The organism is Bradyrhizobium sp. CCBAU 53421 (assembly GCF_015291625.1).
In the GTDB taxonomy this organism is placed as follows: domain Bacteria; phylum Pseudomonadota; class Alphaproteobacteria; order Rhizobiales; family Xanthobacteraceae; genus Bradyrhizobium.
The window spans coordinates 8,417,844-8,475,514 of record NZ_CP030047.1; the positions used below are offsets into that span (position 1 = coordinate 8,417,844).

The 57,671-nt window shown below is 65.3% G+C and carries 49 protein-coding genes and 1 riboswitch (1 of these 50 only partly in view); of the genes, 16 read left to right on the forward strand and 33 right to left on the reverse strand.

The genetic code is table 11. The annotated features are described in order from the left end of the window. The 11 genes from XH92_RS38950 to XH92_RS39000 all read right to left on the reverse strand — a co-directional run. On the reverse strand, window positions 1-4,858 hold the start of the coding sequence (locus XH92_RS38950) for a filamentous hemagglutinin family protein (RefSeq protein ID WP_194456761.1). It extends 7,205 nt beyond the left edge of the window; the window shows 4,858 of its 12,063 coding nt (coding positions 1-4,858); the start codon lies at window positions 4,856-4,858; the stop codon falls past the left edge of the window. A gap of 288 nt (window positions 4,859-5,146) precedes the next feature. Continuing rightward, entirely contained in the window at window positions 5,147-6,127 is a 981-nt protein-coding gene (locus XH92_RS38955) for a FecR family protein (protein WP_194456762.1), read from the reverse strand. Window positions 6,128-6,196: 69 nt separating this feature from the next. Beyond that, window positions 6,197-6,739, reverse strand: a complete 543-nt coding sequence (locus tag XH92_RS38960; protein ID WP_194456763.1) for an RNA polymerase sigma factor — start codon at window positions 6,737-6,739, stop codon at window positions 6,197-6,199. Beyond that, on the reverse strand, window positions 6,736-7,461 hold the full coding sequence (locus XH92_RS38965) for an STN domain-containing protein (RefSeq protein WP_194456764.1): 726 nt from the start codon (window positions 7,459-7,461) through the stop codon (window positions 6,736-6,738). The genes XH92_RS38960 and XH92_RS38965 overlap by 4 nt, the downstream gene beginning before the upstream one ends. A gap of 129 nt (window positions 7,462-7,590) precedes the next feature. Further along, the gene (locus tag XH92_RS38970; RefSeq protein WP_194456765.1) at window positions 7,591-9,075 is read right to left on the reverse strand and encodes a PepSY domain-containing protein; all 1,485 of its coding nucleotides are present in this window, start codon (window positions 9,073-9,075) and stop codon (window positions 7,591-7,593) included. 2 nt (window positions 9,076-9,077) lie between these two features. After that, window positions 9,078-11,357, reverse strand: a complete 2,280-nt coding sequence (locus XH92_RS38975) for a TonB-dependent siderophore receptor (RefSeq protein ID WP_194456766.1) — start codon at window positions 11,355-11,357, stop codon at window positions 9,078-9,080. A 105-nt stretch (window positions 11,358-11,462) separates the two neighbouring features. Beyond that, window positions 11,463-11,658, reverse strand: a riboswitch (cobalamin riboswitch). Between the two features lie 213 nt (window positions 11,659-11,871). Next, window positions 11,872-12,795 carry a GTP-binding protein gene (locus XH92_RS38980; protein WP_194456767.1) on the reverse strand — a complete coding sequence of 308 codons (924 nt, stop codon included), beginning with the start codon at window positions 12,793-12,795 and terminating at the stop codon, window positions 11,872-11,874. A gap of 1 nt (window position 12,796) precedes the next feature. Beyond that, window positions 12,797-14,287, reverse strand: coding sequence for an amidohydrolase family protein (locus tag XH92_RS38985; protein ID WP_194456768.1), 1,491 nt, complete (start codon window positions 14,285-14,287; stop codon window positions 12,797-12,799). Between the two features lie 265 nt (window positions 14,288-14,552). Next, window positions 14,553-15,485 (reverse strand): IS110 family transposase, encoded by a 933-nt coding sequence (locus tag XH92_RS38990; RefSeq protein WP_194461644.1) that lies wholly within the window; start codon window positions 15,483-15,485, stop codon window positions 14,553-14,555. 205 nt (window positions 15,486-15,690) lie between these two features. Continuing rightward, entirely contained in the window at window positions 15,691-16,095 is a 405-nt protein-coding gene (locus XH92_RS38995) for a hypothetical protein (RefSeq protein ID WP_246788031.1), read from the reverse strand. Between the two features lie 152 nt (window positions 16,096-16,247). Then, window positions 16,248-18,104, reverse strand: coding sequence for an ABC transporter ATP-binding protein/permease (locus tag XH92_RS39000; RefSeq protein WP_194456770.1), 1,857 nt, complete (start codon window positions 18,102-18,104; stop codon window positions 16,248-16,250). 197 nt (window positions 18,105-18,301) lie between these two features. On the opposite strand from XH92_RS39000, the gene rpmE reads away from it, so the two are divergent. After that, window positions 18,302-18,529: a 50S ribosomal protein L31 gene (gene rpmE / locus XH92_RS39005; protein WP_016845230.1), complete on the forward strand. Its 228-nt coding sequence runs from the start codon at window positions 18,302-18,304 to the stop codon at window positions 18,527-18,529. A 773-nt stretch (window positions 18,530-19,302) separates the two neighbouring features. Here rpmE and XH92_RS39010 read toward each other — a convergent pair. After that, on the reverse strand, window positions 19,303-19,533 hold the full coding sequence (locus XH92_RS39010) for a DUF1127 domain-containing protein (RefSeq protein WP_194456771.1): 231 nt from the start codon (window positions 19,531-19,533) through the stop codon (window positions 19,303-19,305). Between the two features lie 431 nt (window positions 19,534-19,964). Then, window positions 19,965-20,303, reverse strand: a complete 339-nt coding sequence (locus XH92_RS39015; protein WP_246788032.1) for a hypothetical protein — start codon at window positions 20,301-20,303, stop codon at window positions 19,965-19,967. 289 nt (window positions 20,304-20,592) lie between these two features. Between XH92_RS39015 and XH92_RS39020 the strand changes: the two genes are divergently transcribed. Further along, entirely contained in the window at window positions 20,593-21,783 is a 1,191-nt protein-coding gene (locus tag XH92_RS39020; protein WP_194456772.1) for a helix-turn-helix transcriptional regulator, read from the forward strand. Between the two features lie 148 nt (window positions 21,784-21,931). Here the strand turns inward: XH92_RS39020 and XH92_RS39025 are convergent, their stop codons facing one another. Continuing rightward, window positions 21,932-22,549: a LysE family translocator gene (locus XH92_RS39025; protein WP_194456773.1), complete on the reverse strand. Its 618-nt coding sequence runs from the start codon at window positions 22,547-22,549 to the stop codon at window positions 21,932-21,934. Between the two features lie 247 nt (window positions 22,550-22,796). After that, complete coding sequence (locus XH92_RS39030; protein WP_194456774.1) at window positions 22,797-23,423, reverse strand: FMN-binding negative transcriptional regulator; 627 nt, start codon at window positions 23,421-23,423, stop codon at window positions 22,797-22,799. A 98-nt stretch (window positions 23,424-23,521) separates the two neighbouring features. Between XH92_RS39030 and XH92_RS39035 the strand changes: the two genes are divergently transcribed. Then, window positions 23,522-25,027 carry a PLP-dependent aminotransferase family protein gene (locus XH92_RS39035; RefSeq protein WP_194456775.1) on the forward strand — a complete coding sequence of 502 codons (1,506 nt, stop codon included), beginning with the start codon at window positions 23,522-23,524 and terminating at the stop codon, window positions 25,025-25,027. Here XH92_RS39035 and XH92_RS39040 read toward each other — a convergent pair. The 3 genes from XH92_RS39040 to XH92_RS39050 form a co-directional block, all read right to left on the reverse strand. Then, the gene (locus XH92_RS39040) at window positions 25,018-25,314 is read right to left on the reverse strand and encodes a hypothetical protein (RefSeq protein WP_194456776.1); all 297 of its coding nucleotides are present in this window, start codon (window positions 25,312-25,314) and stop codon (window positions 25,018-25,020) included. The two genes, XH92_RS39035 and XH92_RS39040, sit on opposite strands and share 10 nt — an antisense overlap. A 47-nt stretch (window positions 25,315-25,361) precedes the next feature. After that, a complete protein-coding gene (locus XH92_RS39045; protein WP_076865388.1) occupies window positions 25,362-25,874 on the reverse strand; it encodes a DUF1465 family protein in 513 nt (170 codons plus the stop codon). 596 nt (window positions 25,875-26,470) lie between these two features. Next, window positions 26,471-26,662, reverse strand: a complete 192-nt coding sequence (locus tag XH92_RS39050) for a DUF1192 domain-containing protein (RefSeq protein ID WP_076865389.1) — start codon at window positions 26,660-26,662, stop codon at window positions 26,471-26,473. Between the two features lie 309 nt (window positions 26,663-26,971). Between XH92_RS39050 and XH92_RS39055 the strand changes: the two genes are divergently transcribed. After that, window positions 26,972-27,970, forward strand: a complete 999-nt coding sequence (locus XH92_RS39055; RefSeq protein ID WP_194456777.1) for an NAD(P)H-quinone oxidoreductase — start codon at window positions 26,972-26,974, stop codon at window positions 27,968-27,970. Between the two features lie 120 nt (window positions 27,971-28,090). Next, the gene (locus XH92_RS39060; protein WP_028333677.1) at window positions 28,091-30,967 is read left to right on the forward strand and encodes an EAL domain-containing protein; all 2,877 of its coding nucleotides are present in this window, start codon (window positions 28,091-28,093) and stop codon (window positions 30,965-30,967) included. A 193-nt stretch (window positions 30,968-31,160) separates the two neighbouring features. Here the strand turns inward: XH92_RS39060 and XH92_RS39065 are convergent, their stop codons facing one another. Continuing rightward, complete coding sequence (locus XH92_RS39065; protein ID WP_194461646.1) at window positions 31,161-31,418, reverse strand: hypothetical protein; 258 nt, start codon at window positions 31,416-31,418, stop codon at window positions 31,161-31,163. A gap of 116 nt (window positions 31,419-31,534) precedes the next feature. Between XH92_RS39065 and XH92_RS39070 the strand changes: the two genes are divergently transcribed. After that, window positions 31,535-33,028, forward strand: coding sequence for a diguanylate cyclase (locus XH92_RS39070; protein WP_194456778.1), 1,494 nt, complete (start codon window positions 31,535-31,537; stop codon window positions 33,026-33,028). Between the two features lie 224 nt (window positions 33,029-33,252). Here the strand turns inward: XH92_RS39070 and XH92_RS39075 are convergent, their stop codons facing one another. From XH92_RS39075 to XH92_RS39105, 7 genes are all read right to left on the reverse strand, one after another. Beyond that, window positions 33,253-35,205: a DEAD/DEAH box helicase gene (locus tag XH92_RS39075; protein WP_194456779.1), complete on the reverse strand. Its 1,953-nt coding sequence runs from the start codon at window positions 35,203-35,205 to the stop codon at window positions 33,253-33,255. Between the two features lie 166 nt (window positions 35,206-35,371). Then, window positions 35,372-35,965, reverse strand: a complete 594-nt coding sequence (locus XH92_RS39080; protein WP_194456780.1) for a GNAT family N-acetyltransferase — start codon at window positions 35,963-35,965, stop codon at window positions 35,372-35,374. Beyond that, a complete protein-coding gene (locus XH92_RS39085; protein WP_194456781.1) occupies window positions 35,965-36,792 on the reverse strand; it encodes an ABC transporter ATP-binding protein in 828 nt (275 codons plus the stop codon). Before XH92_RS39085 ends, XH92_RS39080 begins: the two co-directional genes overlap by 1 nt. Before the next feature lie 12 nt (window positions 36,793-36,804). Next, window positions 36,805-37,602 carry an ABC transporter permease gene (locus XH92_RS39090; RefSeq protein WP_194456782.1) on the reverse strand — a complete coding sequence of 266 codons (798 nt, stop codon included), beginning with the start codon at window positions 37,600-37,602 and terminating at the stop codon, window positions 36,805-36,807. A 23-nt stretch (window positions 37,603-37,625) separates the two neighbouring features. Beyond that, on the reverse strand, window positions 37,626-39,089 hold the full coding sequence (locus XH92_RS39095; protein WP_194456783.1) for a phenylacetate--CoA ligase family protein: 1,464 nt from the start codon (window positions 39,087-39,089) through the stop codon (window positions 37,626-37,628). A 155-nt stretch (window positions 39,090-39,244) separates the two neighbouring features. Then, window positions 39,245-39,409: a hypothetical protein gene (locus tag XH92_RS39100; protein ID WP_194456784.1), complete on the reverse strand. Its 165-nt coding sequence runs from the start codon at window positions 39,407-39,409 to the stop codon at window positions 39,245-39,247. 179 nt (window positions 39,410-39,588) lie between these two features. Next, entirely contained in the window at window positions 39,589-39,948 is a 360-nt protein-coding gene (locus XH92_RS39105; protein WP_194456785.1) for a hypothetical protein, read from the reverse strand. Window positions 39,949-40,031: 83 nt separating this feature from the next. Between XH92_RS39105 and XH92_RS39110 the strand changes: the two genes are divergently transcribed. Next, complete coding sequence (locus XH92_RS39110; protein WP_194456786.1) at window positions 40,032-40,223, forward strand: hypothetical protein; 192 nt, start codon at window positions 40,032-40,034, stop codon at window positions 40,221-40,223. A 5-nt stretch (window positions 40,224-40,228) separates the two neighbouring features. On the opposite strand, the gene XH92_RS39115 is transcribed toward XH92_RS39110, so the two are convergent. Further along, complete coding sequence (locus tag XH92_RS39115) at window positions 40,229-40,831, reverse strand: ABATE domain-containing protein (protein ID WP_194461647.1); 603 nt, start codon at window positions 40,829-40,831, stop codon at window positions 40,229-40,231. A 166-nt stretch (window positions 40,832-40,997) separates the two neighbouring features. Between XH92_RS39115 and XH92_RS39120 the strand changes: the two genes are divergently transcribed. From XH92_RS39120 to XH92_RS39130, 3 genes are all read left to right on the forward strand, one after another. Then, window positions 40,998-41,702, forward strand: coding sequence for an alpha/beta fold hydrolase (locus tag XH92_RS39120; RefSeq protein WP_194456787.1), 705 nt, complete (start codon window positions 40,998-41,000; stop codon window positions 41,700-41,702). 44 nt (window positions 41,703-41,746) lie between these two features. After that, a complete protein-coding gene (locus XH92_RS39125) occupies window positions 41,747-42,601 on the forward strand; it encodes an alpha/beta fold hydrolase (protein WP_194456788.1) in 855 nt (284 codons plus the stop codon). A gap of 92 nt (window positions 42,602-42,693) precedes the next feature. Continuing rightward, complete coding sequence (locus XH92_RS39130; protein ID WP_194456789.1) at window positions 42,694-42,957, forward strand: hypothetical protein; 264 nt, start codon at window positions 42,694-42,696, stop codon at window positions 42,955-42,957. Window positions 42,958-43,099: 142 nt separating this feature from the next. Here the strand turns inward: XH92_RS39130 and XH92_RS39135 are convergent, their stop codons facing one another. Beyond that, window positions 43,100-44,401 (reverse strand): sorbosone dehydrogenase family protein, encoded by a 1,302-nt coding sequence (locus XH92_RS39135; RefSeq protein ID WP_194456790.1) that lies wholly within the window; start codon window positions 44,399-44,401, stop codon window positions 43,100-43,102. Window positions 44,402-44,859: 458 nt separating this feature from the next. Between XH92_RS39135 and XH92_RS39140 the strand changes: the two genes are divergently transcribed. Continuing rightward, on the forward strand, window positions 44,860-45,144 hold the full coding sequence (locus tag XH92_RS39140; protein WP_194456791.1) for a hypothetical protein: 285 nt from the start codon (window positions 44,860-44,862) through the stop codon (window positions 45,142-45,144). A 91-nt stretch (window positions 45,145-45,235) separates the two neighbouring features. On the opposite strand, the gene XH92_RS39145 is transcribed toward XH92_RS39140, so the two are convergent. The 5 genes from XH92_RS39145 to XH92_RS39165 all read right to left on the reverse strand — a co-directional run bounded on the left by XH92_RS39145 (window position 45,236) and on the right by XH92_RS39165 (window position 48,205). Then, window positions 45,236-46,507, reverse strand: a complete 1,272-nt coding sequence (locus XH92_RS39145) for a serine hydrolase (RefSeq protein WP_194456792.1) — start codon at window positions 46,505-46,507, stop codon at window positions 45,236-45,238. 66 nt (window positions 46,508-46,573) lie between these two features. Then, window positions 46,574-46,774, reverse strand: a complete 201-nt coding sequence (locus tag XH92_RS39150) for a hypothetical protein (protein WP_194456793.1) — start codon at window positions 46,772-46,774, stop codon at window positions 46,574-46,576. A gap of 24 nt (window positions 46,775-46,798) precedes the next feature. Beyond that, the gene (locus tag XH92_RS39155; protein WP_194456794.1) at window positions 46,799-47,362 is read right to left on the reverse strand and encodes a DUF488 family protein; all 564 of its coding nucleotides are present in this window, start codon (window positions 47,360-47,362) and stop codon (window positions 46,799-46,801) included. Continuing rightward, window positions 47,355-47,564: a DUF2945 domain-containing protein gene (locus tag XH92_RS39160; protein WP_194456795.1), complete on the reverse strand. Its 210-nt coding sequence runs from the start codon at window positions 47,562-47,564 to the stop codon at window positions 47,355-47,357. Before XH92_RS39160 ends, XH92_RS39155 begins: the two co-directional genes overlap by 8 nt. Window positions 47,565-47,758: 194 nt before the next feature. Continuing rightward, entirely contained in the window at window positions 47,759-48,205 is a 447-nt protein-coding gene (locus XH92_RS39165; RefSeq protein WP_194456796.1) for a cupin domain-containing protein, read from the reverse strand. 114 nt (window positions 48,206-48,319) lie between these two features. Here XH92_RS39165 and XH92_RS39170 point away from each other — a divergent pair, with 114 nt between their 5' ends. The 5 genes from XH92_RS39170 to XH92_RS39190 all read left to right on the forward strand — a co-directional run bounded on the left by XH92_RS39170 (window position 48,320) and on the right by XH92_RS39190 (window position 57,454). Continuing rightward, complete coding sequence (locus tag XH92_RS39170) at window positions 48,320-49,771, forward strand: PLP-dependent aminotransferase family protein (RefSeq protein WP_194456797.1); 1,452 nt, start codon at window positions 48,320-48,322, stop codon at window positions 49,769-49,771. Window positions 49,772-50,347: 576 nt separating this feature from the next. Then, entirely contained in the window at window positions 50,348-51,991 is a 1,644-nt protein-coding gene (locus tag XH92_RS39175; protein ID WP_194456798.1) for a hypothetical protein, read from the forward strand. Between the two features lie 69 nt (window positions 51,992-52,060). Further along, window positions 52,061-54,262, forward strand: coding sequence for an AAA family ATPase (locus tag XH92_RS39180; protein WP_194456799.1), 2,202 nt, complete (start codon window positions 52,061-52,063; stop codon window positions 54,260-54,262). Further along, window positions 54,243-55,046, forward strand: coding sequence for a hypothetical protein (locus tag XH92_RS39185; protein WP_194456800.1), 804 nt, complete (start codon window positions 54,243-54,245; stop codon window positions 55,044-55,046). The genes XH92_RS39180 and XH92_RS39185 overlap by 20 nt, the downstream gene beginning before the upstream one ends. Before the next feature lie 98 nt (window positions 55,047-55,144). Next, complete coding sequence (locus XH92_RS39190) at window positions 55,145-57,454, forward strand: glycosyltransferase family 41 protein (protein WP_194456801.1); 2,310 nt, start codon at window positions 55,145-55,147, stop codon at window positions 57,452-57,454. Window positions 57,455-57,671: the final 217 nt, after the last annotated feature.

Here is a 57,671-nt window from a genome sequence, read left to right on the forward strand (position 1 = left end):
CCTGGCTGACGAACCTGGTCGTGAGGAATCCCGGCGCATACATGTTCTCCGGCGCCCGCGCCGAGAAGCCGATGAGACCCTGGATGTCGATCTGGTTTGCGTCGGCCTCGAACGTCGCCGTGGTCGGCAAGGCCGCACCACCCGGATTGCGGATGCTGCCGCTGACAGCCGTGTCCGGCACATTGGCTAGCGGCTCAGTGAACAGGATGTAGGGGGCCGACACTTTCACGCTGCCGGTCGTTGCCGGCATCGAAGCATCGATCGGTCCAGCCACCGGAACTCCCGACGTGAAGGCTGCCGCCGTCAGCGTTAGACTGCGCCCCAGCGTCAGTGACACATTGCCGGAGAACGCCATGTAGTCGCCGGAGGTAAGCGTCAGGCTGTCGAACCCGCCGGCCTTGACCATGTCGGCGCTCACCGTGGCCTGACCGAACGCCAGACGCGACGCACCTGTTCCCGGCGCGATATCCTCCGGCAGCGAGGAGTTGGGACGCGCCTGCACCACGGTCATCACACTTGGAAAGACCACGTTGTCGGGTGGCGCTTCGTGGGGGAAGAGGCTCTTGGCGAAATTCGGTGTGGTCAACGCGATGGACAAGCTGCCGCCGGCGGCGCTGCCGCCACCGGAGAAGGCGTGGATGTCCCCGTCGAGATAGAGTCCGCTCTGTGACGCCAGCGCAATGGAGCCGCCATTCGTCGTGATTGCCTGCGGCAGGCTCGACGCAGTTGCGCCACCTGCCGCAAGATCGATCGTAACCTGGGTGCCGTCTGCATTGAGTTTCGCGCCCGGGCGCACAATCACGAAGGCGCCGCCGCCGTTGATGGTGATGGAGCCGCCGTCTGTCGCTCGCCCGAACAGATGTCCGGCTGTATCGGTGGCCTGGTAGGCCAGGCCCGAGACATCGAGCTTTGCAGCGGCATCGATCCAGATCGAAACGCCGCGGCGATTGCCATTCAGGTCGAAATTAAGGCCTGCCGGAACCGGCGCACTGTAGGCATCATTGACCAGGTTGATGCTGCCGCCATGCGCGGTGAGATTGCCGAACACGCTGATCTGACCGAACGCATCGAGCGTGATGCTCTGGCCCGGATCGACGCTGAGCGAGGCGCCGTCGCCGACCACGATTGCGCCGCCGCCCGCGAGAGGACCGCTCCCGGACCTGATGAGCGATCGCAGCGTGAGGCTCGCACCGTCGCGCTGGGTCACCGCGGCCTTGAGCGAATTCCCGGTGAACAGCGGCGGCGTCCATAGCGCCAACGCCGCTGCCGGATCGCTGCCGGTCGGCGCGGCGTAGCTGTTCGACGTGAACCGGTAGACCGGCATCGCGGCCGCAAGCACAGTGTTGTTGGCCACCACGACACCGAGCCCGCCATTTATATCGTAGTTGGAGAAGCCGGCGGTGAAGAACGACGGATTGAGCGCAGGCGCTGGCGTAATCTGGACCGTCTGCGGCAGCACCACACCGGCTGGAATAACGGCGCCGACCGGATAAGTCATCGGCGTGGATTGAATCGATCCCGCGGCATAGGTGACTTGATAGGGCGCAATTGGAATGCCGTTCGGGAAGACATTGGATGGAATGACGACTCCCGCCGAAATGTGGCCGGTGCCGCTCCAGGCGGTGAACACCGTCCCGGCCGGAATCACATCGCCTGTGCCCCAATAGTGCGTCTGGCCATTACTGTCCTTGCTCTGGGGGCCGTCAATGCCCTGCGGCAGGGTCCAATCCGCACCGGTCGGCGCCGTCGGCACACCGGATGCCGTGACGTCTGCCGGTATCGGTACGTCGTACATCAGCGTGGTGAAGGTGAGAGTCAACGCCGTCGGCAGCGGTCGACCTGCCGGAATCGTGAACGATTGCTTGAGCTTTACGGCAGAGGGCGTCGGCGTGCCTGCGGGCAGCACACCGCCCGCCAGTTCGGCGTTGTCGCCGATCAGGATGTTGCCGGCTGTCGAGATCGTCAGCGTGCCGCCGTCCGTGACGCCCCAGGCGCGGATCGTACCGTCGAGAACAAGGTTTCCATCGCCCGGCGTTCCGCCATCCTGCTGGGTGTGCCCCGCGATGATCGTGACGTTGCCGCCTTTTCCGCCTCGCGTCTTGCCGTTGGCAAGAACGGCGCCGCCGGAGGACACGTCGATCACGCTGCCGGCAGCGAGCGTGACATTCTGAGTGGAATCGAAGGTGACGTTGCCGCCATCGAGGAAGCCGAGGCCCGACGCGCTGTCCGGATTGGTCAACGCATTGACCCACAGGCCGCGCGTATCGATGGTGACGCCGGATTCCAGCGTCAGCGACGCGCCCCCGGTCGCGTTGGTCAGCGTGACCGTGCCGGTCGCAGTATTGAGGATGTTGCTGACCGTGACGCTACCGGAGCGCGCGGCGATGTCGGCTGCGATATCGACCGCCGGCGCGATCAGCTTGACCTGCGCCCCCGCCGAGAACTCTAGCGGCGCATTGACGGCGATCTTGTTAGCCGTGTTGATGTTGAGGCCGCCGAGTCCGAAGCCGTTGAGCGTCGGCGCGTCGAACCAGGCCGTGTTCACGCGATCCGCCGGCAGCGCGGAAGTCAAACCAAGATTGCCGGTGACTGGCGCAACGTTGCCGAACGACACATCGGTGTTGTAGGCGCCGGCGAGGCCATAGCCGTTGTACTGCCCGAGCGTCAGCGTGCCGGCGAGCGGCACGGTGTTCTGCGTCAACTTGTAGCCGTCGGTGACGCCGGTCGGACGTTTGGTGACCTGCGCTTCGCCGTCGACCACGTTGGCGAGGATCGTGCCTTCGAACACCGAGGTCGGGGTCGCGAGAATGAGGCTACCCGCGTCGCGGCCCACGGTGTAGCCGTTTTCCCAGCGCGTGCGGCCTTTACCGAACGGGCTGAGATAGACCTCGACGACGTTCCAGTGCGCGTGATTGACGATGAAGCCGTTCGCCACCGCGACATAGGTCAGATTGGCCGGGGCATCATCGGCATTGTAGATGCGGCCGTCACTGCCGAGCAGCATCGTCTGCTGCACATAGCCGCCCTGGTACTGCACAGCGCCGCCGGAGATGTTGAAGATCGAGCCGTGCTGCGCCACCACTTCCGGCGCGGACAGCGTGATGGTGCCGCCGACCGCGGTCCATTCGCCGATCTTGTGGCCGGTGTTGTTGAGATAGCCGGACACCTCGAGCAGGCCGCCCGCGGTGTAGTAGCGGTCCGTCGCATAGCCGCCGGTGCCGGCCGGCACCAAAGTGAGATCGCGGGCATCGATCCACATGTTGCTGTTGAGCAGCGTGCCGTTGTCGCGGTTCTGCGGGCTGTCGCGCAGCTCGTTGCCCTGGACGTTGACCTTGATCGAATTGGCCGACGCGGGCAGCACGGTGCCGGTGGTGCCGGAGACGTCGATGACGGATCCGCTTTCGGCGAACACGCGCTTGCCGGCGGAGGCCGTGACCTGGCCGCCTTGCGCCATGCTCAGCGAGCCATTCCTGAAATCGATGGTGCCGCCAGTGACGATCTCGATCCGCGACTGGTCGGGGCGATCGGACAGCGTGGAGAGATTGTCGAACTGACCGGTCGCGAGCTGGTTCGGCTTGGCCGACGCGATCAGCGCATCGCGCTGCGAATTGAACGCGGTCACGCTCGGATCGATGCCGGACACCAGCGCGGCTGCGGCATCGGTCTCCGGCAGGATCAGGCTGATGCCGTTGTTGGTCAGCGTAATGCTGCCGGTGGCATCGGACGCCGAGTTGAGCAGATGGATGGTGCCGCGCTGATTGACCGAGGTGGTGGAGAGAACAATGCCGTCCTGGGTGACGGCATGACCGGCGAGCGTGATGTCGCCCTGCTGGGCGAGCACGAGACCCGTGTTGGTGACCGTGCCGCTGCTGCTTCCGCCGCGCAGCACCGGCGCGATCTCGTTGCCGCGCGTGGTCGAGTTCTGGTTGGTATTGGTGCCATAGCCGGCGCGCAGGATGAAATCGTCGCCGGCCGCGAACTGGGTCTGTCCCTTCGGCGTGGTGATGGCGCCGGCATTGTCGACTTCGGTGCCCATCAGCAGCACGAAGCCGCCGCCTCCCGTGATCGAGGACGGCGCATTGGTGGTGATCAGCGCGCCGCTCTCGACCACGATCTTGCCGCCGGCGCCGGTGAAGCTCGGCAGATAATTGGTGCCGCTCTGGGTCGAATAGAGACCGTTGGCGAGGAACCGGCTGTCGGCGATATTGGCGCTGGACGCAATCAGCGAGCCGACATTGATCTGGCTCGCGCCGCCGAAAATGATGCCGTTCTGGTTGATCACCAGCACCTGCCCCGGTGCGGTGATGCGGCCGAGGATCTGGCTCGGTCCGGTATTGCCGACGACGCGATTGAGCGCGGTCCAGTTGCTGGCCTGCTGGTTGAAGTTGAGCGTGGTCTGGCTGCCGACGTTGAAACTCTGCCAGTTGAGGATCGCCTGCGGCGCGGTCTGATTGACGCTGACATTGGTCTGGCCGCCGCTTGCGGTCTGGCTCGGCAGCGCGGCGCCTTGCCAAAGGCTCGAGCCGGGCACGGCGCCCGGGGCAACCTGAAGCCCGCCCGGCGCGAGGCCGTTCGGCACTGCCACTTGCGGCAACGTGGTCGATCGCTGCGAGGCGGCAGCCGCGTTGCGTGCGGCGGATTGCGCGGCCTGCAACGCCTGGATGGCCTGGGTCGCCCGCGTCAACGCGCCCTGGCTTTGCCTCGCGACGTCGGCCGCCCGCTGGGCCGCGGCCGCTGCCGCATCGCTGGCGATTGCCGGCGCCGCCGTCGTCGTCGCGAAACTGCCGAACGGACGCGCGAATGCGCCCTCGAACCCGCTCAGCAGCAGCGCCAGCGTGCTCGTTCCGGCGAGCAGCATGGAGCGGGACGCCCATCCGATCCGCTGCCGCGGAGGCGCGACCCTATGCGGGTCGAGGCGAGGACGGCGGGCAACGCGCTGACGAGACGGCATGGGATGTTCCCCGGGAACCACGGACGGAAGGATGCGCAGATCCGATCTGCGCCGGTGCTCGTCACACGGCTTGACCGTATGGCAGGCTTCTCGTCCCCAAGGACGCCATTTGATCGGCGGGACCGAACGACAAAATCGCGACCTGCATCACAATTCCTGTCACAGGCGATCCGCGCTTTCATGGCTCGCGCGACATCAGCTCAGCAGCACGATGCCGCCGGGCAGGTGTCGCGCCTTCGCGCCGAAAATCTGCTGGAACATGTTGAGGATGTCGTCGACATTGTCGATGCGGAACCGGCCGTTGACGAGACGGTGTTCCAATTCCGCGTTCGTCACCATGACCTTGCCCGGCCGGTAACGATTGATCTCCGTCACGACATTGCCCAGCGGAGTGTCATGAAAGATCAGCATTCCGTCGCGCCAGGCTGTCACCTCGGCGAGATCGACCGACATGGGCGCGGCGAGACCAAGCGCTGTATAGCTGACCTGCTGCCCCGCGCGCAGCGCCGCGACGGAGCCGTGGCGAGTGACCTGCACCTCGCCATCGAGACACGTCACGCAGGTGCTGCGCTGCTCATGACGGACGTTGAACTGGGCCTGACGCGCCCTCATCTCGCCATCGCCGGCAACCACGCGCACCTCGCGGCTCGCGGACGACGCAGCGATCACGGCTTCCCCGGTCAGGATCTCGATGCGATCGAGGTTGGCATCGCCCGGCTGGACATTGACGCTGGTGCCGGTGTTCAGCGTCATCTTGATCCCGCCATCGATCGTGAGCTTGCGCTGCTCGCCGGCGGCGGTGCGATAATCCGCCATCACGTCCTGCAGCGATGGCCACAGTTGCAGCGGCGGCGACACCACGAGATATGCGGCGGCCGACGTCGCAAGCGCGCCTCCGAGCATCGCCCGCCGCGTCATGCGCGGCTGCCGCCGGACGTCCGCCAGTACGGAATCGCCACGCCGCTTCAATAGGTTGGCGCCGGCCGGGCCGAGCTGATCCCACAGCAGGCTGGCCTGAGCCAGCGCCTCCGAATGAGCGCTGCTCCGGCTTCCCCAGTGCCTGGTGTCCTCGATGTCCCGCCGGGTAGCCTGACCCGAACCAAGCCGCTGGACGCGTGCAAGCGCCTCGCTCTCGATCGCGGTCAGCTCCTCCGACGGTTCGTCGCTACGTGTCATCGACCGGGCGTTTCTCTTGCCAGCACTTCCATCCAACTACGCAACACTCCGACACTCTCCTATCAGGTATCAGGACGTTTCCCGTGGTGCCGGACCGAAACGTCTTGTGACCTTTTTATTAAACCGCTTGGCGCAATGCTCGAGCGCGGCTTTCAACTCAAGCTCCACCAAGCGCTGGGAGACCCCGAGATGCTCGGCGATTTCCCGGAGCGGGGTACCGTCCAGGCGCGATGCGAGCAGGATCGTCCGGCGGCGCGGCGTGAGTTCCTCGAGCACCTGCTCCAGGTACGCAATCTGTGCCCGCGACTCGACCTCGCGTTCCGGCCCGGGCGCCGCGTCGACGATCTCGAGCATCGGCTGCACCTCGAACCGCTTGATCCGGCGCGTCTCCTGGCGCTCCCGGCTGATCGCAAGATTGAGCGCGCTGCGCAGCAGATAGCCGATCGGGCTGTCCACCACGCCCGGACCGTTCTTGTCGCGAAGATGCAGCCAGGTCTCGTGCAGGGTCTCGCGCGCCCGCTCGTCGCCGAGGCGACGCGCGAGGCGGCGCCGAAGCTCGTCGTAGCGCTCGACGAGCACCTGCCGAAGCGTCGTCCAAGTGGTCTCCGTCATCGCGAGACCAGTCCCGGGCGCCTAGGATCCCGCGCAGCGCAGTCGCCGGTCTCGGACGGCGGCCGCGGCGAAACCGCCATCACGACGGGTTGCGGCATATCCGGTGGCGGCGGCCGGCCGATCACGACGGCACGCAACATAGCGGTGATCGCCTGATCGCGCGCGCTGTCATCGGTCGAACCGAGCAGCTGGGGCTGCAGTACCTCGCCCGCATGCCCGATCCAGAATTTGAACTTGATCCGATAGCCACCCGGCGCGGTCAGCGCGGAGGCGCAGAATGCCTCCTCGATGCTGCTCTGGACGGAAGCAAGATACGGCATGAAACCGCGGATCGACGCCGTTTGCGGCGGAGCCGTCGCCGGCACGATCGTGAAGGCGTTCGCCGCGGCATAGACCGCAACCAGACCGGTGCCTTCGAGCAGAAGCTGCAACGCCATGTCGGGCGTCATCGATCCCTTGACGGCCCGTGCGCGGCGGCCCGCGGCCAGGGTGGCGTCGTAGACGACCTGACGCCCCGTGGCCGCGCTGTAGGCGTCGAGCGCGGAGACAAGCGGTTGGCTGCCAATATCGAAATCGACCGCTGCCGGTGTCCGAACTGATTCAAGGCTCGCGGCCATCGTTACCGTCTGAATATTCCCGGCAACGAGAGTGCCTATGACCAGGCCAAGAAAGCGCTGCCACATCCGATCATGCTTCGAGCGCAGCCCGATCTTCCGACCCATTGAACAAAGTGCATGAGGCGCCGCCTTGATCCTCAAGCCCCAGCTGAGCGGCACGATCTATCGGCGATCGATACAGCCGTTCGTCAAACCCGCGGCAGGCGCAACATAGAAACAGATTGTGACAATTTGCTAACAGCGACGGAGACCTCGCGCTGGCTGCACCTTGCGCCGCCGCAGCCGGCGCCAACCGAGCACGATACCGCTGATCGAGATAATCGTGCCGACCGCCGACAGCAGCCAGACCACGACGTCGCGCGCCGGTGAGGCGCGCAGCAGCAGCGGGAAGTCCAGGCTGTGCAGCGCGTTGAACAGCCAGCGATAGGACCGGCGGCTGTCGTCGCTGCGGTCGAGGATCTCGGCGGTGACGGGGGAGATGTGCAGCCAGGTGTGGACGGGATCGTCGAACGCGACCCGCAAAACGGGAAGCTCGCGCGCATGGTGCAACGTGTACCAATAGGCGTCCGCTTCATCGAGCTGGCGCACTGATAGCATCGCAGCGGCGGGCATCGCGCCGCGGGCAGCCGCGACGATCTCGTCCTGCGTGAGCGTCCGAGGCGCGCCGGTTGCGGGATCGGCTAGGCTGCGACGCCCGCTACGATCGTCGAGCACCATCAGTCGGCGTCCGCCGATCCAGACGAAGCTCGCCTCCACTGTCGATACCGACGGCGGCGACTGTAAGCGGGCGGCGATATCGGGCGTGTCGTGGCCGCTGTAGCCGACCGCGATCTCGCGCGTGAGGCCGCGACCGGAGAACGCGCCGCCGGGATTGAGCGACAGCCAGCCGCTGAACATCCAGGTGAGGACGAAGATGCCGCCGACGAGGCCCGCGATATGATGCCAGGCCAACCAGCCGCGATAGGGCGAGACCGCGCCATCAGCGTAACGGCGGGTCAGCCGCAGGCGGAGGATGCCGATCCAGAAGCCGGTGACCGCGACGACCAGGCACACGCCCGAGATCCACAGCACCACGTCCCGCCACAGCGGGCCGTCCTTGCGCAGCACCGTCGGATAGATCCAGTGCGGGATCGAGCCGAGCCAGTTCCAGATGCGCTCCCGCCGTGTGGTGTCGAGCGCGATCTCGCCGCTGCGCGAGGAGACGTAAAGCTCAGTGCCGTCAGTATCGCCGAGGCCGATCAGATAGAGCGGCCGCAGCGGATCAAAGCGCGCGGTGACCGACCATTGGTCGCGCGTCACGGTATCGAGCAATTGCGGCCGCACCGCATGCGGATGATGCCGGGCAACAGCAAGGGCCTGATCCGGCGTGATGCCGTCGATCACGCGGCCGTCGATTGCAGAAATGGTGACGGCGGCTCCCTTCCAGCCAGTCACGCGATAGACCGGAACATCGTCCATCATCGAGAGCCGGAGATCGCGCGGATACTGCTCTGCACCCGCGATCGCCATCGCGCGATCGGGGCCGACCTGCACCTTGTCCCACGGAATGACAGGGAGCGCGGCAAGGCGCTCGCTGTCGGTGAGGCGCGGAAACGCCACGTACATCATGACGAGGCCGGAGATGAACCACATCGCGAACAGGATGCACGTCGCAATGCCGATCCAGCGATGGACGACATAAAGCCATCGCCGCGCTCGCCGGATCAGAGCGTTGCGCATGGTCAGAACTTCACGTTGACGGACAGTTCGGCGGTGCGCGGCATGCCGAGCAGCCACTGCCCCGTGCCGTTCGAGGTTACCGCGTAGAGCTTGTCGAACAGATTGTAGACGCGGAACGCGACCGTGGTGCGGTCATCGGGCTTCCATTTGATGCCGCCATTGACCACATTGTAGCCTGGCCGCAACTGGGTGTTGGCGAGATCGGAGTACATCGCACCGACCATTTGCACGCCGCCATAGACCGACCAGTTGGGCGCGAAGTCCCAGGTCAGCCAGACGTTCGCGACCTGCTGCGGCACGTTCACCGGGACATTGCCGTTGTAGCTGACGATCTTGCCGCCGACCACCTGGCTGTTGTTGTCGTACCTCGCGCGCAGCAGCGCAAGATTGGCGTCGACGCGCCAGCCATCATTCAGTGCGAGCCCGACCGATCCTTCGACGCCGCGGGAGGATTGCTGGCCGATCTGCAGCGCCAGGCCGGCGGTGGGATTGCTCGGATCTGGAATCGTCAGGCCGGTCTTGACGATCTCGTAAGCAGCCAGCGTCCACTCGCCGCGCCCGCCCCAGAACGACTGCTTGACCCCGATCTCGGTCTGCTTGCCGGTGGCGAGCTGGAAGGTTTTCTGCGAGACGGGCAGCGAGATCAGGTTGCTGACCGGATCGACGCCGACCGCGTACTGGCCATAGAACGCAAGGTTCTTGATCGGCTCATAGACGAGGCCGGTACGCCAGCTGGTCCCCGACAGCGTGGTTTCAAAACTGTTCGCCGGCGTCTTGTAATCGGTGCGATCGACCTCCGGGCGATCATATCTGACGCCGGTGACGAGCGACAATTGATCGGTCAGCGATATCCGGTCTTCGGCAAACAGCGCGTATTGATTGACGGACGCGTTGAAGCCCGGCGTCGTCGCCGTGGTCGTCGCGAAGAACGATCCGGGATCGAACACGTAAGGATTGACCGACGACGCGCCGCCATAGGGCGAGTTGTTGGTGTGGGTGAAGTCGATCCGGTTGACGTCGAACCCGGCAACGAACTGGTTGGCTAGTCCGAGGACGTGGCCGCTGAAGGTCGCATCCATGCGGTTGCCGAGCTGCTTCTGGTCGTGGAAGATCTCGATATAGCTCGAGCGGTCGATCAGCTGGGTCTTCGAATTCCAGGTGTAGTTTTCGATGTCGCGCCAGTGCCGCTCGCTGGTCAGATAGTACAGCGTGTTGTTGATCTTGACGCCGTCGGCGACGTCCCACTCGGTCTTGAACTGGGTCCAGCTGTCCTGATAACGGATCGCGCTGTCTGATGCATTGTAGTTCTTGAAGCGCAGCGCGTCCTGGATCGAGCCGCCAACCAGCGGCGTGCCGAAATAGCGCGACGGGCTGCGGTCGCCATAATCCTCTGACAGCGTGAAGGCGAGATTTTCGGACGCCTGCACCCGCACCGCGGCGGAGATCACCGCATTCGAGGTCTTGTCGCGATCGACCCAGCCGTCCGACACGTTGCCGGTGGCGTTGATGCGATAGGACACATTGGGATTGATGGGACCGGTGCTGTCGACCGACAACCGCCGCGTCATGTTGCTGTCGAGCGAGACCTCGGCCTCGTTATAGGGCGTGGTGAGCGGTTTTTTCGGGATCACGTTGATGACGCCGCCGATCGCGCCTTCGCCGTACAGCACCGAGGCCGGGCCGCGCAGCACCTCGATGCGCTGCGTGGACCAGGTGTCGTAGGGAAACGTCAGGGTGCCGGAGCCGATATAGAAGCGCGTGCCGTCATACAGCGTCATCACCGAATTGCTGCCGGCAAAGCCGCGGGTGCTGAACGACACGCCGCCATTGCCCGGTGCCGGCGTTGCGATGAACCCGGCCGCGTTCTGGGTGACGGCATCGAGCACATTATGCTGGCCGCGTTCGGCGATGGTCTGCGCCGTGATGATCTCGACGCTGGCCGGCGTTTGCAGCGGCGTCAGATTGAGGCGGCTGCCGGTGCCGCCCTGCGTGGTGGCGTTGAGCGTCGGCGATGCCGACCCCCATGCGCCCGACGCCGCGGCGCGCGGCGGGCTAGCGGTAGCCGCTGGCGTCGCAGGTCTGGCGCGTGGCCGCGACGACGCCGGGTTTTGGCTTCGCGCCGCAGGCTTGGGCCTTGCGGATGTCGAGGGCGCCACCTCGATCGGATCGAGCGCGGTGGGTGGAGATGTTTGTGCCGAGCCTTCGGCGGGCAGCAGCAGCGATGACAGGGAACAAACGAGACCGAGGCGCCATTTGCGCGCAGCGGGAGAGGACGGAGACATGAAACGACTCGCGGTAACGTGGCACGTCACCGCGAACGCGGACTGGCGCATTGCCGAAAAGGCAGTGCTCCGATCCCACCAGGACGCCCCCGCCCGATGTGCTCGCGTGTGACCACGACTGACGGCAGGTCTCCTGGCTCACGGGTCATCGCCTGTCGACGCCTTCCCGGGCCGATGGCCCAGTGGCAAATTGACGAAAGGCTCGCCGTTTACAGTTGCGGGGACAGCTGCGGCATTGGGGTTACCCTCGCACCGCATTCCCTTTTGATCCCCGAAGGGAACCGTCGGCAAAAACGATAGGTGGTGCGGGATGGGCTGTCAATTCGATGCGATTGTCGCACACATGCTTTGCGGGATGGTGCTGCGGCGACGACACGGCGATGTCATGGCTGACGCGGAGACTTCCTAGACCCGTCATCCTGAGGAGCCGCGAAGCGGCGTCTCGAAGGATCGACGGCCACCAGCCGGGCCGTCGACCTTTCGAGACGCGCTACGCGCTCCTCAGGGTGACGGATCACTCGACGCAGCCCTGCATCACCTCATCGATCTCGGCACGCGAGAGCGCCCCCATCTCCGCAATGAACACGATTCGCGTGCGTGGCACGCCCGCTGCCGGCACGCCGCCCGCGGCCAACGTCGCGCGCCCGCCGGCGAGTTGGAATACCGTCAGCCGTCCGGGTTGCTCCACCGTCTCGAACAATCCTTTCGCGCGTGCCAGCCTCGGCGCCAGTTTGCCGATCGCCTGCTGCAGGCGCGACAGCAAGACCCGCCGCTCCGAGGCCCAGCTCAGCGTCTCGAACCGGTCGGATACCGGCCGTCGCGGCGCGGTCTCGCGCGGCGTCGGCACATGATCGAGATCGGCCGGAAACACCAGCTCGGCCGGGACCTCGCCATGCAGCGCATCGACGATCACCGCCGCCGGCCGCACCGCGCGCACGGCAGCGCGGTTCGCGGCGCAGGCGGCCGCATCGGCGAGATCAACCTTGCTCAGCGCGACCACGTCGGCCGCCCGCAACTGCGAGCGCAGCAGCGCGTCGTTCAGCATCGCCGCAGGCTGCGTCGCGTCGACCACGCACAGCACGGTCTCCAGCGGCGCCTCCTGCCAGATCACGGGATCCATCAAATTGCGCACGATGTCGGCGGGATCGGCGATCCCGCTGGTCTCGATCACGATCAACTCGGGGCGCGGATCACGCCGCAACAAATTGGCGAGCGTACGCAGCAGATCGCCCTCGAGCGTGCAGCAGATGCAACCATTGCTCAGGCTGACCACGCCGTCGCCGGCGCCTGCGATCAGCTCCGCGTCGATATTGATCGCGCCGAAATCATTGACCACCGCCGCGATGCGCCGTCCCTGCGCATGCGCCAGCAGATGGTTCACGACCGTGGTCTTGCCCGCCCCGAGAAAACCCGCGACCAGCAGGATCGGGACCGGCACGTCAGCCTCCAATGACCGGCCGGCGCACCGGCCGGCCGGGACGCGCCGCGACGTCGAGCACGCCATCAGTGATCAGCGGCTGACCGCTGACCACGAGATGCCGCACGCCTTCCGCCGGGCGGTTCATCGCGGAGAAGGTCGCGCGGTCGCTCAGCGTCTCGAAGTCGAACACCACGACGTCGGCGTCGGCACCCGCTTGCAGCCTGCCCTTGGCCCGCATCGCCGGCGTGCTCGCCGACAGAATTTCCGCCGGGATCAGCGCGCATTTGCGGATACCCTCGAGCAGCGACACCTTCCTCCGCTCGCGCACCCATTCGCGGATGAAGCGGGTGAAGCATCCGGCCGAACGCGGATGCGAGGTGGCATCATCAGGCAGCGGCCACGCATCGCCGGTGTAGGGGCGACCGTCCGACAGCGTCCATGGCATCGCGTCGGACGCGATCGCGCCGCCCGGATACAGCACCGCCATGTCGAGCAGATCGCGATGGCGCGCGTTGTTCTCGATATCGAGCACATGCCACAGCACCAGCGTCGAGGGCTCCGCGGCCTGCGCCGCCAGCAGCTCCTCGCGGCTGCCGAAGCGATGACCGTCGGTCACGCGCTGCACCGAATCATAGCCGAGGCCGTTGCGCTCCTCGAATTTGGGATCGCTGAAGAAGGTCGCCGCCAGCACGGTCGAGCCGGTGCCGTACGGATAGGCCTCCACCGTGATCGGCAGGCCCTGCGCCTGCGCCTTCGCGATCAGCGCAACACAGCGTTCGATATCGGTCTTGCTCGACGAGTTGAAATGGCAGATGTGCATGTGCGCGCCGGTGGCGCCGGCATAGCCGATCAGACGGATATAGGCCTCGGCCGCGCTCTCGGGATCGATCCGCGACATGTAGGCGACGTGGGTGAAGGTCGGCACCGCGTGATCAGCCGCAAGCTGGCACACCGCGGTCAGTTCCTGCACGCCGGCGCCCGGCGCGTAAGCGTTGAGAATGCCGATGCCGATGCCCCCCTCGTTCAATCCGTTGGCCAGGCGCGCGAGGATGCCGCCGACCTCGCCTTCGGTCGCCACGTTCTCGATCCAGCGGCGATCGCGCATCGCTGCGCCGAATGATTCCAGCGAGCTTTCCGCATTCGAGCCGGTCATTGCGCCGATCCGCGCGAACGCCCAGTTGGCCGCGGCGCCGTAGTTCAGCACACGCCCCTTCTCGGCCTGACGCTTGTACCAGGATGCAACCGGCAGCACGCCGGCCTCGAGGTCGAGCGAGGTCGTCACCCCGTCGAACGCCTGCATGCGATCGGCCGGAATGGTCTGGCCATGCGCGTGCAGGTCGATGAAGCCCGGCGCCACCACGAGGCCGGTGGCGTCGATCTGGCCCTCGGCGCCGCCGAGCCCGGTGCCGACTGCGGCGATCTTGCCGTCGACGACAGCGACGTCGCCAACCGCGTCCATCCCGCTGGCCGGATCCACCACCCGGCCGCCGCTGATCACCAAACCACCCATCTCGCCACTCCCCGCATTGTCCGAACCCTGGTCCCGACTGGCCGCTTTGATAAAGACTTACGACCGGTCCGATACGGGGCCAAGAGACAAAAATGCATCGCATCTATCGCAGCGTAGGAACAACGTCGGCTCAGCTGCTTCCCTCTCTTCCCGTCATCCTGAGGTGGCCGCTTCTTCAGCGGCCCTCGAAGGATCGACGGCCCGGCTGGTAGCCGTGCATCCTTCGAGGCTCGCTCCGCTCGCACCTCAGCGACTGTGTTCTTCGTCAAGCGGGTTGCCATGGTTTTTGGTCCCTGAGCATGGCGTTGAGGGTTGTGAGGACTTTGCGCGCCACGGCGATGAGGGCGACCATCTTGGGCTTTCCAGCGGTCACCAGGCGTCGGTAGAAGACCTTGAGCTGCGGATGGTATCGGCTGGCCGACAGCGCGGCCATGTAGAGCCCGGCGCGCAGCTTGGCTCTTCCACCGCCGATCATGCTCTTGCCCTTCCAGCGGCCGGACTGGCGGGTGAACGGGGCAAGGCCGGCGAGGCTCGCAATCTGGCGCCGATTGAGCGTGCCGAGCTCCGGCACCTCGGCGAGGAAGGTCCGTGCGAGGGTGTTGCTCACGCCCGGAAAGCTGACCAGCAACTCCTCCTTGGCCCGCCAGACTGGCGAGCCGCGCACCAATGTATCGATGTCGTTGTCGATCTCCGGCAGCTCCTTCTCGAGGACCTTGATGTGGCGGGCAAGGCTCTTGCGAACACGGACGTTCTCCGCCCGCTTCTCGCGCTGACGCTCGGCAACGATCATCTCGATGATCTGCCGTCGGCGGCTGACCAGTTCGGCCAGCAGCCGGGCTTCCTGGTCCGGCATGGCGCGCGGCTCCGGCTTCACCGCCTCGACGAACCGCGCGATCACCGCCGCATCGATCGGGTCGGTCTTGGCGCGCTGGCCAACCGCCTGCGCGAAGTGCCGAATCTGCGCCGGATTGACCACCACCAGCGGCAGCTGGGCGCCGGCCAGCGCAGCCGCAACGATCGTCTCGAAGCCGCCGGTTGCCTCTACCGCAATCAGCGCCGGCGAGATCGCCTGCAGGCGCGCAACAAGCTCTTCCAGGCCCTTGCCGTCACGCGCCACGGCAAAGGCTTCCCCGCCCGGACGAACATGCACGTCCAACCGGTCCTTCGACACATCAATGCCAACGTAGATCGCGTCCATCTGCACCCATCCTTGCGCAACCGGGCTCGCCAGGCGGCCCTCGCGACTGTTCGGGTTCAATGGAACAACGGACGGGGCGCCGCGCTGAGGTCCGGGCTTCAAAGCCCTTGGATGAAGCGGTCTCCCGTCCGTTACCGCACCGGACACTCTATCCGATCCAGCGCGTCTTGACTTACAAGGATGACGGGTGTGGCAGTGAGCTTCCCTACGTTCCGCTTGCACGCCACGACGGCAGCCCGCGCCAGAGATCGTTGCCGGGCTTCGCACGGCTCGCCACGAGTTTCGGCGGCATGCGGTGCGGCGTCCGATCCTTGGCGATCGCCGCTTCGACCGCGCGCTTGAGCCTCGCATTGTCGATCTGCGCCAGGAACCGCCGGATGACGGCATCCTGATCCGCACCGCGACCGGAGATCGCCGCGCACAACTCCGCGGTCGTCCGGCGGAAGAAGTGGAAGGCGTCATCGGCCGCGCCAGCCAGCCGGTCGACCTCGCCGGCCACACCGAGCGCATGCATCCGATCGTCGTCATCGAGCGTCACGGCGAAGCGCAGCACGGCAAGCTGCCAGGTCCGGAGCAGCTTGCTCTCTGGTTCGGTCGCATTCTCGCGCATCAGTCGAGCACCCCGCGCGCCGATGCCCCTTCGGCTGTCGAGGGAGGTCAGGCGCGGCGCGACTATCCTTGCGCGGGAATAGGTTTTCGAGGGGAGCACGCGCGCGATCGCATAGGAATCGCATAGGCGGCGCGCACGGAATCCCGATTCCCTCAAATCCCCTCGAACTGCAGCCGCGCCAGCCGTGCATAGAGGCCATTGGCGGCGACCAGCTCGGCATGGGTGCCCTGCTCGAGGATTTTGCCCTGGTCCATGACAAGGATACGGTCGCAGGACAGTACGGTCGCCAGCCGATGCGCGATGACAAGCGTGGTGCGACGGCGCATCAATTCCTCCAGCGCGGTCTGCACCAAGGTCTCGCTCTCGGCGTCGAGCGCCGAGGTCGCTTCATCCAGCAGCAGCAGCGGCGCATCGCGCAGGATCGCGCGGGCGATCGCGATGCGCTGGCGCTGGCCGCCGGACAGCGTCACGCCGCGCTCGCCGAGCTGGGCGTCGAAGCCGCCGGGCAGCCGGCGCAGGAATTCGGTGGCATGCGCCAGATCGGCGGCGCGCTCAACCTCGTCGTCTGACGCATCGGGCCGGCCGAAGCGGATGTTCTCGCGGGCGCTGGCGGCGAACACCACGGAATCCTGCGGCACCAACGCGATCCGGGCGCGCACCTCGGCCGGATCGGCCTGCCGGATCGGCACACCGTCGAGCGAGATGGTGCCGGATTTCGGATCGTAGAAGCGCAGCAGCAAATGGAACAGCGTGCTCTTGCCGGCGCCGGAGGGACCGACGATCGCGACCTTCTCGCCCGAGCGGACCGCAAGCGACACGCCCTCGACCGCGAGCGCGTTGGGCCGGGTCGGATAGGCGAAGCTGACATCCTCGAAGCCGACGTCGCCGCGCGCCGGCTGCGGCAGCGCGCGGGGCGAGGCGGGCGCTGCGATCTGCGGCCTGACGCGCAAAATCTCGAACAGCCGTTCGGCGGCGCCCGAGGCGGCCGAGACCTCGCCCCAGACCTCGCTGAGCTGGCCGAGGCCGCTGGCGGCGAAGGCCGTATAGAGAATGAACTGGCCGAGCCGACCGGGGCTGATGGCGCCGATCAGCACGTCGTGCGAGCCGACCCAGAGGATCACGACGACGCTGGCAAACACGATGAAGATCACGATCAGCGTCAGCACCGCGCGCGCCTTGGTCGAGCTGCGCGCGGCCTCATAGGCCTGCTCGACCTCGCTGGCAAAGCGCGTCCGGGCGAGCCGCTCGCCGGTATAGGCCTGCACGGTGCGGATCGCATTGACCAGCTCCGAGGCGTAGGCGCTGGCATCGGCCAGCGTGTCCTGGGCGGTGCGCGACAGCCGCCGCACCCAGCGACCGAACGCCACCAGCGGAATCACGATGATCGGAATCGCGAGCAGCACGAAGCCGGAAAGCCGCGGGCTCGTGATCACCATCATCGCGGCGGCGCCGAAGAACAGCATCAGATTGCGCAGCGCAATCGACACCGAGGCGCCGACCGCGGACTTGATCTGCGTGGTGTCGGCGGTGAGCCGCGACACCAATTCGCCCGACCGTGCAGAATCGAAGAACGAGGGCGACAGCGAAATCAGATGCGCGAACACGTCGCGCCTGAGATCGGCGACGATGCGTTCGCCGATCGTCATCACGAGGTAGTAGCGCGAGGCGCTGGCACAGGCGAGCACTGCGACGACCGCGATCATCACGCTGAAATAGCTGTTGATCATCGCGATGCCTTCGGGCGTGAAGCCCATGTCGATCATCCGCCGCACCGCGACCGGCACGACCAGCGTCGTGATCGCGGCGATCGTCAGCGAGATCAGCGCGAGGATTGCCCGTCCCTTGTAGCGCGCCACATACGGCGCGAGCGCAAGCAGGGGGCGCAGGCGGGCACGGCTCTTCGCCGGCTCCGTGATCTGGCTCTCGATGAAGGCTTCCTCATCGAGCAACGCGTCACGCGGCGGCTCTGGGGCGCCGCGAGGGGTCTCAAGCTGTTCGGCTACGCTCATCAATCTAGACCGGTTCTATCGCCCCCCACATAGGCCCGCCGACCCCCGGCTGGCAAATCCGGTAAAGTCCCAATCCGGTGATGGGCTTAAGCGCCCCTTTCTTGGCTTGTTTTGGGGGGCTCCATGGGTTATAGAGCCGCCCAAATCCCGTATCTAATACATCTTGAGACGGGCGCTGGCGCGCCGAAGGAACTGTCATGAAAGCCGATATTCATCCGAATTATCATACGATTAAGGTCGTCATGACCGACGGCACCGAGTACCTGACCCGCTCGACCTGGGGCAAGGAAGGCGACACGCTGAACCTCGACATCGACCCCAAGTCGCACCCGGCCTGGACCGGCGGCACCCAGCAGCTGATGGACCGCGGCGGCCGCGTCTCGCGCTTCCAGAAGAAGTTTTCGGGCTTCCTCAAGAAGGACTAAAGTCCGCTTCGGGATCGCCCCTGCGATCACACGCAAAACGCCTCCGTTTCGGGGGCGTTTTTGTTTTGGGCTGCTCCTGATCGGCCGGACACGCGCGCGGCTCTCTTCGTGCAGTCGTCCTGGCAAGGCCAGGACCCACAGCCACGGGGTCGTGTTGTTGAAGAGGACTGTGGCCCCAGCGTCGCGCAACGGCGTGCATTGGGGGTAATGGGTCCTGGCCTTCGCCAGGACGACAGTGTTCGCAGGGACGACACCGATCGGGTGGCGCTGCCACTGAGTCAAATATCCACGTACCGAGTCAAATGCCTACGTTTCTCGCGACTTGATCTGTCCGAGCTTTGCTCTTCGTTTCGCCTTCGCTCGAACAGAGGGCGCAGGGAAAGCCGGGTGCCGATCGCACCCATGGGCCCCGTGCGTTGGATAGAAAGCACGGGGGTAGGACGCGCGATCAACAGCCTGGCGAAGGCAAGACGCTATCGCCCCAAGAGTTCGACCGACCATGCCGGCCGGTCGCAGCTTGCGCTCCTTCAGCCAATAATTTTCATACCAGGAAGTGTCGACTTGAAGGACGCGCATCGCGAGGTCGAGGTCTCCCGAGATGTGGCGCGAATAACGGGCTGGCATGGCGCTCTCCCGAGCATTCAGACGAGGCCAATCATCACGGCCTCAAGGGACTCAAAGCGGAAGTGGGTACCGGGGAACGGTGCGTCCGGGCGTTTCCAATTCCGGTCATCCGTCGGTGCCGGATATCAGACATTCATCGGAGAGATGGATCACAGGCCGCGCGGGTCGATCGTGCGGTTCGAGACGACGTATTCGATCTGGTCACGCGCGATGCCGATATCCGTCAATTCCCTGTCACTCAAATCGGCCAGGGAAGCGCGCAGTCTCTGGCGTTCGCGGCGCTCCTGAAAGGCATCCCAGTATTTCAAGACGAAGCTGGCGACATGCCGGGTCGATCGAGATGTCCGGTCCAACCCTGTTGTGGCGTGTATCGTGCTCATTGCGGTATCTCCTGCGACGGTGTTTCTTCCGACACTGGCCCGCTGTACGGGATGATGTTGCCGATCTTGATCTCGATGCCAGTTGTGCCCGTGTCGTGTCTCTTCTGGACATCGGGACCACGCATGCTGCCACCGCGGCTCCGCGCCATTGGTGGCCATTGTGCCTAATCGCGGCACCGTGGCATCATTCATGTTGATGAGGCTCTCAGCAAAACTGGTGTGACGTGCAATTCCGCCTCCGCAGATGAGCTTTCGTACGTTGTCTGCGATTGCCCCATCTACCCAAAACGGTGGCAGACGCCATTCGCGAAGGACGCCAAGACAAGATCACGGTGACACCGCACTCATCTCGCGGGTGGCGAATTAAGTGCACTGTCACCGTGACTGGCGACCGATCAGCACAACTGGATTGCGAGAGCGGGTCGCGGCGATCAGAGATCGACGCCGACGGTAATGTTGCGGCCCGTCAATTCCGCAATGGTGCGCATATGCGTGACGAGCTTTGCAAAGGCCGGGTCCTTCGACACCCCCTCCTGAACCTTGCCGTACACCTCCCAATTGGAGTAGCGCGTGACGGCCAGCCACTCCCCGGCCCACGCGCCAGTGTGGAATCGCGATAATCGGAGGAATTCGGCGCCATGTCTTTCGAAGATTGCCTTCGCTTCCTTGGCGGCCGCGATCATTTCCTCGGACTTGTCGCTCTTGAACCGGGTAAATTGTGCAATCGACATTGAAATATCCTCCTTGGTAAATTCGTTTGCCTTGCTCATTGCCCAACCGTGGTGATCATCACGACACGGGCGCCCGACCTCCCTCTCACGTCAGGATTACTGTCTCATCTTCGCGCATGCGGACTGCGCATGCTGCCAGCCCGCTCTTGCCGCCACGGGTGGGCCATTGTGCCTGGTCACGCCCCTGTGGCATCATTCATCTTGATGAGGCCTTCAGCAAAACCGGTGCAGACGTGCAATTTCGCGATCTGCCGCTGAATGGCGCCGAATAGAGAGCCGAACGCTCAAAAGATTTGAATGGGAGTGCCCCTCAGTTCGGGAGTCGCCCTTGCGAGAAGACATTGCTTCCGTCACCGAATTTTCGCACGTCGTCGGCGCCATTTACGATTGCGCAATCGATCCGAGACAATGGCCAAACGCCATTCGCGAGGTATGCCAGGCAACCAATTGTGCGGCCGGGATCATTGGGGCCCATGATCTCAACACGCTCTCCTCGCTGATTCGCGAACATTGGAACTACGAGCCTGAATGGCTCGAGAAAATTCAAATCTGTGCCACCGAGCTGGCCGGGCTTTGGGACGGCGTCGCCGACCTCCATGAACGGCCGATCGATGAACCACTGACCGCCCTGCGCGATATTCCGCAGCAGTTCGTCCAGTCTCGCTACTACCGCGAATGGGCGGAGCCGCTGGGCTTCATCGATACCATCCAGATGACCCCGTTGCGCCAGCCCACCCGGATCGGTGCCTTCGGGGTGTGGCGTCACAAGAGCCTCGGCCGAATAACGGAGCGCGATCTGGCGATCATGAGACTGCTGGCGCCGCACATCCGGCGCGCAGTGACGATCAGCGATGTGCTCAATATGCAGGCGATCGAAGCCGAAACGCTGCGGGCTTCACTTGATCTCTTCCAGGCAGGAATCGTTCTTCTCGATGGTGAAACAAAAATCGTCCATGCCAATCGTGCGGCTGAGACCATGCTCAAATCCGGATCTCCGATCAGTTCCCATCGGGGCGAGCTGCGAACCGCGTCGCCCCAAACGTCAGCCGCACTTCGGACCGCCGTCGCGACCGCCGCCTCGAATGAGGCTGCGGTCGGCAAGCTCGGAATCGGCCTGCCGGCACCGCAGTCCGATGGCTCGCCCGCTCTGATTCATGTCCTGCCACTTGCAGGGGGCAATCGAGGCAAACGCATCGCGCTACGCGCGAGTGCGGCCTTGTTTGTTACATCGGAAATGCGCACGGCTATCCCCGCCGAGTCCTTGGCCTCACTTTTTGGTTTGACGTCCGCGGAGACGCGCGTCCTCGGCTCCCTGCTCGCCGGCCGAACGCCGGCGGAGACAGCAAGGACCATGGGGACAGCAATGGCCACCGTTCGGACCCATATTGCCAAAGTGTTCGAGAAGACCGGGACCTCGCGCCAATCCGAATTGATGCGCCTCGCGGCTCAGTTCTTGCCGCCGGTCTTGCATTCTTCCGAAGGTGGACTGCCCGCGCCCAAAACCCGATCTACGGACTAGTGCCGCGCCGATTTGGCGAGGCCATCGACGCGGGGCAATCGAGCCTCTGGGACTTAAGAGCCCACGCCCCGGATCTGCAGAAGCGGCTCCTAGCGCAGGTTAGCGAAGCGTTGATCTACGCCGTCGCCACTGATCGAAACGACTGCCGCTACCGATCCCCGAAAGCGAGCCGTGCGCCGAGCGCGACCAGGATGCTGCCGCCGATCCGCTGCATGATCCGTTGCGACCTCCGGGAGCGCTGCAGCTTCGCCATCACGGCGCTGGCGAAAAACACGCAGACGATATCGACCGCCGAAAACGTCAGGTTGACGGTCGTGCCGAGCAGGAACAGCTGGGCCCAGACCGGCACGCTGGCCGACGCGTCGACGAACTGCGGCAGGAACGCCAGGAAGAAAATCGCGGTCTTCGGATTGAGCACCTCGACGACGATGCTTTGCGCGAAGGCGCGCTCCACGGAGAGCGGCGCAAGCCTGGGGCGCTCGGTGTTGTCGCGATCGCGGAACAGCGACAGGCCGAGCCAGACCAGATAGGCCGCGCCGGCCAGCTTCATCGCCATGAACAGCGGCGGCACCGCATGAAACAGCAGCGCGAGGCCGGCGGCTGCGGCGATGACATGGGCATAGCCGCCGAGATGCAGGCCGAGCGAGGCCATCAGCCCCGCACGCCGGCCGCCCGCGAGCGTGCGGGCCGCAGCGTACAGCATGGCGGGACCTGGGATCAGCGCGAAGGTCGCGGTCGTGATGGCGAAGGCGAGGTACAGTTCCATCGATGGCTTTCGTCTGGAGCAGGATGACTTTATTACGAATCGCGCAGCGGACTCCGCTTCACCTCGCCCCGCTTGCGGGGAGAGGTCGTAACGCATCGCTAGATGCGTTACGGGTGAGGGGGGTCTCCGCAAGCGCAGCTGTCACCGTGTACGCGGAGGCGGCCCCTCACCCCAACCCTCTCCCCGCAAGCGGGGCGAGGGAGCGCAGCGCCACCGCAATCGCGATTTCATCCAATCTCATCATACCCTAATTCGCCGGGATCATCGCCGCGACCTCGCGATCAGTCGGATTGTCGCTGGCCTCAAGCCCCGCGATCACCCCGGCGCGATCCTCGAGCTTGCGGTTCTGGCTCATCTTCTTCTTGGCGTCGATCCGGGTGATCGGCATCCGGAAGCCGACGATGCCGCGCAGCTGCGCCTTGATGAAATCATCGGGCGCATCGCTGACCTGCCATTCCCCCTTGCGCGAACTCTCGTGCAACTGGGTCAGCCGGGTCACGATGTCGAGCAGGCGGTCGGCATCCTCGAAGAACTCGGCCGAGCCATAGGCGTGCACGGCGAGGTAATTCCAGGTCGGCACCACCTTGCCGTGCTCGGCCTTGGTCACATACCAGGACGGCGTCACGTAGGCGTCGGGGCCCATGAAGATCGCCATCGCCTCGCCCACGGCGGGCAACTTCCACTGCGGATTGGGCCGCGCGACGTGACCGTACAGCGTGCCGTAATCGCCCTCGTTCTCGCTGAGGATCAGCGGCAGCGGCGTGCCGATCAGCCCGTCCGCGGTCGCGGTGACCAGTGTCACGAGCTTCGAGGCCCGCATCGCGGCGTGGATCGGGCCGAGCTCATCGATCTTGAAATGCGGCGGCAAGTACATGGCAGACCTCTTGGCAGACCTCATCAATTGCTGCTCGCACCATAGCGCCGAAGTGGCCTATGATAAGAGCCACTTTCGATCATATTGAGTGGTCCACTATGCCCCGCCTGCGCGCCACGATCAGCATCCCCTCACTCGGCGCGGTCGACCGCGCCGCCGGACAGGTCGGACGGCAGATCGCGCAAGCCCTGCGCGCCGCGATCGCCAACGGCGAACTGAAGGCCGGAGAGTATCTGCCGTCGACGCGCGCGCTGTCGGCCTCGCTCGGCGTGGCGCGCGGCACAATGACGGAGGCGTTCGAGCAATTGCAGGCCGAGGGCTATCTGGAATCGCAGGTCGGCGCCGGCACCCGCGTCGCGCCGACGCTTGCCGAGCAAGCACGGCTGGTCCGGACGCCGGTCGGCCGCGGCCCGAGCAAATCGGCACCTGTCGCGTTGCCGCCGCGCGCACAGCGGCTAGCCAAGGTTGCGGCGGCCTTCACGCCGATGCCCGAAGTGCCGTTCGCGATCGCCGTCCCCGGCGGCGCGGTCGCGCCCGACGACAATTGGCGTCGCCTCGGCAACCGCGTGCGCGCATCGCGCGCGGCGGCGCCTTCGAGCTACGGCGATCCGCGCGGCCTGATGGAATTGCGGCAGGCGATCGCAGACTACGTGCGCAAATCCCGCGCGGTGCATTGCGAGCCGGAGCAGGTCGTGATCACGGCCGGCACGCAACAGGGCCTCTATCTCGCCGGCCGCGTGCTGCTGGCAGCAGGCGATCGGGTGTGGGCCGAGGATCCCGCCTATCCCGGCATGACCGCCGTGCTCGACGATCTCGATCTCGTCACCACGCACGTTCCCGTCGATGCGCAAGGCATCGACGTCGAAGCCGCCATTGCCGCGTGCCCGCACGCACGCGCAGCGTTCGTGACGCCGTCGCATCAATATCCGCTCGGCATGCCCTTGAGCATGGCGCGCCGCAACGCGCTGGTGGCGTGGGCGCAGCGAAGCAATGCTTGGATCGTCGAGGACGATTACGACAGCGAGTTGCGCTATGCCGGCCATCCCTTCCCGTCGATGCAAGGGCTCGCGCCATTGCGCGTGATCTATCTGGGAACGCTGAGCAAGGTGCTGTTTCCCTCGCTGCGGCTCGGCTACGTCGTGGCGCCTTTGCCGCTGATCGACGCCTTCGCCGGCGCACGTGCCCTGCTCGACCGGCATTCACCGACCGCCGACCAGCACGTGCTGGCGGCCTATATGCGCGAGGGGCTGTTCGAGGCGCATATCAGGCGCATCCGCGGCGTCTATGCCGCACGCCGCGCGACCTTGATAGCCGCGCTCGAACGACACATGCCCGATGACATCACGCTGCAGCCGAGCGACCAGGGCATGCATCTGTTGCTGTGGCTGGCGCAAGGCTTCGACGATGTGCAATTGGCGAAGGCCGCACTCGCCGACGGCATCGTCGTGCGGCCGATCTCACCGATGTACAAGGCAGCGGCACGGCCCGGCCTCATGCTCGGCTTCGGCGGCTTCGAACCGGAGGAGTTGGAGGCGGCGGCGAAACGGCTGCGGCGCGTGATCGATCAAGATGCACCGCAGCGCCGGCAACGCATTCACTCGTAGAATGCACCTGCGACAACGATCATTGCTGCGCGACGCCAAGCATCAGATGCTTCCGGTCCGAGATTGGTTGTCCGTGATGTGGCCTCGGCCCACGAGGCCGCGGCACCTAAGAAGGCCTCTATCGAACCGTTTTGCCAACCGTTTGGTCCAGCTGAATATGGCGAAGTTGGTCTCGCCAATTCCTTTTGCTGCTCGTCCTGCCGATCAAGCGCCATCAGTTGCAGAAGTCGGATGAACGACCGCTCGTCAGTAACCGCTTCGGCTGCTGCGATCAGATCATGGACCATTGTGGCCTTGTGGCTCGAGCGCGTCGCAGCGATGTCTAACGCAGATCCTATTGCTCGAACGCGGCCTTGAGCCGGTTGAGCTGCGGCACCAGCGGATTGCCGATCGTCGAGCGATCCGGCGCCGGCGCGTGGATCGTGGTGTCGAGGCGGCGGACGCGCGCCTGCAGATCCATCGAGCGGGCGATCAGCTGCTGCAATTGCTCGGGCAGCTTCGTCACCATGTCGGCCGGGCCGGGATCGGCGGCCGACAGCTTCACCTTGGTCTTCTCGCGATTGGCCTGGGTCAGCGTCATCTCGCCTTCCTTGACCGCGCGATGCAGCAACAGCCACGACGCGAGCTGCATCAGCCGCGTGGTCAGGCGCATGCTCTCGGTGGCATAGGTCAGGCTCACGGACCGTTCCAGTGCCTTGGCCTCGGCACGGCCGTCGCCGTCGAGATAGGCGGCGGTCTGCTCGACCAGATCCATGCCTTCCCGGAACAGCACGCCGAATGCCGCAGAATTGGTCAGCCGTTCACTGAACAGCACAAGCCCGGCTTCGTTCTGGGAACGATCGGCCATGGTTAACGCCCTCACACCATCGTAACGCCCACTGGCATCTGACGCGCCAGCTTATGATGAACAAATCATTGCGCGGGCGCGCCGCAGAGTCCAGCCGCAACCGGATTTATGGTTTCCAACGGATAGGACGCACAAAAAAGAGCCGCCGTTTCCGGCGGCTTTGAAGTTGATAACAGGGAGGCGTCAAACAGAGTGGACAGGAGCCACTCGGTGTCCAAACGAGGACGATCCAGTCATAATCGAGAAAGCTTAACCGATCGTAAATGAACGGATTTCTTCAGGCTTTGTTTGCCATGTCGGCCATTGACCTAGTTTGGGACAGGGTCGCACACGGACACGTAGTCCGGATGGAGCCAACGGATCGCACGAACGCGCATTCCGTCATCCCCGCGCAAAGGCTCCGCCTTTGTCGCTGGAGGAGCGCGTAGCGCGTCTCGAAGGATGCACGGCCCGGCCAGTGGCCGTCGATCCTTCGAGACGCCGCTTCGCGGCTCCTCAGGATGACGGATTGAGGGCGGCTTCGAATCAAATCGCAGTGTCGTAACCCGAATGGAGCCCAGCGAAATCCGGGCTACGACAGAAATGATGGCGCAACGCTACGACTTGAAGAACGCGTTCGCGGCATCCTTCGACGCGCGCTTCTTGGTCATCGCCTCTTTCAGGCGATCGACTTCGGCAGTGAGCAGCGCGATGCGCTCGGTCAGTTCCTCGACCGACAGCAGCGAGAGATCCTGTCCGATCTCGTGGCTGATCTTCTTCCGCGGCCGGTCCTCATCCTCAATCGGCATGTGTCCTCCCGGCGATGTGATCTGGTCCAGAGTTGGTAAATGTCCGTGCGGAGAATTTTGCAGTGACTTTCGTGTGCGTGCAACACGCCGGCGCGGATGTCCCGGCGCCACCGCAAGCAATCTGAGCAGCTGCATCATCAGCTTTCTCCACCATGCCATTGACCCAATGGCCCACTCATCCCGCTGCTCAATGGCGGCGCCGGCACGCCGGTCGCAAGGCTCGGCCGGTTCGGGGCTTAATGGCGTTTCGCTTCGCTGGAAAAGGCGGTATGCCATCCGCCAATCCTCTTCACTGACCAGGGACGAACCATGCCAAACCTGCCCGCGCAAATGACCGTCGTTGCCATCAGCAAGCCAGGTGGCCCGGAGGTGCTGGTGCCCGAGACCCGCGCGTTGCCGGTGCCGAAGGCCGGCGAGATCCTGGTCAAGGTCGCGGCCGCCGGCGTCAATCGCCCCGACGTCGCGCAGCGCTCCGGCTCGTATCCGCCGCCGCCCGGCGCGAGCGACCTGCCCGGCCTCGAGATCGCGGGCGAAGTGGTGGCGCTCGGCGAAGGCGCAAAGCACAAGATCGGCGACAAGGTGATGTCGCTCGTCGCCGGCGGCGGCTACGCGCAATATTGCATTGCGCAGGACGCTCAGGCGATGACCGTGCCGCCGCAGCTGTCGATGCAGGAAGCCGGCGCAATTCCGGAAACGCTGATGACGGTGTGGCACAACGTGTTCGAGCGCGGCGCGCTCAAGGCCGGCGAGACGCTGCTGATTCACGGCGGCTCGTCGGGCATCGGCACGATGGCGATCCAGCTTGCCAAGGCGTTCGGCGCCAAGGCGATCGTCACCGTCGGCTCGCAGGACAAGGCCGACGCCTGCCTCAAGCTCGGTGCCGATCACGCGGTCAACTACAAGACCGAGGATTTCGTCGAGGCGGTGAAGAAGGCGACCGGCGGCAATGGCGCCGATGTCATCCTCGACATGGTGGGCGGCGACTATATCGACCGGAACTATGACGCCGCCGCGGTCGAGGGCCGCATCGTCCAGATCGCGTTCCTGTCGGGAACACCGAAGGCCACGGCCAATTTCGCCAAGCTGATGGTCAAGCGGCTGCACCACACCGGCTCGACCCTGCGCCCCCGTAGTAATGCGGACAAGGCGGCGATGGTGGCCGCAATCGACGCCAAGGTGCTGCCGTTGCTGCGCGAAGGACGCGTCAAACCGCTGATGGACAGCACATTCCCGCTGGAAAAGGCCGCCGACGCACACCGGCGCATGGAGACCAGCGAACATATTGGCAAAATTGTGTTGGTGGTTTAACTCTCGCGACGGAAGCAGGGGCGGAAACCCTTTGATTCCCTTCGCTTTCGTGTCATTTATCGCGCCACCTCCGGGCCGGTCGCCGGGCCCGGGCAGTTTGTCGATCGCGGAGTACTGACATTGCGTCTGATCAGGTGCCTTGCGCTGCTGGCGCTGGGCCTCATGATGTTTGCCGCTGCGCCTGCCGCGTATGCGATCGACGCGGTCAGCGTGCGCAGCGATGCGCCGGCGATCGACCTCACCGCGGTTCTTGACCATCAACGCAGCGAAACCGACCGCATCCAGGTCTCCACCGCACCTGGAACCGACGGCATCGTGCGCCGCATCGAAGTTCGCGCCCGCGAAGGCGGCCAGAACTGGGTGGTGTTCGCACTCGCCAACAACACCGACGACCAGCTCGACCGCCTGATCGTCGCGCCGCATTATCGCATCGTGTCGTCGGGCCTGCTGTGGCCCGACCTCGGCCTGTCGCGCATCGCCACCATCACGCCGTCGGTCGGCGATCGTCCCGAGCGGCAGGAGAGCCCGACCGCCGACGTGTTCCGCATCACGCTCGATCCCGGCGCCGTCGTCACCTATGTCGCGGAGCTGCGCACCGACAAGCTGCCGCAGCTCTATCTGTGGGAACCCGACGCCTACAAGGACAAGGTCAACTCGTTCACGCTGTACCAGGGCATCGTGATCGGCATCTCGGGCCTGCTCGCGCTCGTGCTCACGATCTTGTTTGTGGTCAAGGGCAGCATTATGTTCCCCGCCGCCGCGGCGCTGGCCTGGGCGGTGCTGGTCTATATCGGCGTCGACTTCGGCTTCTGGGGCAAGGTGCTCGACATGTCGAACAACGCCGAGCGCGTCTGGCGCGCGGCGGGCGAGGCGATCCTCGCGGCGACATTGCTCGTGTTCCTGTTCGCCTATCTGAATTTGAGCAGATGGCACGTGCGCTACTCGCACATCACGATCGGCTGGCTGGTCTTCCTCGGCTCGCTGGTGGCGCTGGCGCTGTTCGATCCCGCGGTCGCCTCCGGCATCGCGCGGATGTCGCTGGTGATGATCGCCTTCGCCGGCTTCGCGCTGATCGTCTATCTCTCCACCCACGGCTTCGACCGCGCGGTGCTGTTGATCCCGACCTGGTTCCTGCTGGTGGTCTGGGTGGTCGCAGCCGGCATGACGGTCGCGGGAAGTGTCACCAACGACATCGTCGGCCCGGCGCTGCTCGGCGGCCTGGTGCTGATCGTGATGCTCATTGGATTTACGGTGATGCAGCACGCCTTCGCCGGCGGCGGCGCCACCACCGGCGTGGTCTCCGATGTCGAGCGCCGCGCGCTGGCGCTGACCGGTTCGGGCGATCTGATCTGGGACTGGGACGTCTCCGCCGACAAGGTGTTCACCAGCCCGGAGACCGAGGCCCTGCTCGGCCTCAAGCGCGGCACGCTGGAAGGCCCGGCAGCGAAATGGCTCGAAGTGCTGCACCCGCTCGACCAGGACCGCTTCCGCGCCGCGCTCGATAGCGTGCTCGACCAGCGCCGCGGCCGCCTGGTTCAGGACTTCCGGCTGCGCACGCCCGACGGCCATTTCATGTGGTTCGCGCTGAAGGCGCGGCCCGTGGTCGGCTCCGACGGCGAGGTCTCGCGCGTGGTCGGCACCCTCACCGACGTCACCGAGTTCAAGAACTCCGAAGAGCGGATGCTGCACGACTCGGTGCACGACAATCTGACCGGGCTGCCGAACCGCCGGCTGTTCATGGACCGCCTCGGCGCGGTGGCGAACCTCGCCAAGACCATGCCGAACCTGCGGCCGACCCTTATGGTGATCGACCTCGACCGCTTCAAGCAGGTCAACGATTCCGTCGGGATTGCGGTCGGCGACTCCATCCTGCTGACGCTGGCGCGCCGCCTCACCCGCATCCTCAAGCCGCAGGATACGCTGGCGCGCATGGCCGGCGACCAGTTCGGCCTGATCCTGCTGTCCGAGCAAGACCCGGCGCGGATCACCAATTTCGCCGAGACCATCCGCAAAACCATCCGCGCCCCGATCGCGTTCAACGACCGCGAGATCTTCCTGACCGCCTCGATCGGCCTTGCACTGTCCGATCCGGCGGCGCCGCTCACCGACGAGATCATCAAGGATGCCGAGCTTGCGATGTATCACTCGAAGCGGATCGGCGGCGATCGCATCGACGTCTACAAGCCGGCGATGCGGGCGCGGAAGACCGACCGCCTGACGCTCGAAAGCGACCTGCGCCGCGCCATCGAGCGGCAGGAGATCACGATCCTGTACCAGCCGATCGTACGGCTGGAGGATCGCGCGATCGCCGGCTTCGAGGCGCTGGCGCGCTGGGATCATCCCAAGCTCGGCCGGATGTCGCCGTCGGAGTTCATCAACGTCGCCGAGGAGACCGGCCTGATCGTCGATCTCGGCATGTTCGTGATGGACCAGACCGCGCGTCAGCTCGCGGTGTGGCAGCGCGCGATGCGCGCCCGCGAACCGATCTTCGCCTCGGTCAACGTCTCGTCGCGGCAATTGCTGCGCCACGATCTGATCCACGACATCCGCACCGTGCTGTCGCGCTCCTCGGTGGCGCGCGGCACGCTGAAGCTGGAGCTGACGGAATCGCTCGTCATGGAGAACCCTGAGCACGCCGCCCAGATGCTGGCGCGGATCCGCGAGCTCGGCACCGGGCTGTCGCTCGACGATTTCGGCACCGGACATTCCTCGCTGTCCTATCTGCAGCGCTTCCCGTTCGACACCATCAAGATCGACCAGTCCTTCGTCCGCACCACCAGCCGCGGCACCCGCCCGGTGATCCTGAAATCGATCATCGCGCTGGCGCACGATCTCGGCATGGAAGTGGTCGCGGAAGGCGCCGAGACGGATTCGGATGCCGTCGAGCTCTACCAGCTCGGCTGCGAATACGCGCAGGGCTTTGCCTTCGGCGAGCCGATGGACGCGGATGCCGCGACGCGCCTGCTCACCGAGGAACGGCTGGAAGCCGCGAGCTAAGGCTTCGGCGAAAGCACCCTGTCACCCCGCTCTCGGATGTCATACTCCGCGAAAGCGGAGTATCCAGTACGCTGCGGCTTATCCGTATCGCGTCGATGTCTCTGGAATACTGGATCGCCCGGCGGAGCCTGTCATCGGGCGCGCGTTCGCGCGACCCGGTGGCGGGCGATGACGACCTAGGATGTTGCCCTCTCTAGCGCGGCTTCGGCATGCGCTTGAACCTGACGCTCTTGCCGTCGGCCTGGCGGGTGGCGATGTAGCCGGCTTCGAGGCAGGCCTCGCGCTGCGGCATCTTCTCCTGCGGGCTGCGCAGCGTTTCCCACCACGACGCCCGGTGCGCGGCGCGCGGCAGCGCTGCATCGATGATCGTCTCGATCTCCTCGAAGGTCAGCACGAATTCGGGCAGATGCTGCTTCTTCAGATAATCCCGCAGCGCGTCGTAGTCGTTCACAACGTCCTCGATCATAAAGGGTCCGGCAACCACCCGTTAACCCATTCGGCGGCCGCTGTCGCCATTTAAGGCGACAACAAGATTTCCCGTTGCATGACGGCGCTTTGGAGCTGGACATGCCATTTCGACGCGGACACGACGCAAGGCGGCGCTGGCGGCTATCGGCAAAGCTGCTGATCGCAGCATCCGTTGCGACCGTCCTCGGCTTCTCCGCAGTCTGCGCCGGCGTGATGCTCGACATGCGCCGCGGCGAGGAACAGCTGGCCCGCCGGACCCTGGAGAACCTGGCGTCAGGCATCGAGGCCGACATCAGCCGCAACATCGAGCTCTACGATTTGTCGCTGCGCGCAGTCGCCAGCAATCTGGAAATGCCGGAGATCCGTAGCGTCAGCAAGGAACTGCGCCAGCTGATCCTGTTCGACCACGCCGCGACCGCAAAGCATTTCGGCGCGATCCAGGTGTTCGACAGCAAGGGCAATCTCTCCATCGACGCGGCGAGCCTCGATCCGCAGCCGGAGAACCGCAGCGACGAGGAATATTTCACGATCCAGCGCGACCATCCCGACGCCGGATTGTATATCAGCCGGCCGACGCTGCATCGCGGCGCCTACGCGATCGTGCTGAGCCGACGCATCGTCAGCGAGGACGGCCGCTTTCTCGGCGTCGTGGTCGGCTCGATCCGCTTCAGCTATTTCCACGATCTGTTCGGACGGCTGAACCTTGTGCCGGGCGACACCATCACGGTGCTGCGCAACGACCGCACCGTCATCATGCGGACGCCGTTCGATCTCGACGTGATCGGCAAGAACCTTGCCGAGCAGTCAGAGTGGAAATCCGAGAACCTGAAGGTCGGCGGCGCGTTCGCCGGCAAGGGCCCGGTCGACGACACGCCCAGGCTCTATGTCAGGCGCAGCGGCAGCGGGCCGCTTTACGTCGTGGTCGGCAAGCCGCTCGAAACCGTCTTCAGTCTCTGGCGCACCGAGGCGATCCGGATCGGCGCAATCATGGCGTTCCTGATCCTGTTCGTGCTCAGCGCAACCCTGGTGCTCGCCCGCGAGATCGTCCGCCGCGCCGACGCCGAGGACAAGCTCGAGGAGCTCGCGACCACCGACGCCCTCACCGGCCTGAAGAACCGGCGCAAGTTCGACGGCGAGATCGACCGCGAGTGGCGCCGCGCCGGCCGCTACGGCCAGCCGGTCGCGCTGCTGATGATCGATGCCGATCACTTCAAGGCCTACAACGACACCTACGGGCATCAGGCCGGCGACCAGGTGCTGGTCGGGATCGCGATCTGCATTTCGGACGCGGTGCGCCGCGCCGGCGATTGTCCGGCGCGCTTCGGCGGCGAGGAATTCGCCGTGCTGCTGCCCAACATGACCGCGCTCGAGGCCTTCAACCTGGCCGAGACCATCCGCGGCAAGGTCCAGCAATGGTGCGAGGGCGAGCTGATCACGACGGTGAGCATCGGCGTCGCCAGCATGCGGCCGCTCGCGGGCCAGCAATGGTCCGACCTGATCGAAGCCGCCGACAAGGCGCTCTACGCCGCGAAAGCCAACGGCCGCAACCAGTCGGTGCTCGCCACCGTGCCGAAGATCGCGCTGGTGGCGTGACGGGCTAAGCGCCGGCAAGATATCTGGCTTCACGGGCAATAGAGTTGAACGCCTGCGAAAGCAGGGACCCACGTTGTAGAAGCGAGCTGTGGCTCCAGCGTTATGTAGCGGCAAGCATTGGTGGTTATGGGTCCCGGGTCGCGCTGCGCTTGCCCGGGACGACACCGAGTTTGTTGCGGCGTCGAAACCCATAGATCGGCATTCTGAACGCCGCCGGCGACAGCTCAGCCCCTCCGCTTCTTCTTCGGCTTCTTGCCGAACTTCGGTTTCGCCGACACGTCCGGCCACTGCGTGTGTCCAGCCTGCGGCTTGTTCCGATGTTTCTTCTTCCCGAACCTCGGCTCGGTGTCGAATTTCGGCTTGTGCTCGCGGTCCGGTTTGCCGCGTCGCTTGGCTGCCGCGTCATCGCGCGGCTCGTCGCGGCGGGGCGCGACATGCTCGCCGTCGCCCTTGTCGCGCCAAGGATCGTGCCTGGGTTTGCGCGCCGGCTTTTCGACGTGCGTCTCTCGCTGCGGAGTGTCCGCCAGCGGCTCGATGCGGATGCTGTCTTCCTTGTCCGGACGCTTGACCTTGACGGCGAAAGAGTCCGCGACCCGCGCGGCGATCTCGAACTCGGTGGTGGTATCCGAGATCTTGATGGCGCCGATGTCGCGCTTGTCGATGCCGCCGCGGCGGCAGATCATCGGCAGCAGCCAGCGCGCCTCGGCGTTCTTCCGGCGCCCGATCGCAGCCCGGAACCAGACCGTCGCCTCCTCCATGCCGTGACGCGGGGACTTGCCGATCTTCGAGCGCGGCCCGGCGGCACGATCCTCGCGGCGCGAGGCACGGTCACCGCGGCGATCGTCGCGATCGCGGCCGCGTCCCTCGCCGGGATCGAGAATGTCTTCGGGCGCGGGCAGTCGCGCGCGATAGAGCCGGGCCAGCGCCGCGGCAATCGCCTCGGGCGAGCGTTCGGCGAGCAAGGCCTGCGCGAGCACCAGATCGTCCGAGGTCGCCTCCTCGGAGAACACCGCATCCTGCAGCAGGCGCTCATGGTCGAGCTTGCGGATCTCGTCCGCCTGCGGCGCCGAGCCCCAGGCCACGTCGATGCCGGCGAGATCCAGCAGCAATTCCGCGCGCCGCCGCCGTGCCGGCGGCACCAGCAGGATGCTGACGCCCTTGCGGCCGGCCCGGCCGGTGCGGCCCGAGCGATGCTGCATCACCTCCGGGTCTTTCGGCAGATCGGCATGAATGACCAGATCGAGACTCGGCAAATCGATGCCGCGCGCCGCGACGTCGGTCGCGACGCAAACCCGGGACCGTCCGTCGCGCAACGCCTGCAGCGCCTGGGTCCGCTCGTTCTGGGTCATTTCGCCCGACAGCGCGGCGACGGAGAAACCGCGCTCCAGGAGCGCCGCCTGCAAATGCCTGACGGCTTCTCGCGTGTTGCAGAACACCAGCGCGCTCGGCGCCTCATGAAAGCGCAGCACGTTGACGACGGCGTGCTCGACATCGTCGGCCGCGACCCGGATGGCGCGATACTCGATGTCGGCATGACCGCCCTCGTCGCCCGCGACCTCGATGCGGAACGCCTGATCTTGATACTGCTTGGCCAGCGCGACGATGCCGCGCGGGAACGTCGCCGAGAACAACAGCGTCCGGCGGCTGTCCGGCGTGGTCTCGAGGATGAATTCCATGTCCTCGCGGAAGCCGAGATTGAGCATTTCGTCGGCCTCGTCGAGCACGACGACGCGCAGTCCCGAGATGTCGAGACGGCCGCGCCGCAAATGGTCGCACAGCCTGCCTGGCGTGCCGACCACGATGTGGGCGCCTTCGGCAAGCTCGCGCTGCTCGCGGCGCGGGTCCATGCCGCCGACGCAGGAGACGACGCGGCCATCGGCATGCTCGTAAAGCCACGCAAGCTCGCGCTGAACCTGCAAGGCAAGCTCGCGGGTCGGCGCGACGATCAGCGCCAGCGGGGCAGCGGCCGGCTCGAACCGCTCGGCGCCGTCGAGCAGGTCCTTTGCCATGGCCAATCCGTAGGCAACGGTCTTGCCGGAGCCGGTTTGGGCCGAAACGAGGAGATCGCGGTCGACGGCGTCGTCCGCGAGCACGGCGAGCTGGACAGGGGTCGGCTGTTCGTAGTTGCGCTCAGCCAAGGCGCGGGCGAGCGGCGAACTTGTGGTCGGAAAGGGCACGAGATGGGAAACCTTGATTGGTCCGGGCGCAGAACGTCGAGCGGGACGACCTGAAGCTGCGTACCCGGCAGGCGGCACAGCCGCATGACGATTTGGCGCTGCTTTACGCCAAGAACAACCAAATCACCATGCCCCTAAGGCCCCCCAAGCCGGAAAAGGTGCCGTATCAGGCCGGCTGCCCGATCGGGGCCGGGCTGCCGGCGATCCGGTCCATCAATCCGGACAACCGCGACGGCGGTGGGCTGGCTACAGCAATCAGGCCGCCCGCCCCTCGCAGCGCGCCCGGCACCAGCTCGGAGGCCAGCAGCCGATGGCGTTCATATGGGCCGGGCATGCGGAGCGCGGCGGTCATCTCGGCCGAGAAGCCGAAGCGGCTGTAATAGGCGGCGTCGCCGACCAGGATCACGGCGCGGTGGCCGAGCAGGTCGGCCCGCTGCAATGCCAGCCGCATCAGTGCGGCGCCAACGCCGAGACATCGCGCCTCCTCCGCCACCGCAAGCGGGCCTAGCAGCAGGCCGGAGTGACCGGTGCCGGTCACGACGGGCCACAGCCGCAATGTGCCGACCAGGTGGCCGCCACGGCGCGCGACAAACGCGAGGCCGCGCGCAGGTTTGCGGCCCTCGCGTAGCCGCTCCGAGGTCTTGGCCAGGCGGCCAGGACCGAATGCGGTGTCGAGCAGACTGTCTCGCGCCGCCACGTCCGAACGGCGTTCCTGACGGATCGCAACCGGCTTGTCGTTCGGAGAACCGAATGAGGACATCACGCCACCCTCGCCAGATAGATGAAGACCTCGTCGAGATCGCGGCACTTGAAGCGCTCGGCGAGCTCGCCCGGACGTCCCATCGCGACGATGCGGCCATGGCTCATGATCACGACGAAGTCGCAGAGCTGCTCGACCTCGGTCATGTTGTGCGACGACAGCAGGATGGTGGCGCCGCGGCGCTTCTGATAGGCGCGCAGCCGGCTGCGCACCCACTCGGCGCGGTCAGGGTCGAGCGATGCCGTCGGTTCGTCGAGCAGCAGCACGTCCGGGTCGTTGATCAGCGCCTTGGCGACGGCGACGCGGGTCTTTTGCCCGGCCGAGAGCCGGCCGGTGACGCGGTCGAGCACGTCGCCGAGCTCGAAATCCTCGATCAGCTCCTCGATCCGCACCTTCAGATTGGCGACGCCATAGAGCCGTCCGAACACCGTCAGGTTCTGCCGCACGGTGAGCCGCCCCGGCAGCGCGACATAGGGGCTTTCGAAGTTCATCCGACCAAGCACCTTGTGGCGCTCGGTCGCCATGTCGTGGCCCAGCACCATGGCGCGGCCGAAACTTGGCACCACGAGACCCATGATCATGGCGATGGTGGTGGTCTTGCCGGCGCCGTTGCCGCCGAGCAGGCCGACGGTCCAGCCCTTGGGCACGATGAAGTTCACGTCGTCGACCGCCCAATGGCTGCGGTACTTCTTGCAGAGGTCCTCGACCGCGATGGCCGGCGCCTCATCGCTACCCGAGATGACGGGTTCATGGTCCTGCGCAGGCGTGGTGTTCGGCGACACCGGTGTCAGATGTCTGCGGGGCAGAAAGCGTTCGATGCGGCTCATGGATCTCTCCCCTTACTCGCCCATGGTGAGCAGGCCGCCCTTGTGGCGGGCGCTCTGCAACAGGGCGACGAATGTGGTGAAGCCAATGCCGAGATAGACGGCATTGAGCGCGAGGCATTCGATCATCAGATCGGCACGGAAGGTGCCGTCGAGCAGCACGGCGCGCATGCCCTCGAACACATAGGTCGGCGTCAGCGACCAGGCGACCGGATGCAACCAGAGAGGCAACGCCGCGACCGGATAGTAGACGCAGCACAGCGGCAGCAGCACGATCATGATCGAATAGGCGAGACTTTCGGCGCCAAGGCCCTGGCGGATCACGAGGCCGGCGACGACGAGCCCGATCGCCCAGCTGGTCAGCACGAGGTTGAGGAAGAACATGATCAAACCCGGCCCCATCGCAAAGACATTGAAGCCGAACAGCAGCAGCGTCAGCAGGATCACCGGCAAGGTGCCGATCACGAGCCTGATCAGGCTCATCAGCATCAGCGAGGCCGCGAGCTCGAAGGGCTGCAACGGGCTCATCATCAAATTGGCGAGGTTGCGCGACCAGATCTCCTCCAGGAAGGTGAAGGTGAAGCCGAGCTGGCCGCGAAACAGCACGTCCCAGAGCAGGACGGCGCCGAGCAGCAGGCCGGCGGTGGAGGCCATCGCCGACTTGCTTTGATAGAGGTAGGTGTAGAGGAAACCCCACACCAGCATCTGCATCGCCGGCCAGTAGACGATCTCGAGCAGCCGGAGCCATGACGAGCGCAGGATGTAGTAATAGCGCGCCGTCATGGCGGCGATGCGGTTCAATGACGAGCTCATGGCGCGCACCCCTGTTGCCATTATCAATCGAACTCGCGGCGAATCGGGCGGCGCTTGCCGACCTTGGGCGGAAACGCGAGCAGCGCGTTGGCCTGCACCCGGACCGGATGCTCGAGGCATGCTTTGAGCAGATCCTCGAGATGCGCGACCGAGCCGTGCAGGCGGCACAGCGGCGTATCCTGGCCGAGCACGACGCGCGCCTCGACGAGGTCGACGCCACGCTGCACGATCTCGAACTGCGCCAGATGCAGGTTGCAGTCGAACATCCAGCGATAGGTCGCGTCGAGAATGCTGCCGGCCGGGACCTTGCGGCCGTCGCGGTTGACGAAAGCGTCATTGAGCCGGCCGTCGATGCTGGCGATCTGCGACCAGTTGATGTCTGATGGCGCCGGATCGGCCGGCCGCGTGATGTAGTCGCCCTGCACGTAGCGGATGAACGGCATCGCCTCGTTGAGCAGATTGGTGATCACGGCGATGCCGGACTGGCCGTCGGCCTGCGGCGCCATCGTGACGGGATCGAGCACGTCGAGATGCACGGTGTCCTCGCAGACGTGATACTGGCCATCGGGCATCTCGAGCGCGATCCGCGTCGCCTCCTCGGAGGAATATTCGTCGAGCACGGGGACGCCGAGCTGCCGCGACCATTCCTGACGGGCGGCGCGCGAGGAATATTCCGAATGCGTCACCGCCAGATTGAGCGAAGCGCGGAACTCGTCGACATGCGGCATCAGCGCATCGAGGCTCGACGGATAGAGCGAGAGGATCTTCGGCCCGAGATAGCGCAGATGCTGGGCGACGCGCGCCGGCGGGATCAGGTTCGAGATGAACGCGGTCGGATAGTCGCCGCCGATCGAATCGAACCACCACGGCACGGTGTAGACATGGGCGAGCAGATCCTCGGCGCGGTAGTTGCCGCCGCTCTGCATCGCGAACTGGCGGACGCCCTGGATGGTGTCGGTGATGACGGCGTCATAGTCGACACGGATCAGCAAGGTCTGGCCGGACGAGCCCGATGAGCGCGTCGGAAACAGGTTTTCCGGCTTGTATTTCTTGTTGACGCACTGATCCGGGAACGCCGCGACCAGCTCCGGCTTGGTGATGACAGGGATCTTCTGGATGTCGTCGTAGTCGCGCAGATGCTCCGGCTTGAAGCCAGCCGCATCATACTTGGCGCGGTAGACCGGAATGTCGCGGTAGGCGAGCTCGACCAGCTCCTTGATCCGGGCGAACTGCCGCGCGCGGATTTCGGACAGCGGCAGATAGGGATGCCGCATGCATTCGCCGAGATAGTTTTCGGTGGCCGCGACCAGCTCGGGCGCGGCGTCGTTGGAAGGCTCGAAGTCCGGGCGAGTGTGCTCGGTCTCCCAGAACTGACGCTGCGGCACGCTGGCCGCATCGGCGGGGACGAGGGATGCGGCGGCTTGATCGTGCTCCGGCACCAGAGCAAGGCTGTCATCGGAAGCGCAGGTCGCAAGGGAGGACGTCATCTTCAGCTCCATGATTGACGGGAGACCGCCCGTTCATGGCGCTATCAATGGCGTGGGGCGCGCTTGGCTGCCGTGACGCGTATCACATGCGACCGCGGCGACGTAGGACGGTTACGTGGAGCCAACCCGTCCTGCAAAACCGATGCTTTGGTCGGCTACTTGCCCCACGTCGCCTTCCTGATCCGTCCCTTGCCGCCGCATTTCTTGCAGGGCTCGGGATAGATCTTCCGTCCCGGCTCGCGCGGCTGCTTCACCTCTGGAAAGCCTGTCCCGTTGCACGCGTCACACTTCTCTTCATCGGCAATAAGGTGCTTCACCATCAACCGTCCCGGATTGAAAAATCCGAAGCCCGCGGGCGCGGGCTTCTGCTACCGCTTGGATACGAACGACGGCGGGTCGCGGTTTCAGGTGCATGGCTGCTTTGCGCCGCGACGCAGCCGAGAGATCGGCGGAACGACAACGGCATGATCGACGTTGTCGGATTCTTCCTGAAGGTACGTCACTTCGCCTTGAGCGCGTTGTCGTGGCTCTCGAGCGCTGCCGTCATCAGCTTCGGCAATTGCGCGGCATAGACCTCGATGAAGGTGGCATCGCCGCAGGCCTCCGGATCGCGCGCGGCCTGCTCGGCGACGCGCGCGGCCTTGGCCTCGCATTTCGCGAACATGTGCCAGAACCAGTCCGGACTCTTGCCGAGCGCCGGCTTGTGCTTCTTGATCACGGCGGCGCCGACCGCGCTCATCGCGTTGACGACGCCGGCGCCCAGCGTGCTGATGGCCCGCGCGTTAAGAATATCCTCACGCGATTGCGCGGTGGCGGCGGTCGCGGTCGCTCGTCCAGTCGTTCGTGCCTTGGCCGGCATGCTCAAGCTCCTTGTCGATCCCTGGTCGGTCCTGTGCGGCGGGCAAAGCATCGGCCGGGGAAGTTGAGGAAGGCTCAAGGGGCATGGTTGAAAACCGCTATGGATTTCATTCCGGTTTTATGCGCTTCCGAGCGATCGGGCCTGGAGGGGTCATTGACCGCCCCTCCGCCGCGAAATCCGTCAACGACCGTTACCCTTTGGCGCCGGATCAGCTGGTCGGCGACATCGTCGAGATTGTCGCCATTTTATTCGACGCCTATTGGTTGGTCTTTTAGTGGCCTCAGCCCCTGTCCTTGATCCGGTTGCGATGCGCCGCCTGCTTGGCGCGGTTGCCGCAGACCGCCATGCTGCACCAGCGGCGCGCACGCGCCCGCGTGTGATCGGCAAACATCAGCGTGCAGGCCGGGCCCTCGCACGCCTTGATGTCGGAGAAGCTTTCCTCGCAGACCACCCTGGCCATCGCCTCGCCGATCGGCAGCAGCAATGTTTCGGCGGAGCGCCAACGTCGCGTCCGCTCAAGTGCGAAACCATCATGATCGTCGTGACGATGCGCCACGATCCTGCTGAAGGCCTGATCGGTTTCGAGCAGCCGGTTCAGCGGCTCCAACTCCCTGAGCGCCCGCGGCGCCAGCGGCCGGCCCATATGCTTGCGGACGAAGCCGCGGAACCATTCGCGCAAATCGCGGGCCTGCCCGGCGACGCGGTCGAGTTCGCCCGGCGCCGCGCGCGCCTTCAACTCGCCGAGCACGTCTGACGGCACCAGCTCCGCCTGCGCGAGCCAGCGCAACAGGCCGTCGCCATCGGCGATCCAGTCCACCGGCGTATCGACCGGGGTCGCGATCGAATTGATGAAATCGAGACCCAGGCTATCGGCGATGAACATCGCGGGCGGGTGGGACTGCACGGTGGCGCTCTCCTGGACGGCTTCTTCGACCTCGCCGCAAATAACCTGATTAAAGCCGATTGACAAGTTACGGGCATTGGATCATAAGCGTTGTAACCTGTCAACTTGCATTTTGACGGTTACTAGATGAAACGAAGAGCGGACGATGTCGAACAAGGATGTCAGCGTGGTGCTCGCCCATGGCGCATGGGCCGACGGGTCGAGCTGGGCGCGGGTGATCACGGCGCTCGACGCCGAGGGCATCACCGCGGTCGCGGCACCGTTGCCCCTTACCTCGCTCGCCGACGACGTCGCCGCGCTCAACCGCACGCTGGATCGCGTCGAGGGACCGATCGTGCTGGCGGGCCATGCCTATGCCGGCGGCGTGATCGCCGAGACCCGATCGCCGCGCGTGAAAGCGCTGGTCTATGTCGCGGCGCTGGCGCCGGACGAGGGCGAGACGGTCGCCGAAATGTTCTATCGCGCGCCGCCCCATCCGTTCGCGCCAAAACTCGCGCCCGACGCCAACGGCCTGATCTGGCTGCCCGAGTCGGCCTTCGCGTCGGCCTTCGCGCAAGGCGCGCGCACTGATGACCTCGCGGTGCTCGCCGCCGTGCAGCGGCCGATCTCGCCGGCCTGCATCACCGTGCCGGTCGGCCGCCCGCTCTGGAAGGACGTCCCGAGCTGGTTCCTGGTCGCCGAGGACGACCGGATGATCGCGCCCGAGACCCAGCGCAGCATGGCCGCCCGAATGAAGGCTGCCGTGCGTTCACATCCCGTCGACCACACCCCGATCGTGACGGCGCCAGAGCTCGTCGCCGACATCATCCGGGAAGCGGTCAGCGCGGTTGCCGGGCAGATCAAGTCCTGACCTCCGGAACCAAACCACCACATCACGACCACAAGGAGTGACAGATGTCCGAGATCAAGTATCGCACCGCCGATGTCGACGGCTTCAACGTGTTCTATCGCGAGGCCGGCTCGCCCGGCGCGCCGAAGCTTCTGCTGCTGCACGGCTTCCCCAGCGCGGGACACATGTTCCGCGAACTGATCCCGCTACTCGCGGACAAATTCCACATCGTGGCGCCGGATCTGCCCGGCTTCGGCCAGTCGGACATGCCCGCGCGCGACAAGTTCGCTTACACCTTCGACAACATCGCCGGCGTGATCGATCGCTTCACCGAGGTGATCGGCTTCGATCGCTACGCGGTCTATGTGTTCGATTACGGCGCGCCGACCGGCTTCCGCCTCGCGCTCAAGCATCCGGAGCGGATCACCGCCATCATCTCGCAGAACGGCAACGCCTATGAGGAAGGCCTCAGCGACGGCTGGACCCCGATCAAGGCCTATTGGCAGGATCCCTCGCCGGCGAACCGCGACGCGCTGCGTGCCTTCCTGACGCCGAAGACCACGCGCTGGCAGTACACCCACGGCACACCGGATCCGCAAGCGGTGTCGCCCGACGGCCAGAACCTCGACAATTACCACATGGCGCGGCCAGGCGCGCATGACGTGCAGCTCGATCTGTTCGGCGACTACAAGAGCAATGTCGCGCTCTACCCGGCCTTCCAAAACTACTTCCGCACCCATCGGCCGCCGTTGCTCGCGGTGTGGGGCAAGAACGATCCGTTCTTCCTGCCGCCGGGCGCCGAGGCGTTCAAGCGCGACAATCCGAACGCGGTGGTCAAATTCTTCGACACCGGCCACTTCGCGCTGGAAACGCATGCCGCCGAGATCGCGCAAACCATCCGCGAGTTCCTGAGCCGCTGACGCGCGCCCCGGCAAGACGTCCGCGAAGGCGGAGGAACTCTTGCCTTGGCTGGAATGTTGGAAAGGATGCAATAACTCAGGAGGAAACTCGCATGAGAAATCTGTTATTGGCCGGTGTATTGGCGGTGGCCGGTTTCGCTGTTGCCACGCCGATCTCCATTGCACCTGCATCAGCTCAAGTTGCCGTCGATACTCCGCTCGGCGGCGTGAGGGTGGGCCCCGAGCCGCGTTACTACCGGGACTACGATCGGCCCGCTTATCGCGCCTACGGATACGATCGCGGATATCGCGGATGCCGCACCGTTACGATCGAGCGCGACGACGGTTCGGTCCGCAGGGTCCGCCGTTGCGACTAGCAGTACCGGACTGGAAGATCGCCGCCGGCGCTCGCAAGGGCGCCGAGCCGGCTTTCGCGATCAAGCAAGCGGGAGCCGCCCACTAAGGCTGCTGCAGCTGGCAGCCTCCTTCGCCTCGCCGACGCCCGGGCTCGTTTGCAGCCTAGGCCGCCGTGACACGCCAGATCACGTTGCCGACATCGTCGGCCACCAGCAGCGAGCGGTCGGGGCCGAGCGCGACGCCGACGGGACGGCCGTAGGAGACCTTCTCGTCGGGCGCAAGGAAGCCCGACAGGATGGCGCGCGCCGGCCCTGAGGGAGCGCCGTTCGTGAACGGCACGAACACCACCTTGTAGCCCGACAGCGTCGAGCGATTCCACGAGCCGTGCTGGCCGATCACCATGCCGTCGGGGAAGCCCGGCAGCGTGCCCGCAGGCATCCAGCACAGACCGAGCGAGGCGGTGTGGCCGCCGAGCGCGTAGTCCGGCTGGATCGCCTTGGCGACCATCGCGGCATCCTGCGGCACGCGGTCGTCGACCGTCTTGCCCCAGTAGCAATAGGGCCAGCCGTAGAAGCCGCCGTCGCGCACCGAGGTCAGATAGTCCGGCGGCGTCTCGTCGCCGATGCCGTCACGCTCGTTGACCACGGTCCACAGCACATTCGTGCTCGGCTCCCATGCGAGCCCGACCGGGTTGCGCAGGCCGCCGGCGAAGATGCGGCTGGTGCCGGCCGCGAGATCGAGCTCGTAGATCGCGGCGCGGCCCTCCTCGACCTTCATGCCGTTCTCGGCGATGTTGCTGAGCGAGCCGACGCCGGCATAGAGCTTCTTGCCGTCGGCGCTCGGCAGCAGGCTGCGCGTCCAGTGCCCGTCGGGCTTGAAGGTGACGAGCTTGCGCCCGTCCGCCGTGATGCGATCCGCGCCCGCAGTATAGGGAAACGCGACCACGCCGTCGGTGTTGCCGACATAGAAGGTGTCGCCGATCAGCGCCATGCCGAAGGGCTGGCGCAATCCTTCCATGAAGGCACCGCGGCTTTCGGCGACGCCGTCGCCATCACGGTCGCGCAGCAGCGTGATGCGGTTGGCGCTGACGCCGAGGGCTGCGGCACGGCGCATCGTCGCCTGCATCGCATAGTGGAAGACGCTACGCGGCGTGCCGGCGATCTGCGTCGCCTCCGCGATCAGCACATCGCCGTTCGGCAGCACGTTGATCCAGCGCGGATGATCGAGCCCGGCCGCAAAGGCGTTAACCTTGAGCCCGGGTGCTGCGGTCGGAAGCTGGCCCTCGTCCCAGCCGCGCGCCGTCGGCATCTTCAGCGTCGGGATCGCGCCCTGTGACTTCGCGGCCGGGATCTGCGGCGCGCTGCCCCAGGCGGGCGCCGGCTGCGCGCCCTGCATTCGCCGCCACGCCACGGCGCCGGCCCCGATCGCCGCGACGACGCGGGCAAAAACTCCAGACGTGCTCATGAACTTCCCCTGTTATTCACGCTTTATTGTTGCGCCTTGCGGGCCGGCCGCAGCCAGGCAGCTTTCGCATAATGCCGGCCCTGATGACAGTAGTTATACGATCTTCGCAGCCGCACTCGAATCGAGGAGACTACTCGTACGCTCCCTTGTCAGAGCGTTTTCCTCCCTGAGACCTTGCCCGCCCCGGTCGGCGGGCTTCCTTTTCGCAAAGCCCCTTGTTCTTTCGAAGCTACGCGGACGCGCGCAACGTGGTCGTTATAGCCGGAAAAGCATAGCGGACCAGCGGCGGATGCATTCTACCGGGCGGAGCGAACGGCGCTCGGTCGGTCGCGGCGCAAGCCAACCTCACCAAAACCTGATCCCTCCTCGATGCAGATTCACCTTCGCAAGGTGCATGGCAGATCAGGAACGCTGGTCCGCGGCGGTCGTTGGTCGCGACACCAGCAAGGAGTGTATGAATGCAACGCAAGACCAAGATTTTGTCGCTGGCCGCGGCGTCCCTGATCGCAACGACGGCGGGCGCGTTCGCACAAGGCTACTATCCTTACGGGAACCCCGAAGCGCGCTACTACGGCGGCCCGCGTTACGGCGCGCAGCCCTATGTGACGTACAACCAGGCGGAACCGGGCTGGTACGGCGCGATGAACGGCACCCGCCATCCGACGCCGAGTTCGACCCAGGGCGACGTCGGTCCTGAAGGGAACAACAACGGCACGCTGACCGGCGTCTACCGGCAGTGGTAGCGCACGCAAAATTGAAGGCCCGTCGCTCGGCTCGAGCGGCGGGCCTTTTGCTGTTCCGCGGATGTAATGAACGACGCCGCAGCGATGCCGCTTACTTCACCATCGCGCCGTAGACGATGTCCTGCACGTTCTCGCGATAATATTTGCGCAGCTCGCCGGGAGCCGCGGTTCCGACCACCACGACGAGGCGCTCCTTCGGATCACAGAAGAACTGCGTGCCGTAGGCGCCGTTCCAGGTGAACTCGCCGGGATTGCCCGGCACCGACGACAGCCCCTCGCTGGTCCGCACCGCGACCGCCAGCCCGAAGCCGAAGCCGCCGCGATGCGGCTCGACCGCGGCGACGTTGTTCTTGATCTCGGGCCCGAGATGGTTCGACGTCATGTGATGCACGGTCTGGGGGCTGAGGATGCGCTTGCCGTCGAGCTCGCCGCCGTTGAGCAGCATCTGTCCGAAGCGGACATAGTCGCCGACCGTGGCGAACGAGCAGGCGCCGCCGCAGTCGAATTTGGTCGGCGTGTCGAGCAGTTTGATCGCTTGCGGCTTGCCGGTGAGCGGATCGTTGGGGAACGGACGCGCCAGACGCGCGCGCTGGGCGTCGGTCGGGTGGAACGTCGCCTCCTTCATGCCGAGCGGCTTCCAGACGTTGGCCGCAAGATAGTCGCCGAGCCGCTGGCCGGAGACCTTCTCGACGACGGCGCCGAGCACGTCGATCGAGAAGCCGTATTCGAACTCGCTGCCGGGCTGATGCACCAACGGCAGCTTGGTGATGCGGTCGATGAAGGCCGCCGTGTCGCCCTCGACCGCCGGCGCGGTGCCGTCGGGATAGAGCCGTGCCAGCGCGCTCGAGCTGTCGGGCCGGCCGCCGTACATCAGTCCCGAGGTGTGGCGATAGAGGTCGTGGATGAAGATCGGCCGGGCCTGCGGCTCCATCGTCAGCGACCCGTCGGCCTGCTGCACGCCGACCTTCATGTCGTCAAACGCCGGATAGAACTCGGCGACCTTGGCCTGCAGCGGCAAGCGGCCCTGCTCCATCAGCGTCAGCCCCGCGACCGCGGCCATCGGCTTGGTCATCGAGGCCAGCGCGAACACCGCATCGATCGGCATCGGCGTGCCCTTGACCGGGTCGAGCTGGCCATAGGCCTTGTAATGCACGAGCTTGCCGTCGCGCGCGATCGCCACCACGGCGCCGGGCACGCGCTTGGTCGCGATCTCGCGCGCGAAGAAGTCGTCGAGCCGCGTCAGCCCCTGCTCCGAGAAACCGGCCTGGTGCGCCGAAGCTTCCGGCAGTGGCGGCGCCGCGTGGGCAATGTTGAAGGCAAGACATGTGGCGGCGGCAGCCGCGGCAATGGCGATTTTTCGCATTGTTTCCTCACCGGGGACCGCGGGCGATTTGTTGTGGCGTTGGCTGCCCGCTCCGGCAGGATTAGATCACGCCGGCAGAGGCGACAAGGCAGTGCGGCGCGCGGCTGCGTCGCCGGGGCGCATGTCTCCGCGAGCGAAGAACGGCTCGACCTCGTGCTCGAACGTCTTCAGCGCGGCGCCGATCGCCCGGTGCATGTCGAGATATTTGTAGGAGCCGAACCGGTGCCGGCCGGCGTCTGGACGCCGAAGCAGGCGGCCTGATCGCACGGCCGTTGCCGTGGCTGCGTCGGCTCATAAATCCAGTTGCCCCGTCTCCGGATAGACCACCGTCCCATCGCCCTGCACGACGGCGCCTTCGGTGAGGTGGGCAGGCTCGAGGCGCCCCTCCCCCATGATGTGGACGACGCTCTCGCGGGCCGCGATGAGATAGTCGGCGACGATGCGGCGGTGGCAGCGCCACCACACGGCTTCCGAGCACATGATTGCGCAGCGTTGCCGGTGGCCCTCGTCGCGCAGATGTCGCAGGCTCGCGTGAAACTGCGGCGACAACGCATAGTCAGCGTAGTTGTGAAAGCTCTCGTTGCTCCAGAATCCGTTGACCGAAGGCGGCACGCCGCGCGCCTTGCCGCGCAGCCCACCGAGATCGGCCAGATGTTCATAGGAGATGCCGACGGCCGCCAAGGAATCGGGGAGCGCATCTCTGTTGAACTGCGGATTGGTGCGCGACCGCGGCACCGTTCTGATATCGACGATGCGCTCGATCCCTGCCGCGGTGAGAAGGGCGACGAAATCCTCAATGCTACGGTTGGAATGACCGATCGTGAAGAACGGAGCCGCCGCGCCCTTGCTAGGCATGATGGAGCGCGCTGCCCTTGTGCGCCGCGACGTGGTCGGTCTTGTCGCTCTTGATCTCGTATTGCGGATCGGCCTTTGAGGCGCGGTGGGTGTGCCCCTTGTAATCGAAATCGCGGGTGTGAACCGCGATGATGGTGCCCGAGACCTGTCCGGCCTCGGAATTCCAGCTGACGTGATCGCCGACCTTGAATTTCCTGGTCATGATCGTTTGGCCATGTCGCACACTCCGACTGCTTTCACAGCATAGCCGGCTTCGCGACAATCAGCGAACCCGACGCGGGTTCCTTCCCACCGCAGGAAGGCACGCGATGCCGAGCGCGCCTGCCCGTCGTGGCGGGGCGACCTGCCATGGACATGGCCAGGGTGCCCGCACCGTCGCCGCATCGCCGGTCCCGATTACAGCGGCTTCATCAGATCGGCGGCGGTCGCGCCTTCCGGGGCGATGTAGATCGCGAGCAATGTCGCCGGCACGGTCGCACTCGGATTGCGCGAGACCCGATGCACGGCGCCGGCCGGCTCCCACCAGGCGTCGCCCGCCTTGTAGGTCTGCTCCGGGCCTTCGCCGACTTGCGAGGAGATCGAGCCTGAGACGACGAACGCCATCACGCCATTGGCATGGGCGTGCGCCGGCGATCCGGTGCCGGGCGGATAATGGACCTCCACGAGGCTGATCTCGCGCCTGGGATCGCCAGGCAGCGCCTGCCTGATCACCTCGCGCCGGCTCGACGCCGAATTTTGCGCCTGCGCCGCCGCGTCCGCGCCGCAGGCCGCAGCGATCGCTGCGAGCAGGGACAAGAGCGATGCGCGGTTGACGTCCCGTCTGGTCAGGTCTGCTTTCGTCATGAGAGTAACCCTTTGTTGCCTCGCGCTGTCGCGGGGTGCTGGCTGCGTGAAGCCACGATGTAGCCGCGCGATGGCCTAGGCTTCAGGGCCAACCTCCGACATATTGACTAGGCCATGGCGACGATTGCGAGGACACCGGCGAAACGCCAGCGGGGCCTGATCCGCGGCCACGGCACGCCGCTGTACCGGCAGATCTACGAACGCTTCCGGCAGGCGATCGCAACCGGCCAGCTCCGCCCCGGTGACCGGCTGCCGTCGGTGCGCGACCTCGCCCGCGAGTTCGCGACCGCGCGCGGCACCGTGGATGCGGCCTTCGCCATGCTCGCGGGTGAAGGCTACGTTCTAAGCCGCGGGCCGCAAGGAACGATCGTCTCGCCGGACCTGAACACTGCGGCAGCGACGGCGCCCGGCCATCGCTCCATTGCGTCGCGCACCCGGCCGCAGGCGCACGCCGAGCCGAGGCTTCTGCAGTTGGGATTGCCGGCACTCGACCTGTTTCCGCGCAAGGCCTGGGCGCATACCGTTGCCCGCGAAGTCCGCCGGATCTCGCCCGCCGACATGACCTATCCGGATCCAGCCGGCCTGCAGCCATTGCGCCAGGAGGTCGCCGCCTATCTCGCATCCTCGCGCGGGATCGTCTGCCAATGGCAGCAGATCGTGATCACCGGCGGTTTTCAGGACGGCCTCGATCTGGCGCTCCGCCTGCTGCTCCGACGCAACGACCGGGCCTGGATCGAGGACCCGTACTTCCCGCCGGTTCGCGCCGCGCTGGACATGGCGGGCGCCAGGCTCGCTCCGGTTCGCGTCGACGCGGACGGGATACGGGTTACTGACGGCATCGGGCAGGCGCGGAAGGCCCGCATCGTCGTGGTCACGCCATCGCATCAATCTCCGCTGGGGACGGCACTGTCGCTGCCCCGGCGGCTCTCACTGCTCGGCTGGGCCAACAGCGCCGACGCCTATGTGATCGAGGACGATTACGACAGCGAATTCCGTTTCGTCGGCCGCCCGCTGCCCGCCCTCAAGAGCCTCGATCGGGAGCAGCGCGTGATCTATGCCGGAAGCTTCAGCAAGACGCTGTTTCCCGGCTTGCGGCTCGGATATCTGGTGCTGCCCGACCGGTTGCTCGGACAATTCGTCGAGGCCAGCGCAACGCGAACCGCGGGACACGACCTGTTCAAGCAGCGCATCGTCGCGGCCTTCATGGCCGAGGGACAGTTCGCCCGGCACCTGAAGCGCATGCGCAAGCTCTATGCCGCACGCCGCGCCGCCCTGGTCGATGCGCTCGAGGTCGAATTCGGCGAACAGATCATGATTGCGCTCAAGCCGGGCGGCATGCATCTCGTCGTTCAGTTCACCGCCGGCCCGCGCGACGTCGCGCTGGCGGAGCTTGCGAAAGCTGCCGGCTTCGGCGTCGAGGCGCTGTCCGCGCGAACCATCGCGCATCGATCCGTCGACGCGCTGCTGATCGGCTTCACGAATGTCGCCGAACAGGATGCGCCGGCGGTGGCGCGGCGGCTGAGGCACGCGCTTCAGCCAGGCCTGAAGGCGCGGCCGGACGGCTGACCCCGTGGTTGCGCTGCTTTCTTCCCTGCGCGCGGCGAGCGGAGTCGGTCAGAGTTCCCGTCTGTGAGGACTAGATCACACACGGCCAGCTCGGTCGGGGGCGCCCGGGCATTTCAAGAGAAGGTTCAAATATTTAGGCCGTGAAGAGGTCCGCTTTCCTCGGATCGCGGCGACCTCGAGTTCAAATCGCCGTGCAAACCTTGCGGACGTCAACCTAAGGGCCACCTGATGCGACGAATGCGAAGGACCCTGTATCGGGGCCGGCCTCCCGCCCAGGCTCGATCGAGCCAGCCGGTCATGAAGGGACAAAATGCCGATTGAACAACAATGAGCTTCCTTCCGGGCTGAAACTTACAGCAAGCGCAGAACGATGCGTAAAGAATGTCACGATTTCGTTTGGTTGACGATCCGAATTGAGCCTCCCTATGGTTGTGCGACCAAGGAGTCGCATCTAGCGTCGGCGCCAGCCGGATTTTGATGCAAGCCCCCTAACGACGATTTCCCGCGACGCGGCCTGACACCTGCGCCGCCCATGCGGTTCCTATTCCGGAGCCGCCAGACCTGGAGAAGACTGCAATGTCTACCTCTGCATCCCCGAAACTCGCGGAATCGACCGCCGTCAACGAAGCCATCAAGGCGCGGATGGCGCCGAAGCAGGCGACGCAGGCCGCGCCCGTCGACATCACCGCCAATCCGGTGGCCAAGATCGTCTTCAATCCCGAAGCCGCGCCGGAAGAGCGCAGCCGCCAGATCGGCGCCCTGCTCTCGCCGGACCTGGCCGAGGAGTGCAAGGCGTCGGTCAAGCAGCTCGAGGCCTACAAGGAATACCTGGCGCAGCAGCGCACGCTGATGCAGCGCAAGCTGATCGAGCTGTCGTCGACGACCGTCTTCGCCAAGATGAAGCAGACCTTTGCGGACATGAACAAGGGCGTTCTCGACTTCCGCGAGATGATCCGGCCGCTGGTCGACAATCTCGATGCGCTCTACACGCTGCGCACCGCCGGCGACAATGTCGTGCTGGATACCTTCGCGGAGATCGAGGAGGATCGCAAGCGCGAGGCCGATTGGGACCGCCGCACGTCGGGAGTCGAATCCGAAGCGCGGCAGATCACCTCCGACAAGGAGATGCTCGAGCGCGACATCGCCAAGCTGAAGACGCAGACCGGCCTGTTCGGCGGCATCAAGAAATCCGCACAGGCCGAAATCGCCGCCAAGGAGCTCCTGATCGCCAAGCGGATCGATGACCTCAAGACCTGCCGCGACAAGGCGCAGGCGATCATCGTGGAGAAGGCCGAGCGCGACGCCAAGCAAGGCAAGTTCAAGGCCGAGAAGGACCAGGTCCGCAAGATGCTCGACATCTCGGGTCCCGAGCACGTCAAGCGGGTCGAAGGCATCATCAAGGCGGCGCTCGACTACATCGACAAGTCGCAGGTCACGGTCTCGGAGCTGCGCGACGAGCTCGGAGGGATCGAGGGACAGGCCGACAAGCTGGTCAAGATCAACTCGCAGATGATCACGGTGGTCGCGATTCTCGACAAGGGCATCGACCTCGCCTGCGCGGCGAACAAGGACAAGGTGCAGGCGCTGTCGACCGCAAAGGAGGGCGAGGATACGCTCGCCCGCCTCGAGCGCGAGCGCAAGAAGAACGATTTCGAACGTCACGTCACTGCTCTGCTCGACAGCGGGCGCGGCACCAAGAAGACCGTGGCCGATCTCGAGAAGGATGCGGTCGACGCCAACACCTTCCGCGACGCCCTCGGCAAGCAGAACGTCAATTTGCGCGAGCTCTCCAGCGACGGCATCGCCAGTGTCGCCACCAGCCTGAACACCACCATTCAGGCGCTCAACAACTCGGCGCTCAACGAGGCCTCGGAGAGCGTGCGCGATTCGATGCGGGCGATGAATGCGGTGACCGACGACGTCGCCAACAAGGAGGTGATCCGCCAGGCGCTGCAGGTCGACGAGCAATCCAAGCGGATCATGGAGAAGGTCGAGTCGATGTCGAACATCGCCGAATCGCTGCAGGCCGCCAACAAGCTGCGGGAAGACGGCCTCTCCAACATCCAGAGCCGTCTCGGCGAGCTCAGCGATGTCACCGCCACCGTGCGCGCGCGGCTGCAGGAAAGCATCGGCATGGACGCCAAGGAGCCCGGCGCGGCGGCGGCTGCCGCGGCGCCGAAACATGTCGACGACAAGGAGATCACCTTCGGGCAGATCTGAAGCCCGCTGCCGGACCGGCACTGCCGGTCCGGCCGTCCCTGCCTGCAAGCCTGACCGATGGATATCCCAATGGCCGACAACTTCCTGATCACCGGCAGCGACAAGCTCGCCAGCCGAAAGAATTTCAAGCTGGTTGGCCGCACCGAGAAGTTCGAGGAGTTGTGCACCATCCTGACGCGGATGGAAGCCAACAGCGTGATCGTCTCCGGTCCGAGCGGCGTCGGCATCACCACGCTGGCGCTGGCGCTGCAGGCGCGCAAGGCCGATCCCGACGCGCCGTTCGACATCGTCAACAAGCGGCTGTTCTGGCTCGACACCGACGGCCTGTTCGGCCTCGGCGACAACGACGCGATCGTCAAGCAGTTCAAGGCGATATTTGCCATCCTCAACCGCACCCCCGACAGCGTTCTGATCGTCGAGGACACGCTCGATCTGATCGACGCGCTGCGCAACAGCGGCCTGATGCACATCGTCAACGCGTTGACCGCGATGGTGAAGGCGAAGAAGACGCAGGTCTTCCTCGAGGTGCGCGAGGCCGACCTGACGCAGGTCCTGAAGTGTCACTCCGACTTCCGCGATCACTTCACGCTGATGGATCTGACCGAGCCGGTCGGCGCCGAGCTGGAGGAGATCGCGCTGCACGGCGCCCGTGACCTCGAGGAGAGCTACGAAGTCCGGATCGATGCGGCGGCGGTCAAGGCGGCCATCGACATGACGAGCAAATATCGCTCGCTCGACACCGGGCTGACCGCGGCGCAGCCGGCGCGTACCCGCACCCTGCTCGATCGCGGCATGGCGCGCTATTTGCTGCGGGCGCATTCGACGCCGCCGCTGCTCGCAGAGCTGGAGGCGGAGCTGGCGCGTCTCACCGCGAGCGGCGCCTCCTCCGGAAACGAGGCAAAGGCCGCCGCCGTGCGCGCCGCCATCGCGCGCCACAAGGCCGAGTTCGCCGAATACCAGGCAAGGATCAAGGGCTACTACGCTGCGCAACGCGAGGGTGAGAAATCGATCGCGCACATGGAGACCCAGCTGCGCACCCTCGAGGAAGAAGAGAAAAAGCGGCACCTCGACGAGCCAGCCGGCAAGGCCCTGGCCGGCGATGCCGACTTCGATCTGATCGCCCGGGCGTCCGGCTATGCGACGCCCGAGATTCTCGCACTGCGCGGCGAGATCGCGCGGACCCAGGCGGCCGTCGACGAGAATCGGGTCAAATACAAGGCCGTCACCAGGGAGATCAACGATCGGCTGCTGTTCACCGCGGATATGGTGATCGACGAATTCTCGCTGATTTCCGGCATCGACGCCTCCAAGCTCAAGCAGAACGACGCCGTCAAGCTGCTCAATCTCCACGGCGCGCTGAAGCGGCGCGTGTTCGGGCAAGACGACGTGCTCGATCATGTCGATCGTGCGGTCAAGGTCTGGCGGCGGGGGCGGCGCACCGACAGGCCGCTGCCGTTCCTGTTTTGCGGCGCCAGTGGCGTCGGCAAGACCGAGGTCGCCAAGGGGTTGGCGGAGGCGCTGTTCGACACCGACAAGGCGTTGAACCGCTACGACATGGGCGAGTTCATGGAGAAGAACGACGTCACCAAGCTGATCGGCGCGCCTCCGGGCTATGACGGCTTCGCTGCGGGCGGCGAGATGACCAATTCGGTGCGGGCCAATCCGTATCAGGTCATGCTGTGGGACGAGATCGAGAAGGCTCACCCCGACATCTTCAATATCTGCCTCAACATCCTCGATGACGGGCGCTGCCGCGACAATCTGGGCCGCAAGGTCGAGTTCGGCGACGTGGTGATGCCGATGACCACCAACATCGGCGCGGACCATGCGCTACGGGTCGGCACCGGTCCCGGCGACTTGACCCAGGACGAGGCCTATGAACTCACCATCCGCGACCTGAAGAAGGCGTTCCGGACCGAGTTCCTGAACCGCTTCGAGGGACGCGAGAACATCATCCTGTTCCACAAGCTCAACATGGACACGATCGAGAAGATCGTGTTCCGCGAAATCTCCCGCATCAACGCCTTCTACGCGGCGCAGTCGATCGAGGTACGCTTCCCGGAGGTGCAGCTGCGGGAGTTCTGCGACAAGACCTATTCGCCCGAGATCGGCGCGCGCGGCCTGCCGGGCCGCATCAAGCGCATCGAGGCCATGATCGTCGACAAGACGATGGCGGACGCTGCCTTCAGCGGCACGCTCGACATCGGCTTCGATGCCACGGGCCGCAACTTCACGTCGAGCTGGATCCCCCATGACAGAAAAGCCGCATGACGACGCCAACGCGTTGCTGGACGGCATCGACAAGACGCTGTCCGACTTCAAGGCCAAGGCCTATGAGGCCAAGAAATCCTACGACCAGTCCGATCTCGGGCGCGCCCACCGCGAGCTGAGCATGCTCGGCCGGTTCTGGTCGCAGTTCGTCCGCTCCTGCGGCTGGATCTACCTGACCTTGATCGCGCCAGTCACCTGGCGGCTCTACCGCTTCGTGCGCTGGGCGTTCGCCGGCTACCGCGCGCTTTGGGCGCGCTGCGTCTACGCCAAGGACGCCTATGGCGATCCGGAGTTCAGCAAGGCGCGCGGCGGCATGATGATCCTCGCGACGATCGTCGTCTGCTACCTCGTCTACGGCGCAGCGACGGTCGCGGCGACCTTGCCCTGGTACCTTGCCACCGTGCGGCACGACGAACAGCTGTATCTCTCCAACTCACAGAACCTCTCCGGCTCCCAAACCGAAGGCCTCGAGGTCCACGAGATCTACGGTTGCGAGACGCTGCCCTGCACCGAGCAGAACACCGTGACGTTCCGGGTACGCTCGACCTGGTTCAATGAGATCTGGAGCGTGCTCCATCACGGTTCGCTGTTTTATCCCGGCTACGTCGCCGCCGCGGTCAGCCCGGTGCTGAACCGCTGCATCATCACCTCCTACGGTATCCGCAGGAAATTCCTGGTGCGAACCTGGGAGCTCTATCCCGACCTCGTGCAGGTCGAGTGCATGCCGACCGACGCGGGTGGGGGCAAGGACGGCAAGGTGATCGACAACAAGGACTATCGCTAGGTATCGTAGCGTGAGGGCCAGGACCTGAAGTTGCTGACGCGCTTGTTGCAACGGCTTTTGGAAGCCCGGATCGGATACGGAACACGTGAAGAAGTCGGATGCCCGAAACAGGTGAATCTCAAAACTCCAATTCGACCGCCTTGCAGCGCGCCTTCGGGCAGGCTGTCGCGCTGCATCAGCGGGGGCAGCTGGCCGCAGCGGAGAAGATCTATGAAGACATTCTTAGGCAGCAGCCAAACAACTTCGATGCGCTGCATCTGTTGGGCCTGATTTCCGCACAGACCGGCCGCAGCCAGCGCGGCGCCGACCTGATCCGGCGAGCGATCAGGCTCAACGGCGGTGTTGCGGACGCGCACAACAATCTGGGCAATACGCTGCTCGCGTTGCGCAGTTTCGGCGACGCGCTCGCGAGCTTCGACAGGGCAACCGCGCTCAAGCCAGACCTTGCGCCGGCGCTCTACAATCGCGGACTTACGCTCGCCGAGCTCGGACGCCACGACGAGGCGGTTGCAAGCTATGATCGCGTGATCGCGCTCGCGCCTGACCATGCAGATGCCCATCGAAACAGGGGCGCCGCGCTGAGAAAGCTGGGACGGGCCGAGGAGGCCCTGGCGAGCCTGGACAGGGCGATCGCGCTCAAGCCCAACGATGCCGGTGCACACAACGATCGTGGCAACGTGCTCAATGACCTCGAGAGGTTCGATGATGCGCTCGCGAGCTACGACCGGGCGCCGGGAATTGCCGGCGCGTGTTACAACCGCGGCAACGTGCTGATCAAGCTGGATCGTCTCGAAGAGGCAATTGCAAGTTACGACAAGGCGATCGCGCTGCAACCCGACTATGCCGAGGCTTACAACAACCGCGGCACGGCGCTGTTCAAACTCAGGCATGATGAGGCGGCGCTCGCCAGCATCGACAAGGCGATCCAGCACAAGGGCGACGATGCGGCTGCCCACGCCAGCCGGGGCAGGGTTCTATCCGTTCTGGCGCGCTATGACGAGGCACTTGCTGCCTACAACAAGGCCGTCGCGCTCAAGCCGGACCAGGCCGACATCGAAGGCGATCGTCTGCACGCCAAATCTCACGTTTGCGACTGGGTCGGCTTTGATGCGGAGTGCGACCAATTCATCGATTCGATCCGGAATCGGAACGCGGTTGCGTCGCCATTCCTGCTATTTGGCGTTGCTTCATCGGCGGCCGACCAACTGCTCTGCGCCACGCGATGGACCGCGAAGAATCATCCGCCGTCCGGAACGCAGCGCTGGCGGGGCGAGCGCTACCATCACGATCGAATTCGGATTGGCTATTTCTCGTCGGATTTTTGCAACCACGCGACAGCGAATTTGATGGCAGGGATGTTCGAGTGCCACGACCGGTCGAAATTCGAGACGGTGGCAATCTCATGGTCGCCCAACAACGACTCGGAGATGCGTCGACGGCTCGAGGCGTCGTTCGATCGATTTGTCGAGGTCCGGGACATGAACGACGATGAGGTCGCCGACCTGATCAGACGATTCGAAATCGATATCCTGGTTGACTTGAAAGGCTTTACCGGGGGATCCCGCACCAGGGTGCTTGGCCGCCGGCCTGCCCCCATCCAGGTCAATTATCTGGGTTACCCGGGAACACTCGGCGCCCCGTTCATCGACTACATCATCGCCGATCGTACCGTGATCCCGGATCACCATCGCGAATTCTACAGCGAAAGGGTAGTCGCGCTCCCCCACAGCTATCAGGCCAACGACGACAAGCGCGTCATCGCCGATCGTGTGTTTACGCGCGGCGACGTCGGGCTGGCACCGACGGGTTTCGTGTTCTGTTGCTTCAACAACAACTACAAGATCACGCCTGACATGTTCGATCGGTGGATGAGGATTCTCGGCCGCGTCCCGGGCAGCGTGTTGTGGCTCCTCGAGGGCAACGCGCATGCTGCCGCAAATCTGCGCAAGGAGGCGGTCGCGCGCGGCGTCGCTGCGGAGCGCCTTGTGTTCGCACCGCGTATGTCGATGCCCGACCATCTCGCACGCCATCGCCTCGCCGGCCTGTTCCTGGACAACGTTCCCTGCAACGCCCACACGACCGCCAGCGATGCGCTATGGGCCGGCCTGCCGGTGCTGACCATTCTCGGCGACACGTTTGCCAGTCGGGTCGCGGCGAGCTTGCTTCATGCGATCGGCCTGCCCGAGCTTGTTTCGGACTCGCCGGAGGCTTACGAGCGCATGGCGATCGACCTTGCGACCGATCCGGACAAGCTCGCGGCGCTCAAAGCCAGGCTGGCGGCCAATCGGCTAGCGGCACCGTTGTTCGATACCAGGCGTTTCACCCGGCATATCGAGACCGCCTACACCGCGATGCATGAGCGTCACCGGGCGGGCATTGCGCCGGACCATATCGTCGTCCCGGCGTGATCGTTGCTGCGTCGTCAACGGTCGCAGCCGCCAGGCAGCTCGGCTCGGGCGAGATCCGTTCGGGGACGGTGCCCAGGGGAATCGAACCGGCTTCGCCTTTCAGGCCACGCTGGGGACCAGCCTTCGCGTGGATGACCGTTGGCTAGCACCGAGCTGGATGGTGTACCATTCCGAACCTCTACATAGTTGAAATATCCATATAATTCCATTGTCAAAG

What these genes read in the sequence shown, in the direction of transcription:
- XH92_RS38955 (WP_194456762.1), bottom strand. Translation starts at nt 6,127, where the DNA reads ATGACACGTAGCGACGAACCGTCGGAGGAGCTGACCGCGATCGAGAGC.
- XH92_RS38960 (WP_194456763.1), bottom strand. Translation starts at nt 6,739, where the DNA reads ATGACGGAGACCACTTGGACGACGCTTCGGCAGGTGCTCGTCGAGCGC.
- XH92_RS38965 (WP_194456764.1), bottom strand. Translation starts at nt 7,461, where the DNA reads ATGGGTCGGAAGATCGGGCTGCGCTCGAAGCATGATCGGATGTGGCAG.
- XH92_RS38970 (WP_194456765.1), bottom strand. Translation starts at nt 9,075, where the DNA reads ATGCGCAACGCTCTGATCCGGCGAGCGCGGCGATGGCTTTATGTCGTC.
- XH92_RS38975 (WP_194456766.1), bottom strand. Translation starts at nt 11,357, where the DNA reads ATGTCTCCGTCCTCTCCCGCTGCGCGCAAATGGCGCCTCGGTCTCGTT.
- XH92_RS38985 (WP_194456768.1), bottom strand. Translation starts at nt 14,287, where the DNA reads ATGGGTGGTTTGGTGATCAGCGGCGGCCGGGTGGTGGATCCGGCCAGC.
- XH92_RS38990 (WP_194461644.1), bottom strand. Translation starts at nt 15,485, where the DNA reads ATGGACGCGATCTACGTTGGCATTGATGTGTCGAAGGACCGGTTGGAC.
- XH92_RS38995 (WP_246788031.1), bottom strand. Translation starts at nt 16,095, where the DNA reads ATGCGCGAGAATGCGACCGAACCAGAGAGCAAGCTGCTCCGGACCTGG.
- XH92_RS39000 (WP_194456770.1), bottom strand. Translation starts at nt 18,104, where the DNA reads ATGAGCGTAGCCGAACAGCTTGAGACCCCTCGCGGCGCCCCAGAGCCG.
- rpmE (WP_016845230.1), top strand. Translation starts at nt 18,302, where the DNA reads ATGAAAGCCGATATTCATCCGAATTATCATACGATTAAGGTCGTCATG.
- XH92_RS39010 (WP_194456771.1), bottom strand. Translation starts at nt 19,533, where the DNA reads ATGAGCACGATACACGCCACAACAGGGTTGGACCGGACATCTCGATCG.
- XH92_RS39015 (WP_246788032.1), bottom strand. Translation starts at nt 20,303, where the DNA reads ATGAGCAAGGCAAACGAATTTACCAAGGAGGATATTTCAATGTCGATT.
- XH92_RS39025 (WP_194456773.1), bottom strand. Translation starts at nt 22,549, where the DNA reads ATGGAACTGTACCTCGCCTTCGCCATCACGACCGCGACCTTCGCGCTG.
- XH92_RS39030 (WP_194456774.1), bottom strand. Translation starts at nt 23,423, where the DNA reads ATGTACTTGCCGCCGCATTTCAAGATCGATGAGCTCGGCCCGATCCAC.
- XH92_RS39035 (WP_194456775.1), top strand. Translation starts at nt 23,522, where the DNA reads ATGCCCCGCCTGCGCGCCACGATCAGCATCCCCTCACTCGGCGCGGTC.
- XH92_RS39040 (WP_194456776.1), bottom strand. Translation starts at nt 25,314, where the DNA reads ATGGTCCATGATCTGATCGCAGCAGCCGAAGCGGTTACTGACGAGCGG.
- XH92_RS39045 (WP_076865388.1), bottom strand. Translation starts at nt 25,874, where the DNA reads ATGGCCGATCGTTCCCAGAACGAAGCCGGGCTTGTGCTGTTCAGTGAA.
- XH92_RS39050 (WP_076865389.1), bottom strand. Translation starts at nt 26,662, where the DNA reads ATGCCGATTGAGGATGAGGACCGGCCGCGGAAGAAGATCAGCCACGAG.
- XH92_RS39055 (WP_194456777.1), top strand. Translation starts at nt 26,972, where the DNA reads ATGCCAAACCTGCCCGCGCAAATGACCGTCGTTGCCATCAGCAAGCCA.
- XH92_RS39070 (WP_194456778.1), top strand. Translation starts at nt 31,535, where the DNA reads ATGCCATTTCGACGCGGACACGACGCAAGGCGGCGCTGGCGGCTATCG.
- XH92_RS39080 (WP_194456780.1), bottom strand. Translation starts at nt 35,965, where the DNA reads ATGTCCTCATTCGGTTCTCCGAACGACAAGCCGGTTGCGATCCGTCAG.
- XH92_RS39085 (WP_194456781.1), bottom strand. Translation starts at nt 36,792, where the DNA reads ATGAGCCGCATCGAACGCTTTCTGCCCCGCAGACATCTGACACCGGTG.
- XH92_RS39090 (WP_194456782.1), bottom strand. Translation starts at nt 37,602, where the DNA reads ATGAGCTCGTCATTGAACCGCATCGCCGCCATGACGGCGCGCTATTAC.
- XH92_RS39095 (WP_194456783.1), bottom strand. Translation starts at nt 39,089, where the DNA reads ATGACGTCCTCCCTTGCGACCTGCGCTTCCGATGACAGCCTTGCTCTG.
- XH92_RS39100 (WP_194456784.1), bottom strand. Translation starts at nt 39,409, where the DNA reads ATGGTGAAGCACCTTATTGCCGATGAAGAGAAGTGTGACGCGTGCAAC.
- XH92_RS39105 (WP_194456785.1), bottom strand. Translation starts at nt 39,948, where the DNA reads ATGCCGGCCAAGGCACGAACGACTGGACGAGCGACCGCGACCGCCGCC.
- XH92_RS39110 (WP_194456786.1), top strand. Translation starts at nt 40,032, where the DNA reads ATGGTTGAAAACCGCTATGGATTTCATTCCGGTTTTATGCGCTTCCGA.
- XH92_RS39115 (WP_194461647.1), bottom strand. Translation starts at nt 40,831, where the DNA reads ATGTTCATCGCCGATAGCCTGGGTCTCGATTTCATCAATTCGATCGCG.
- XH92_RS39120 (WP_194456787.1), top strand. Translation starts at nt 40,998, where the DNA reads ATGTCGAACAAGGATGTCAGCGTGGTGCTCGCCCATGGCGCATGGGCC.
- XH92_RS39125 (WP_194456788.1), top strand. Translation starts at nt 41,747, where the DNA reads ATGTCCGAGATCAAGTATCGCACCGCCGATGTCGACGGCTTCAACGTG.
- XH92_RS39130 (WP_194456789.1), top strand. Translation starts at nt 42,694, where the DNA reads ATGAGAAATCTGTTATTGGCCGGTGTATTGGCGGTGGCCGGTTTCGCT.
- XH92_RS39135 (WP_194456790.1), bottom strand. Translation starts at nt 44,401, where the DNA reads ATGAGCACGTCTGGAGTTTTTGCCCGCGTCGTCGCGGCGATCGGGGCC.
- XH92_RS39140 (WP_194456791.1), top strand. Translation starts at nt 44,860, where the DNA reads ATGCAACGCAAGACCAAGATTTTGTCGCTGGCCGCGGCGTCCCTGATC.
- XH92_RS39145 (WP_194456792.1), bottom strand. Translation starts at nt 46,507, where the DNA reads ATGCGAAAAATCGCCATTGCCGCGGCTGCCGCCGCCACATGTCTTGCC.
- XH92_RS39155 (WP_194456794.1), bottom strand. Translation starts at nt 47,362, where the DNA reads ATGCCTAGCAAGGGCGCGGCGGCTCCGTTCTTCACGATCGGTCATTCC.
- XH92_RS39160 (WP_194456795.1), bottom strand. Translation starts at nt 47,564, where the DNA reads ATGACCAGGAAATTCAAGGTCGGCGATCACGTCAGCTGGAATTCCGAG.
- XH92_RS39165 (WP_194456796.1), bottom strand. Translation starts at nt 48,205, where the DNA reads ATGACGAAAGCAGACCTGACCAGACGGGACGTCAACCGCGCATCGCTC.
- XH92_RS39170 (WP_194456797.1), top strand. Translation starts at nt 48,320, where the DNA reads ATGGCGACGATTGCGAGGACACCGGCGAAACGCCAGCGGGGCCTGATC.
- XH92_RS39175 (WP_194456798.1), top strand. Translation starts at nt 50,348, where the DNA reads ATGTCTACCTCTGCATCCCCGAAACTCGCGGAATCGACCGCCGTCAAC.
- XH92_RS39180 (WP_194456799.1), top strand. Translation starts at nt 52,061, where the DNA reads ATGGCCGACAACTTCCTGATCACCGGCAGCGACAAGCTCGCCAGCCGA.
- XH92_RS39185 (WP_194456800.1), top strand. Translation starts at nt 54,243, where the DNA reads ATGACAGAAAAGCCGCATGACGACGCCAACGCGTTGCTGGACGGCATC.
- XH92_RS39190 (WP_194456801.1), top strand. Translation starts at nt 55,145, where the DNA reads ATGCCCGAAACAGGTGAATCTCAAAACTCCAATTCGACCGCCTTGCAG.